Annotated in this window: 39 protein-coding genes and 1 pseudogene; 10 read left to right on the plus strand and 30 right to left on the minus strand. The window is 55.2% G+C overall.

The genetic code is table 11. The features are described 5' to 3' along the window. From ACFE7X_RS14320 to ACFE7X_RS14365, 10 genes and pseudogenes are all read right to left on the minus strand, one after another. On the minus strand, positions 1-1,514 hold a 1,514-nt coding region (locus ACFE7X_RS14320; protein WP_375436359.1), incomplete at its 3' end, for a glycoside hydrolase family 3 protein. Between the two features lie 96 nt (positions 1,515-1,610). Further along, positions 1,611-2,960, minus strand: a complete 1,350-nt coding sequence (locus tag ACFE7X_RS14325; protein WP_375436360.1) for a family 43 glycosylhydrolase — start codon at positions 2,958-2,960, stop codon at positions 1,611-1,613. Positions 2,961-3,018: 58 nt separating this feature from the next. After that, positions 3,019-4,566: pseudogene (locus ACFE7X_RS14330) on the minus strand (glycoside hydrolase 43 family protein). A 45-nt stretch (positions 4,567-4,611) separates the two neighbouring features. Beyond that, positions 4,612-5,919: a glycosyl hydrolase family 8 gene (locus ACFE7X_RS14335; protein WP_375436361.1), complete on the minus strand. Its 1,308-nt coding sequence runs from the start codon at positions 5,917-5,919 to the stop codon at positions 4,612-4,614. Positions 5,920-6,133: 214 nt separating this feature from the next. Beyond that, a complete protein-coding gene (locus ACFE7X_RS14340) occupies positions 6,134-7,099 on the minus strand; it encodes a glycoside hydrolase family 43 protein (protein ID WP_375436362.1) in 966 nt (321 codons plus the stop codon). 47 nt (positions 7,100-7,146) lie between these two features. Beyond that, positions 7,147-9,636, minus strand: a complete 2,490-nt coding sequence (locus tag ACFE7X_RS14345) for a glycoside hydrolase N-terminal domain-containing protein (RefSeq protein WP_375436363.1) — start codon at positions 9,634-9,636, stop codon at positions 7,147-7,149. A 48-nt stretch (positions 9,637-9,684) separates the two neighbouring features. After that, a complete protein-coding gene (locus ACFE7X_RS14350) occupies positions 9,685-11,613 on the minus strand; it encodes a glycoside hydrolase family 97 catalytic domain-containing protein (protein WP_375436364.1) in 1,929 nt (642 codons plus the stop codon). A gap of 160 nt (positions 11,614-11,773) precedes the next feature. Beyond that, positions 11,774-13,459, minus strand: a complete 1,686-nt coding sequence (locus ACFE7X_RS14355) for a glycoside hydrolase family 43 protein (protein ID WP_375436365.1) — start codon at positions 13,457-13,459, stop codon at positions 11,774-11,776. A 126-nt stretch (positions 13,460-13,585) separates the two neighbouring features. Then, positions 13,586-15,952, minus strand: a complete 2,367-nt coding sequence (locus ACFE7X_RS14360) for a beta-L-arabinofuranosidase domain-containing protein (protein ID WP_375436366.1) — start codon at positions 15,950-15,952, stop codon at positions 13,586-13,588. 108 nt (positions 15,953-16,060) lie between these two features. Continuing rightward, entirely contained in the window at positions 16,061-17,182 is a 1,122-nt protein-coding gene (locus ACFE7X_RS14365; RefSeq protein ID WP_375436367.1) for an endo-1,4-beta-xylanase, read from the minus strand. 1,375 nt (positions 17,183-18,557) lie between these two features. Here ACFE7X_RS14365 and ACFE7X_RS14370 point away from each other — a divergent pair. From ACFE7X_RS14370 to ACFE7X_RS14380, 3 genes are all read left to right on the plus strand, one after another. After that, positions 18,558-22,703, plus strand: a complete 4,146-nt coding sequence (locus ACFE7X_RS14370) for a two-component regulator propeller domain-containing protein (protein ID WP_375436368.1) — start codon at positions 18,558-18,560, stop codon at positions 22,701-22,703. Between the two features lie 1,232 nt (positions 22,704-23,935). Next, on the plus strand, positions 23,936-25,015 hold the full coding sequence (locus tag ACFE7X_RS14375) for a LacI family DNA-binding transcriptional regulator (RefSeq protein WP_375436369.1): 1,080 nt from the start codon (positions 23,936-23,938) through the stop codon (positions 25,013-25,015). A gap of 520 nt (positions 25,016-25,535) precedes the next feature. Continuing rightward, positions 25,536-25,706 carry a hypothetical protein gene (locus ACFE7X_RS14380; protein ID WP_375436370.1) on the plus strand — a complete coding sequence of 57 codons (171 nt, stop codon included), beginning with the start codon at positions 25,536-25,538 and terminating at the stop codon, positions 25,704-25,706. On the opposite strand, the gene ACFE7X_RS14385 is transcribed toward ACFE7X_RS14380, so the two are convergent. The 4 genes from ACFE7X_RS14385 to ACFE7X_RS14400 all read right to left on the minus strand — a co-directional run bounded on the left by ACFE7X_RS14385 (position 25,694) and on the right by ACFE7X_RS14400 (position 27,773). Beyond that, entirely contained in the window at positions 25,694-26,098 is a 405-nt protein-coding gene (locus ACFE7X_RS14385; RefSeq protein ID WP_375436371.1) for a transposase, read from the minus strand. The genes ACFE7X_RS14380 and ACFE7X_RS14385 overlap by 13 nt on opposite strands. After that, entirely contained in the window at positions 26,025-26,723 is a 699-nt protein-coding gene (locus ACFE7X_RS14390) for a nucleotidyl transferase AbiEii/AbiGii toxin family protein (protein ID WP_375436372.1), read from the minus strand. The genes ACFE7X_RS14385 and ACFE7X_RS14390 overlap by 74 nt, the downstream gene beginning before the upstream one ends. Next, positions 26,716-27,243, minus strand: coding sequence for a hypothetical protein (locus ACFE7X_RS14395; protein ID WP_375436373.1), 528 nt, complete (start codon positions 27,241-27,243; stop codon positions 26,716-26,718). The genes ACFE7X_RS14390 and ACFE7X_RS14395 overlap by 8 nt, the downstream gene beginning before the upstream one ends. A gap of 218 nt (positions 27,244-27,461) precedes the next feature. Further along, positions 27,462-27,773: a hypothetical protein gene (locus tag ACFE7X_RS14400; protein ID WP_375436374.1), complete on the minus strand. Its 312-nt coding sequence runs from the start codon at positions 27,771-27,773 to the stop codon at positions 27,462-27,464. A gap of 274 nt (positions 27,774-28,047) precedes the next feature. On the opposite strand from ACFE7X_RS14400, the gene ACFE7X_RS14405 reads away from it, so the two are divergent. Then, a complete protein-coding gene (locus ACFE7X_RS14405) occupies positions 28,048-28,263 on the plus strand; it encodes a hypothetical protein (protein ID WP_375436375.1) in 216 nt (71 codons plus the stop codon). Here ACFE7X_RS14405 and ACFE7X_RS14410 read toward each other — a convergent pair. Continuing rightward, positions 28,251-28,448 carry a hypothetical protein gene (locus ACFE7X_RS14410; RefSeq protein WP_375436376.1) on the minus strand — a complete coding sequence of 66 codons (198 nt, stop codon included), beginning with the start codon at positions 28,446-28,448 and terminating at the stop codon, positions 28,251-28,253. The two genes, ACFE7X_RS14405 and ACFE7X_RS14410, sit on opposite strands and share 13 nt — an antisense overlap. Positions 28,449-28,767: 319 nt before the next feature. Here ACFE7X_RS14410 and ACFE7X_RS14415 point away from each other — a divergent pair, with 319 nt between their 5' ends. Beyond that, a complete protein-coding gene (locus ACFE7X_RS14415) occupies positions 28,768-28,932 on the plus strand; it encodes a hypothetical protein (protein WP_375436377.1) in 165 nt (54 codons plus the stop codon). Between the two features lie 77 nt (positions 28,933-29,009). Here ACFE7X_RS14415 and ACFE7X_RS14420 read toward each other — a convergent pair whose 3' ends face one another. Continuing rightward, positions 29,010-29,483, minus strand: a complete 474-nt coding sequence (locus tag ACFE7X_RS14420) for a hypothetical protein (protein ID WP_375436378.1) — start codon at positions 29,481-29,483, stop codon at positions 29,010-29,012. Between the two features lie 908 nt (positions 29,484-30,391). Here ACFE7X_RS14420 and ACFE7X_RS14425 point away from each other — a divergent pair. After that, complete coding sequence (locus ACFE7X_RS14425; protein WP_375436379.1) at positions 30,392-30,874, plus strand: hypothetical protein; 483 nt, start codon at positions 30,392-30,394, stop codon at positions 30,872-30,874. Between the two features lie 510 nt (positions 30,875-31,384). On the opposite strand, the gene ACFE7X_RS14430 is transcribed toward ACFE7X_RS14425, so the two are convergent. The 11 genes from ACFE7X_RS14430 to ACFE7X_RS14480 form a co-directional block, all read right to left on the minus strand. Beyond that, positions 31,385-31,786 (minus strand): acyltransferase, encoded by a 402-nt coding sequence (locus ACFE7X_RS14430; protein ID WP_375436380.1) that lies wholly within the window; start codon positions 31,784-31,786, stop codon positions 31,385-31,387. 248 nt (positions 31,787-32,034) lie between these two features. Beyond that, on the minus strand, positions 32,035-33,180 hold the full coding sequence (locus ACFE7X_RS14435) for a hypothetical protein (protein WP_375436381.1): 1,146 nt from the start codon (positions 33,178-33,180) through the stop codon (positions 32,035-32,037). Positions 33,181-33,199: 19 nt separating this feature from the next. Beyond that, positions 33,200-33,844, minus strand: a complete 645-nt coding sequence (locus ACFE7X_RS14440) for an acetyltransferase (protein WP_375436382.1) — start codon at positions 33,842-33,844, stop codon at positions 33,200-33,202. Positions 33,845-33,954: 110 nt separating this feature from the next. Further along, a complete protein-coding gene (locus tag ACFE7X_RS14445) occupies positions 33,955-35,622 on the minus strand; it encodes a hypothetical protein (protein WP_375436383.1) in 1,668 nt (555 codons plus the stop codon). 127 nt (positions 35,623-35,749) lie between these two features. Beyond that, complete coding sequence (locus ACFE7X_RS14450) at positions 35,750-36,853, minus strand: DegT/DnrJ/EryC1/StrS family aminotransferase (RefSeq protein WP_375436384.1); 1,104 nt, start codon at positions 36,851-36,853, stop codon at positions 35,750-35,752. Positions 36,854-37,154: 301 nt separating this feature from the next. Continuing rightward, on the minus strand, positions 37,155-38,132 hold the full coding sequence (locus ACFE7X_RS14455; protein ID WP_375436385.1) for a glycosyltransferase family 2 protein: 978 nt from the start codon (positions 38,130-38,132) through the stop codon (positions 37,155-37,157). Positions 38,133-38,393: 261 nt separating this feature from the next. Continuing rightward, complete coding sequence (locus tag ACFE7X_RS14460; RefSeq protein WP_375436386.1) at positions 38,394-38,648, minus strand: integrase core domain-containing protein; 255 nt, start codon at positions 38,646-38,648, stop codon at positions 38,394-38,396. Between the two features lie 780 nt (positions 38,649-39,428). After that, a complete protein-coding gene (locus ACFE7X_RS14465) occupies positions 39,429-40,919 on the minus strand; it encodes a RagB/SusD family nutrient uptake outer membrane protein (protein WP_375436387.1) in 1,491 nt (496 codons plus the stop codon). A gap of 13 nt (positions 40,920-40,932) precedes the next feature. After that, complete coding sequence (locus ACFE7X_RS14470) at positions 40,933-44,076, minus strand: SusC/RagA family TonB-linked outer membrane protein (protein WP_375436388.1); 3,144 nt, start codon at positions 44,074-44,076, stop codon at positions 40,933-40,935. Positions 44,077-45,039: 963 nt separating this feature from the next. Continuing rightward, complete coding sequence (locus ACFE7X_RS14475) at positions 45,040-45,192, minus strand: LytTR family transcriptional regulator DNA-binding domain-containing protein (RefSeq protein ID WP_375436389.1); 153 nt, start codon at positions 45,190-45,192, stop codon at positions 45,040-45,042. 337 nt (positions 45,193-45,529) lie between these two features. Continuing rightward, positions 45,530-46,318, minus strand: a complete 789-nt coding sequence (locus tag ACFE7X_RS14480) for an MBL fold metallo-hydrolase (RefSeq protein ID WP_375436390.1) — start codon at positions 46,316-46,318, stop codon at positions 45,530-45,532. 1,055 nt (positions 46,319-47,373) lie between these two features. On the opposite strand from ACFE7X_RS14480, the gene ACFE7X_RS14485 reads away from it, so the two are divergent. Together ACFE7X_RS14485 and ACFE7X_RS14490 are read left to right on the plus strand one after the other, a co-directional pair. Continuing rightward, positions 47,374-48,348, plus strand: coding sequence for an NADP-dependent oxidoreductase (locus tag ACFE7X_RS14485; protein ID WP_375436391.1), 975 nt, complete (start codon positions 47,374-47,376; stop codon positions 48,346-48,348). Continuing rightward, complete coding sequence (locus ACFE7X_RS14490) at positions 48,345-49,253, plus strand: helix-turn-helix domain-containing protein (protein ID WP_375436392.1); 909 nt, start codon at positions 48,345-48,347, stop codon at positions 49,251-49,253. The genes ACFE7X_RS14485 and ACFE7X_RS14490 overlap by 4 nt, the downstream gene beginning before the upstream one ends. Here the strand turns inward: ACFE7X_RS14490 and ACFE7X_RS14495 are convergent. Beyond that, on the minus strand, positions 49,246-49,569 hold the full coding sequence (locus ACFE7X_RS14495; protein WP_375436393.1) for a hypothetical protein: 324 nt from the start codon (positions 49,567-49,569) through the stop codon (positions 49,246-49,248). The genes ACFE7X_RS14490 and ACFE7X_RS14495 overlap by 8 nt on opposite strands. Before the next feature lie 178 nt (positions 49,570-49,747). Here ACFE7X_RS14495 and ACFE7X_RS14500 point away from each other — a divergent pair, with 178 nt between their 5' ends. Beyond that, positions 49,748-50,182: a hypothetical protein gene (locus ACFE7X_RS14500; protein WP_375436394.1), complete on the plus strand. Its 435-nt coding sequence runs from the start codon at positions 49,748-49,750 to the stop codon at positions 50,180-50,182. A 520-nt stretch (positions 50,183-50,702) separates the two neighbouring features. Here the strand turns inward: ACFE7X_RS14500 and ACFE7X_RS14505 are convergent. Further along, positions 50,703-52,952 carry a T9SS type A sorting domain-containing protein gene (locus tag ACFE7X_RS14505; protein WP_375436395.1) on the minus strand — a complete coding sequence of 750 codons (2,250 nt, stop codon included), beginning with the start codon at positions 52,950-52,952 and terminating at the stop codon, positions 50,703-50,705. An 866-nt stretch (positions 52,953-53,818) separates the two neighbouring features. After that, a complete protein-coding gene (locus ACFE7X_RS14510) occupies positions 53,819-56,728 on the minus strand; it encodes an endo-1,4-beta-xylanase (RefSeq protein ID WP_375436396.1) in 2,910 nt (969 codons plus the stop codon). 575 nt (positions 56,729-57,303) lie between these two features. Here ACFE7X_RS14510 and ACFE7X_RS14515 point away from each other — a divergent pair. Beyond that, complete coding sequence (locus ACFE7X_RS14515) at positions 57,304-57,450, plus strand: hypothetical protein (protein ID WP_375436397.1); 147 nt, start codon at positions 57,304-57,306, stop codon at positions 57,448-57,450. The last annotated feature ends 221 nt before the right edge of the window (positions 57,451-57,671 follow it).

The raw sequence follows: 57,671 nt of genomic DNA on the forward strand, positions 1-57,671 counted from the left end.
ATTTTCACGTTGGCCAGGTAGCGGTCCAGCCCCACTTCCTGGCGGGTAACTACGGGCGTGCCCTCCAGGTTAGTGCCCTTGAAATACTGGGCCTGGAAGCCTGGCTTGCCATCGTACGCCAACTGTTTGTTGATATCGAGCGGCTCGTACACCACGTTGCTGGCGTAGTCCACTCCCTGGATATACACCACCTCCGTGCCTGAACCCACCTTGGCCCGGATGCCTTCGAGCGGCGTCACGATGTCGGTGGGGAAGCCGTTGTAGTTGCCGAGCTGCACGCTTTCGTTGTCGGCGTTGGGGCCGAGCACGGCGATTTTGCGCAGGTTTTTGCGCAGCGGCAGCGTGTTCTTCTCGTTCTTAAGCAGCACCACCGACTCGCGGGCCATCTTCAGGGCGTGGGCCTGGTGCGGCTTGCTTTCCACCACGCTCATCGGAATCTGGGCGTACTTGACGCGCTCCACCGGGTCGAACATGCCGAGTTGAAAGCGAATCTTGTAGAGCCGCTTCACCGATACGTCGAGCTGCTGCTCGGTAATCAGTTTTTTCTGCACCGATTCCAGCAGCGAGTTGTACGTGAAAAGCTTGCCGGTGGCGCACTCGATGTCGGTGCCGTGCAGCACGGCGTTGGCGGCGGCGGTAGCCGCATCGGGGTCGGTTTTGTGGTGCTGCCAGAAGTCGTTGATGCCGTCGCAGTCCGACGTGACGTAGCCTTTAAACTTCCACTTGTCGTAGAGAATCTCGTTCATCAGCTTGTCGCTGCCGCAGCAGGGCTGGCCGGCGTAGGCGTTGTAGGCGCACATCACCCCGGCCACCTTGGCATCTACAATCAGGTCGCGGAAGGCGGGCAAATACGTGTCCCAGAGGTCGTAGTCGCTGATTTGGGCGTTGAACTCGTGGCGCGACGACTCGGGGCCGCTGTGCACGGCGAAGTGCTTGGCGCAGGCCGTTATTTTCAAGTATTTCGGGTCGTCGCCCTGAAAGCCTTTCACCAGCGCGCTGCCGAGCTGCCCAGTCAGGTAGGGGTCTTCGCCGTAGGTTTCCTGGCCCCGGCCCCAGCGTGGGTCCCGAAAGATGTTGATGTTGGGCGTCCAGAACGTGAGGCCTTGGTAGATGCCCCGCTCACCGCGCCGCACGTACTCCTGGTGCACCGCCCGCGCCTCATCGGACGTGATGGTGGCCATTTGCAGCATGGCATCGGTATTGAAGGTGGCAGCCATGCCAATAGCCTGCGGGAAAACGGTGGTTTTCAAGCTGGTGCGCGCTACGCCGTGCAGGGCCTCGTTCCACCAGTTGTAGGCCGGAACACCCAGCCGGTCGATGGCCGGGGAAGCATTCAGCATCTGCGAAACCTTCTCGGGCAACGTCAGGCGCCCCACCAAATCGTTTACCCGCTGGTCGATGGGCAGGTCGGGATTCTGGAAAGGAAATTCGGCAACCGGGCCCGAAGTGGTGGCCGCCGGCTGGGTTCCACTGGTAAGCAGGAGCACACCGAGTAAAGCAGTAGCAAGCTTCATAGAAATGGGAATTGGAAAGATGGAGTCAGTCAGCTTCTTACACCAGTTGCTTCCTGAAGGAAGGAATTTTTTGCGGCTCAGGCCAAGCTGGCAAGCTTACTCGAAGCGCACCCAGTCCACTTCAACGGCCGCTGCCTTGGACTTCGGTGCCACATACAGCGCGTGCGTACCGGGCGTGAAGGCTGTGACCGGCGCTTTGATTTCCTGCCAAGCGCCGCCCTTCGGCACGGTTACTTCCGCAACAACCGGCCCGGCCGCATTATCCAGCCGGATTTGCAGGATAGCGCCAGCAGTGGATGCACCCCGGAGCGAAACGGTTTTCGGTTTTTGCTGCCCAAAAGCCACCCCGTTGTACTGCACCCAGCCGGAACCGCTGGCGAATACGGTCTTCCATCCCTGGAACGTATTGGCGGTGTCCAGGAAGGCAATGGTTGCGTCCTGCTCGCTCAGGCGGCTGTAGCGGTCCAGCTGAATTTTCTGCTTGGCACTGGTCAAGCCGACACCGCGCAGGGTGGGCTGCACTTTTCGAATGGAGCCATCGGCGGCGAAGGATAAGCTGTCGATTCTGATAGACCGGTTCTTGTCGAAGTTCGGCGACAAGTCATTGTGGTGGTAGAACAGATACCACTGGTTTTTGAATTGCAGAAACGAATGGTGATTAGTCCAGCACCCCGTCGGCGACTCGTCCATAATCACTCCCTTCACCGTAAATGGCCCCAGCGGACTCGTGCTGGTGGCGTATTCGAGTCGCTCGGTCTTGTTCTCGACGTGCGGATACGTTAGGTAATAAATTCCCTTACGCTCAAACACGTACGGGCCTTCCTTCAAGCCTTTGGTGGGCAGCTCGCCGAGGGTCTTGGGCTCGGCGGCCAGTTCCAGCATGTTATTCTTCAGCTTGGCCCCGTAGATGTTGCCCTGCGACCAATAGAGGTAGACTTGCCCGTCCTTATCGATGAACACGTTAGGGTCGATGCCGTGCACGCCGGCAATGGGCGCGACCTGCGGCACGAACGGGCCAGTGGGCTTATCGGCCACGGCCACCCCAATCCGGAAGCCCTTGCCCTGGGTGGTGTCGCGGGGCGTGGTGGGGAAGTAGAAGTAGTACTTGCCGTTGCGGAACACGCAGTCCGGCGCCCACATGCTGTAGCTATCAGGCTTCACCCACGGCACCTTGTTTTGGGTGACGATGACGCCGTGGTCAGTCCAGTCGGTGAGGTTGGCCGACGAGAAGACGTGGTAGTCTGCCATGACGAACCAGCCGGCCCGCCCGTGCCCTGGGGTGGCCCGAATGTCATGCGAAGGGTATACGTACACCCGGTCGCCAAATACGCGGGCCGTGGGGTCGGCAGTGAATTGATTGGTAATGAATGGGTTTTGAGAGTAGGCAGGCGAAAGACCAATGAGGGTCAGGGCTGCCAGCAGCGCGTAAAGTTTCAATGTGCGCATCGGGTTATGCGGTTAGTAAAGGGGGTACTCGTTCTAGTGAGGTGCCCCACCAAAGCGGCTATTTGGTCAGCTTATCGGTGATGCGGAAATAGTCGAAATCGGCGTACCCGCCCGTTGTTTGGGTGGCGTAGTTGAAGAGGCCAAACCGGTAACCCATGAAGTGCGGCAGCGTGTAGGCCATCTTGAGCGGTTTGCCTACGGGCTGCCAGGTTTTGTTATCGAGGCTGTAGAAGAAAGTGGCGACGTCCCGGCGGTCCTAGAAGTCACATTCGATTTTGAAGTACACCTTGTTTTGCGTCAGTGGCAGGCGCTGCAATTCCACCGGCTTTTCCGACTCGGCGCTGACCATCACAATGGCCTTCGCGCCCTGGCTAGCCTGCACGCCCACCAAACCGTAGCGCTTCTGCAACACCCCAAGACCAGCAAAGTCGCCATCCTTCAGGTGCGTGACGTCCAGGGCCGTGGTGCCGGCGCACGCCGGTCCGATGGTGCGTTGGGTTAGGGTGTTGCGCGTTAGCAAGAACGACGTATCGACTCGCCCGGTCTGGAGGCGCAGGTAGCCGGGGCGCTTGCTTACCGACCAGAGTTGGTTGTCGGGGTTGTGATTCCACTGCCACGCCAGGGGCAGAGCCGGCTCGCCCGCACGGCGCGTAAACTCGTCGGATGCAACCAGGCCTGGCAGTAGGCTTTTGTTGGCGGGCAGGGCAAGCATTTCGGGGACTTTGCCCACCAGAGTGCCCAGCACTGGCCAGCCACTCTCCCACTGCACCGGCACCAGATACGGAATGCGGCCCACGGCACCAAAATCACGAAATAAGTAGGCATACCACTTGCCTTCAGGCGTGTCGATGAGGCCGCCTTGGGCCACGCCCAAGTCTTGCAGGGCCACCCGGCCCTCGTAGGGGCCCGTTATTTTATCGGCCCGGTGCACAACAACCGTCCGCATACCGTTGCGCGGCCAGGTGATGTTGAACAAGTAGTACTTGCCGTTGACCTTGAACAGCTGTGAGCCTTCGGCCGGCAGGTTGATGTTGGAGCCAGCAGGGGCGCTGGCATTCTCGATGATAGTTTGCGGCGTGGTGCCCGGCTTCAGGCCCGACACGTCGGCCGTGAGTTCGGTCAGTTGCAGCTTACCCGCGCCGTACACCATGTACACACGGCCATCGTCGTCGAAAAATAGCGAATGGTCGTGCAAACTCGGTTGGAACGATACCGCTTTCCAGGGGCCAGTTTCCAGGTTTTTGGTGGAATACACGTGGGTTCTGCCCGTGGTTTGGGCAAACGTACTGACGTAGTAAGTACCCTGGTGATAGCGCAAACTGCTGGCCCACGAGCCGCGCCCGTAAGTGCTCTGGCCCTTGGCCAGCGTCATGGCATCCACGCTGGCCAGGGTGTCGTAGGCGTAGCTCACTAGCTTCCAGTTCACCAGGTCCGTAGATTTCATGATGGGCACGCCGGGACTCATGTGCATGGTGGTACTGCTCATGTAGTAGGTTTTTCCCACCCGAATCATGGACAGGTCCGGCACATCGGCATACACCACGGGGTTGTAGGCCGACGTGCCTTGGGCCCAGGCGGCCGGTCGCAGTCCAAGACCACCCAGCATGGCTAGCAGCAGTAACACGTAGTTCTTCATAATTGAGCTTCGTAGTTAGTGCGTGGCGGGCTTTATTGCCTGGTACTTGCCGCTCAGGTGCATCAAACTGAACAGGTACAATAGGCCGTCGTAGTAAGGGTCGAAATAGCCGTCTTCGTAGGGCGTCAGCTTGGCATTCCAGAGAGCGTGCACGAAATCCAGCTTGGGCGGGGCCGGGCGCATGAGCGAGGCCGAAGCCGACGTAGCCACTAAACCTAACGAGTGCCGCAGCTTCTTCACCTTGCCGGCCGGCAGAATGAAGTCCGGCCGCGAGCCGTCCACGTTGAATTGGTCTTCGAAGGTGTTGAGGCCTTTCGTGCGCAGAAAACCTTGAAAGCGCTGCGCGTACTGCTGCTGCCACGCTCGGTCCTTACCAAACCACACGTAGTCCATGGCAATGTTCATGGGCACGCGCCAGGAGTCGTAGCGAAACGCGGCCGGCGCCCACCGGGTCGAGTGGGGCTTACCGCTAAACTCGGTGTAGTCATAGTTGAGGCCGGTGGGCGCGGCGCAGGCGCGGTGCAGAAATACGCGCGACGTATCGGCGCAGTCCCGGTAAAACTGCTCGTGCCCGTCCTTGGCGTATTCGGCCCACACTTCCAGAAAAGCCGGCACATGGTACGAGGGGTCGGTCCAGTTGTACATGTCCCCGACCGGCACGAAGCTTATCTGCTTGTACTTGGTATTGAAGAGGTTGTACACGTCGCCGGCGCCATCCTTTTTCCAGGAGGCATCCAGAATGCGGCGGGCTTCTCGGTAATAATTGATGCCGGTACTGTTGCCCCAGCGGTTTGACGCAAACAAGAGGCTGGTCACGAAGTACAGCTCGCCGTCCGAGGCTGGCCCTTCGGAGTTACGCTTCATTGTGGTCGTATTGATGCTCCAGGCAAAATAGCCTTCCATGGGGCCGCTTTGGTGCTGGAGGTATTTCTTGGACCAGCGCCAGAGGCGGTCAAACACCTCCTTTTTGTTGAGTTGCACCGCCACCATCATGCCGTAGGAAAGCCCTTCGGTGCGAGCATCCTCGTTCTTCACATCCGACACGTAAGCCATGGAGTCGCCCACCTCGAAGTACACCTTATTGGGGCCTTCGAACACGTCGTGGTATGCCTGAGTCACCTTCCGGTCGATGTCGGTCTGCCTATAGCCCGCCTCCCGAAACAGGTTGGGGTACGTGTTGGTGTAAAAAGCCGCCTTACCCGCTAATTTCTTTGGCGGAGTAGGTCGCTGGCTGAAGCAGGAACCAGCACCCACAGAAAGCAGGCAGACGATGGCCAGGATACCGCGTTTGCTGCTCCGCACGTAGGCAAGATAATTATTCATAAAGCGGGTTTTCAATGAGTAGCAGGGACTCTTGGAAAGCTGAAAGTGCCGTGTGGGGTCCCTTTAGGTACAGCAATCTGTCGTAATAAAATCGAAAGTCAATTCGCCAAGGCAACGCTGTTCACGGCCAGGGCAAAGTCGTAGCCGTGCTTGTCGTTCAGGAGTGAGGCCTGCCGGTTTTAGTAGGCGAAGTCGGCGCTTGGCTTGGTTGGGCTTACTTCACCGGGGCCACGCCTTTGGTGGTTTGCACTATGGGCTTGATGGTGCCGTCGGGGTTGTAGTACATGTCGTCCACGCAAATGGAGCGCCGGTAGCTGCCGCCGGTGGGCAACGAGCCGTTGTGGTAGAAGAAATAGCTCTTGCCCTTGTAGTCGATGATGCCGGGGTGGGTGGTGAAGCTGTTGGGCACGTTTTCTTGAATAATGCCGCGATAGGTCCACGGCCCGGCGGCGCTGGGGGCGATGCAGTATTCTATCATTTCGGGCTTGGTGCCGGCGCTGGCGTACACGAGGTAGTAGAGCTTTTTGCGCTTGTACAGCCAGGGGCCTTCGATGTAGTTTTTGGGCGTGAACGTATTGATGGGGCCGGCCAGCTCCGTCATGTTGTCCTTGAGCTTCACCCACTTGCAGCTCCCGTTGCCCCAATACATATACACTTGCTTGTCGTCGTCCACAATGACCGTAGGGTCAATGTCGTCCCAGGCGTGCGGCTTGTCCTTGGTCATTTCGTTGACAATGAGCGCCTTGCCAATGGCATCCTTGAACGGGCCGGTGGGCCGGTCCGACACGGCCACGCCGATGGCTGAACCACCTTGGCTGTTGTCGTCTTTCTTGTGGAAGGTGGACACAAACCAGTAGAACTTGCCCTTGTGCTCGACGCACTGCGCCGCGTAGGCGTCACCGGTAGCCCAGGCAAAGGTCCGGGGCGAAAGGCGCACCCCGTAGTCTTTCCAGTGCACCATGTCGGTGGTGGAGTAGATGCGCCAGTCCGGCATTTTATAGTTGGTTTCCTGCACCGAAGCCGTGTCATGACCGGTGTACAGAAACAGCGTGTCGCGGTATACCAGCGGCGCTGGGTCAGCCGTGAATACGTCTTTGATAATGGGGTTTTGCGCCCGCAGGTCGGTGCCAGTTCCCCAAGCGGCTAGGGCTACGAGCAGGGCGAAAAAGCTGTTTTTCATATAATTGATCTTGGGAGATAAAGAAGCAAGCGGGGTAAACGCAGAAATCACTGCGCCTTTAATTCATAGGTAATACCGGCTGTAGCTGGGAAATCATACACCACCGATGGGGCCAGCGTGGGCTGCCGAGCCGCCGTTTTAGCGGATACCAGCGGAGGCTTTACCACCGGAGTTTGGTAGAATGGATTACCATTGTCGCCCTGCGCCGGCCGCAGTTTGAAGCGGCCGGTGGCGGCCACTACGGGGCTGTGTACCCGCACCCGGCAGTTGCCCCCGAGCCGCGAGGTGATGCGCACGCGCGTGATTTTGCCTTGCTTCCAAGCAAGGTCTACCACGTAGCCGCCGCGGGCAACTAGGCCAGTTACTTCGCCCGTCGGCCACGCGTCGGGCAGGGCCGGCAGCAGGTCGATGGCCCCGTCGTAGCTCTGCATGAGCAGTTCGGCCAGGCCCGCCGTACACCCAAAGTTGCCGTCAATCTGAAACGGGGGGTGCGCATCCAGCAGGTTTGGATACGTGCCACCGCCTTCGCCCGAGTTGCCGCCCGCGCCGGAGCGCAGGTGCAACTGCTCGGTAAGCAGCTGGTAGGCGTGGTTGCCGTCCTGCATGCGGGCCCAGAAGTTCACTTTCCAGCCCATCGACCAACCCGTGGACACGTCACCGCGCTGCGTGAGGGTGGTGCGGGCGGCCTCAAACAAGGCGGGCGTACGGTAGGGCGAAATTTGCCCGCTCGGGTACAGCCCATATAGGTGCGAAATGTGGCGGTGCTGGTCTTTGGGGTCGTCTACATCCTGCAGCCACTCCTGCACCTGCCCGTACTGCCCGATTTGCATCGGGGCTAGCCGCTCGCGCAGGGTGCGCAGGGTATCGGCGAAGGGCTTGTCCTGGTTCAGCAGCTCGGCGGCCCGGATGGTTTTTGAGAATAGGTCGAACACCAGCTGATTATCTATCGTGGTGCCCGCCACAATGGCAATGCGCTTGCTGTTGAGCGCATAGGTGTTTTCGGGTGACACCGACGGGGCTACTACCAGCCACTGGTGGGTGGGCTCGGGCTGCAAGGCATCCACCAAATAGGTGGCGGCGCCCTTGAGCACGGGGTAATACTCGCGCAAAAAGTGCTCGTCGCCGGTGAACAGGTAATGGTCCCACAGGTGCTGCGATAACCAGGCTCCGCCCATGGGCCAGAGGCCGTACTGCGGCGGGTCTACCTGCCCGGTGATGCGCCAGATATCGGTGTTGTGGTGCAGCATCCAGCCCCGGGCGCCGTACATCTGGCGGGCGCTCTGTTGGCCGGTTACACTCAAGTCTTTGAGCATGCTGAATAGGGGCTCGTGCAGTTCCGTGAGGTTGGTCACTTCGGCCGGCCAGTAGTTCATCTCGGTGTTGATGTTCACCGTGTACTTACTGTCCCAAGGGCCCTTGAGCTGGTCGTTCCAGATGCCTTGCAGGTTGGCCGGCTGCCCGCCCGGCTGCGAACTGGAAATCAGCAGGTAGCGGCCGTACTGAAAGTACAGGGCTGCTAAGGCCGGGTCTTGGCCCTGCGCAAAATTTGCGAGGCGCTGGTTGGTGGGCAGCTGCGCGGCGGGCGTCACGCCCAGGTTCAGGGTCACGCGCTTAAAGTAGCGCTGGTAGGCTGCCGTGTGCGCGGCGCGGGCCGCTTCGTACTTCTTGCCTATAGCTTGGGTTAAGTACGCTGTGGCCCGCGCCGCAGCGTTGCCGCTCACATCGTGGTAGTTGATGAAATTGGTGCCAATCGAGAAGTAGAGCGTGGCGCTGTTGGCGTTTTCGATGCGGATGCCAGCGTCGGTGGTTTGCACGGTGCCGCCGTCGGCCACGGCTTGCCCCCGCAGCTGAAAGCGAATCTGACCGGCCTGCCCTTCGTGCTCACTGCCGCGACCGTCGAGCACCAACTGGTTGTTTTCCGTGCGCAGGGTGTGCTGCATCAGGCTTTCCGCTCCTAACTGGCAGCTAATCTTGCCGGGCTGGCTGGCCGTGAGGCGCACGATAATCACTTGATCGGGCAGGGAGCTAAACACCTCGCGCCGGTAGCGCACGCCCCCAAGCTGGTAGCTGACGGAGGCCACGGCGCGGCTGATGTCCAGGTCGCGCTGGTAGTTGGTGGCCTGCTCATGGCCTGGGAAACTCAGGTACACGTTAGCAGCCATTTGGTAGGGCATGCCGCTGTTACTGACGGGCTGCATTTGGGTTTGCGCCAGAGCCTGCGCTTCCACCAGCTGCCCGGCTAGCAACTGCGTCCGTAGCTGTTGAACCACTGGCAGGGCGTCGGGCTTCACGTTATTATTGGGTCCGCCCGCCCAAATGGTTTCCTCGTTCAGCTGGAGCCGCTCGCGTTCCGGTGCCCCGAACACCATGGCCCCCAAGCGGCCGTTGCCGAGGGGCAGGGCCTCGTTCCAGTTGGCAGCGGGCCGGTCGTACCACAGCCGCAGAGGCGTCGGTGTGGGCTTGTTTGCGCCATGGGTCGCCCCAGTGCTCGTCCAGTAAACCAGTAGTAAGAAAGCTTTGGCCAGACAGTGACGCATGCGGGAAGTGGGCGAGTGAAGGATTGTTTGGTTATGAGAGCGACAACCTTAGGGCTGCACGACGAAGCCGCCGCGGGCCGGCAACGTCACGCTCAGGGTAGCGCCGCTCACCGCGCGGGTGCTGAAGCTGCGGTTGGTATCACCGTCGGTAATTAGGGTGCTCTGTTTCAATCCTAGTTTTTCTAAGTCGAGCTGAATGGTTTTGGGCGCATCAGTGGCGTTGATGCCGGCCACGTACCACTTGCCGTCGGGCGCTTGGCGGGCCAGTACTGCGTACTCGCCGGGAAAGCCATCGAGTAGCTTCACGTCAGCCCAGCGTGGTGGCAGCTTCTTCACGAAGTCCTGCACGTAGGTGGGTTGCGCGGCCATGCCCTCGGGCACCTCGGCGTAATGCTGAATGCCCGACTGAAATAACACCGACAAGGCCAGCTCAAAGGCATTGCTGGTGCGGCGCTGCTTGCCGTTGATTTCTGAAAACGCCATGGGCGTGAAGTCCATCGGCCCCACGGCGTTGCGGGTGAAGGGCAGCATGGCGCAGTGGGTGGCCTCCTGGTCGGTGTTCCTTTGGTCGAACGTCAGGAACTCGAAGCCCTTCACGGCTTCCATAGTCATCAAATTGGGATAGGTGCGGTTCCAGCCGCGCGGGATGGTGGCGCCGTGGAAGTTGACGAGCAGGCCGGCCTCAGCGGCATCGGTCAGTAAGTCCAGGTAGTAGTTCATAAACGACTGCCCGTCGCCGCCGAAAAAGTCGATTTTCACGCCCGCCACGCCCATTTGCTTGATGCGAGCAAACTCTTTGCGCCGGCTTTCGGCGTCAAACAGCACCTTGGTCGGCGTTTGGGGCGCCTCGTTCCAGCTGCCGTTGGAGTTGTACCACACCAGCAAGCCCACGTTTTTCGAGCGGGCATACTGCGCCAGCTCGGTTGTTTTGTCGTAGCCGATTTGCTTGTCCCACAGCGCATCCACCAAACAGTAGCGCCAGCCCATGGCGGCCGAGTAGTCGATAAAGCGGCGCTGCACGTCGTAGGTGGTGTTTTTGTCACCCATCAACACCCACGACCACGACGATTTGCCGGGCGCTTCGGGTAGCACGGGTGTTTTAGCGGGCGCGCTCAAGTCAGTCGTCAGCGTCGACTCCACGATGGGCGCCAGCGAATTGCCGACCACGATAACGCGCCAGGGGGAGCGCCAGGGCAGGCGGCTTTCGGGCAGCAGTGCCGCGTCGGGGGTGGTTTTTTCCGGGGCTTGTGGAAAGGCTACGCTGTAGTCGGCATCGGACGAGGTGTGGGCCAGATGCGTGCCGCAGTAGGTGCGGTCCATGCCCGCTTCGGTGAGCAGTACCCAACGTCCGCCCGTCTCAAACAGCGCCGGAAACGACCAGCCCTGCCCGAGCGTGGACGGCGTGCCGGCCACAATGCCGCGCTGATAATTTTCCTCGTAAGAAGGCTGCGTATTGGCAAAGCCGGTTTGGGCTTTGGCGTGCGGGTGCAGCCAGCCTTTGGTGCCCACTGGCAAATGGAAGCTGGTTTTTTCGGTCGTGATACGTTGCACGTCGGCGCTTTTGCCTTCGATGAGGTACTGAAACGCCACTCCATCGTTCGACACCTGAAACACCACGCTCAGCGTAGGCTCCCCGGCCCGGCCCGCGAAGTGCACGACCCGGCGGTTGGCCCGATAACGGCAATTAGCGCGCTTGTCTGTGGCCAACTGGTAGTCGTCGGCCACGGCTTCTACCTTATCGGCTTTGGTTAGCTTCAAGCCTTGCGTAAGGTCGGCGCTGGCTAGTTGCAGGCCTAAGCGTGAGGGGCGCAGCAGTTCGGCGGCGCGGTAGCGCACGGCATAGGTAGGCTGACCTTGGGCAGTAACGTCTACGCTCACCTGCACCATCCCATCAGGGCTGCTGACGAAAACGGGACCAGCAGCCTGAGCAGTGATGGCAGCAAGCATAAACGCACCAAAAAAGAAAAACAGTTGCATAACAAGTAGTAAGTGAGAAGACGTGGTCGAAATGACGGCGCTACCGCGCTACCGCCTCGCCCGCACTCGGAGCAAAGTCAGGTATTAGGGCTCGGTTAGGCAAACACAAGAGTGGGAAAAGCCCGTTTAGACCAGCGCCTTGCCGCCCGCACCTCGCGCCTTATTTCTTGTATATGGGGTCATTGCCCTCGTATTTCAGCCACTTGAAAGAGGCCGTGTTGGTGGTGGGCTGGCCCGAGGACGTGGCGTGCATCCCGAACAAGCAGCCGATGAAGCCGCCGGCCACCTGCGTACTCAGGAACTTACCGTCCACTTTGTCTTTGAGGGCTGTCCACGTCTTGCCATTATCCGAGAAACTAAAGTTGTATGTGTCGCCGAGGGCCTGGATGCGCAGCTGCACGCTGGCCGTAGCCGACTTGAGCGGCGCTTGCGCTAGCAACTCCGGTTTCTTCGCGTCGTCGGGGTTGCTTTTGAACAGTTGCAGCAGCGGCTTGCCCTGGTCCACCGATTTGCAGAGATAATAGAAGTGCTTCTCGTCCTGAAATATCACCAAACCTGCCTTTTCGTTGGCCGTTTTCGGCGCGAACGTCAGCTCGGTTTCGGTGGTACAGTACAGGTGCTGCTGACGTTTGCCAATGAATGCCGGGTTGCCGGTTTCGGCGCACGTTTCGGGCTTCAGCTTCAGGGTCAGCCCTTTGACTTTGCTTAAGGAGAAGTTGGTGCTATCGATTGTGCGCAGAAATAGCAGTGCCGGGTCGAGTTGCTTCTCGAAGGTGAGGGTGTAGGCGAAGTTGCCGCTTTGGGGCCGGGCGCTGGGCTGCTTCACTTCGGGGAAGTTGGCTTTGTAGCTGTATTGTACACCATTGGGGCCAGGGTCCATGACGGGCCACTCGTCTTTCCACACTACGGGCACGATGAATGTTTCGCGGCCGGTGTTGTAAAAGTTGCCCTCGTAAGGCCGTACGGCCAAGAAAATGGCGTAGGTCTTGCCATCCGGCCCTTCCACAAACTGCGCGTGCCCCGCCGACGTAATAGGGTCTTTGCGGTCTTTCGGCAACTCGCGCTGCGAAAGGATGGGGTTTTTCTCGTAGGGCACGAACGGTCCCAGGGGCGCCTTGCTGCGGAATACCACTTCGGTGTGGTTCACCGACGTGCCGCCTTCGGCCGCGTACAGGTAGTACCAGTCGCCCCGCTTCATCAGGTGCGGCCCCTCAATCCAGACCGGCTTTTTGCTAATGTCCACGCCTCCGTTCACCACGATTTTGGCTTCGCCCACGGTTTGCAGCGTTTGCGGGTTCAGCTCGATGATTTTGATGGATCGGTGGCCGTCGTAGAGCGGGGTGCCGGGCGGGTCGCTGTTGTAGATGACATAGGCTTTGTCGCCCTCGAAATACAGCGAGGGGTCGATGCCCTTTACTTGGGGCAGGAACGTGGGGTCGCTCCAGGGGCCGGCGGGGTTTTTGGCCGTCACCACAAAGTTGCCCTTGTGGTCGATAAGTGTGCACGTGACGTAGTACGTACCGTTGTGATACTCGATGGCCGGCGCAAACAAACCCCGCGTCATCCGGTCGCCCATAAAGGTCATTTGTGAGGGGCGGCTGATGACGTTGCCTACCTGCTTCCAGTTTTTCAGGTCCTTGCTGTGCATCACTGGGATGCCAGGAAAGTAAGAAAACGTGGAGTTTACCAGATAATAATCCGGTCCTACCTTCACAATGCTCGGGTCGGGATAAAAGCCCGTCATGATGGGGTTGACCAACTCAATTGATTGTGCAAACAGCCCGACATTTTGCAGCAACAAAGCAGCTGTAGCAGCTACAAACACTCTAAACCTCTTAATTTTCATACCGCTAAACGAGTGGGCTTTTTAATGGGTGTAGTAGATTGTTTTAGGCTTGAAAGCACTAGAAGAGTCGCCGCAAACTCAACCGAGCATAGGTATAGGGCGACTTAGCGCCCGATGACCGGCAGCTTACTGTAGTAGGCGCACATCGTACACGCTTCCCGCCGTAGACGCTGCTTCCGCGAGGAATTTCACGGTTAGCTCCGTAGGGGCATTCGGTTTGCGAAAAGCTTCCGGCAACGCATATTCCACGTCGTAGAAGTCGCCTTGCGGGTTGCCTTCCAAGCGCACTTTCGCCAACGGCAGTCCATTCACTTGAATGCTGAACTGCCGGTTCTTGTCGGCGCCCGCGTACGTTACCCGCAACGTGCGGGCAACCCGTTTCGGGTTGCGCAAATTGTAGCTGAACCAGCCGGTGGCCTTCCGCCAGTGCCGATTGCGGAAAGTGCCCGTTTCGGTTTGCTCGCCCTGAAAGCCGTGGTCGGACTCGGGCTGCTGTTCGCCGGGCGTAACCTGGTCCACAGTTCGGGCTTCAAGGGCCCGTTTTTCCTCGTCTTTGCGCCGCAGTTCTTCCTTGCGCGCCACTAAGCCCGCGGGCGTGGTCACAGGCCAGTATACCATGTAGCGTGCGTCGTGAATTTGGTAGAACGGCACTAGCTGCACGTTGCGGTACTTGTCGGAATCAATGAGGCCTGCGGCCGTGAACGTGAGCGGCTGGCCTACTACGGGCTTGATGCCCTCGGCCACGTTCGGGCCGGTGGAAACGAGCACTGGGGCTTCCTCCACTGGGTAGAGCCGGCCGCTGGCCACGTGGGCCATGCGGGCTCCGTTGGCCCGCAGGCCAGTCAACTCGGTGGTATCCGTCACGGCGGCCAGCACCACTGGGCCGTGCACAAACGACACCCAGGAGGACCGGTCCGGCAGGTATTCGGCCGTAGTGGTCATGGGCAGCGCCACGGTTACCACGTCGCCCGAGCGCCACTTGCGCGTCAGCGTAACGTAGCCCGGCGAGGCCGCGCTGGTAGTTACCGGTTGGCCGTTGACTTGCACCAGCAGCTGGCCCGTGGGCGCCCAGCGCGGTTGACGGATACTGAGCGCAAACGTGCGGGACTTTTTCAGGCTCAATTTCAGCTGTGTTCGTTCCTCGCTAGGGAAGGTGGTCTTCTGAGTCAAGGTCAACCCCTGCTCAACCCAGGTGAGGGTGGAGGGGATAAATAGATTCACCAGTAGTTCGTGCTGCCCGCGGTGCGCGTACACCAGCTCGCCGTACTTGCCGTGGTTTTCCAAGCCGGAGCCCACGCAGCACCAGAAGCCTTCTTGGGGCTGCGAATACACGCGGTAGTGCCGGGGGCGCATGGGGGTGAAGTACACAAAGCCCCCCTTCCCCGGGTGCTGCGACGAGAGAATGTGGTTGTACGTTGCCCGCTCGTAGTAATCCAGGTACTTGGTCGAGCCGCTGGCCAGGTACAAGTCCTTGCTGAGCTTGAGCATATTGTAGGTGTTGCACGTTTCGGGCCCTTCCGTGCTTTCCAGCATGGAGGCAAAGCTAGTAGCCGGGTTGAAGTGCTCACTCACGCTATTGCCACCGATGGAAACCGTCCGGTTTTCGACCACGGTTTTCCAGAAAAAAGTTGCGGCCCCGGCCCAAGCTGGGTCGCCGCCGGCTTCCGCTACCCGCTCAAACCCAATGACCTTGGGAATCTGGGTGTTGGCGTGCATGCCGTTGAGCACATCCTGACCGGCCAAGAGGGGTTCCAGCACCGCCCGGTGCGAAAAGCGCTGGGCCAGCGTCAGGTATTTCCGCTCGCCGGTGAGGTTGGCCACGTCGGCAAATATCTCGTTTAGGCCGCCGTGCTCACTGCGCATCATGTCTTGGAGCTGCGCATCGGAGAGGTTGACCGTCAGGTCTAAAAACCAGTCCGTCAGCTTGATGAGCATGCCGCGGGCTTTTTCATTGCCGGCCACTACGTAGGCGTCGCGCAGACCGGCGTATGTTTTGTGCAGATTATAGAGGGGCACCCACTTTTGGTTTAGCCCGAAGCTGTTGGCCTTGATGTTGCCAGCTTTCACTTCCTGCCACATAGCAGGGCCGCCCGGCACGCCACCTAAGTACCCGTTGCCGCTTTTCTGCTGGCAGATTTCCAGCTGATTGATAAAGTACGTGAGCCGCTGTTGTACTTGTTCGTTGCCGGTCGCGGCGTACATGTACGCTAAGGCCGAGAGGTAGTGCCCGCCCATGTGGCCATCCAGACCCGTGTTTTCCCAGTTGCCGTAGTTCTCGGCCTTGGGCGGCAAGCCAGCGGAGGCTAAGTAGGGCGCCAGCAGGCGGTCGGGGTTGAGGGCCAGCATATAGGCTAGGTCCGTTTGCTGGGCCTCTTGAAAAGGACTATCCAACAGGCGCACCGCCGACACAGGGAAGCTTTGCAGTTTCACGGCCTGCCCTAAACTCAGAGCGGGTGCCAGCCAAATAGTTAAAAGCAGGAATTTTCCTTTCATCAACAACTTCTAAATGTGTACTATCTGCTTGTAAGGCTGCAAACTCATGGAGCGATAGTTGTTTGCTTTTCCGTGGCGAGTTAAATGCCTCTTGTGCTAAGCTATCCTTTACTTGGCAGTTTGCACTACCGCCTGCAAAGCGGGTTTGGGCAGGTAGTCGCGGCCGAAAAGCAACGGGTAGCTGGTGCGGCCCTTTATGGGCCAGTCGTTGAGCCAGGAATCCGCGTCCGTTACGCCCCAAAGGGTGATGCGGTCGATGACGTCGCGGTGCTTGTGAAACAGGGCAAACAAGTCGGCGTAGCGCTTGGCTAGCTTTTGCTGCACCGAATCAGGCAAACTACTAGGATAGATGTTGTATTTAGCATCGGCACTGAAGGTTTCGGCAATGTCGGCGCCTTGGCGGCGGCTGGGGTTGGGCAGCACGTCGATGTCGAGTTCCGTGAAATTTACATGCACACCTAGTTTCGAGAAAGCCACGATGCTGGCTTCCACTTGCTCGATGCTCGGCCGCGTTAGGCCGTAGTGGCCCTGCATGCCGATGGCCGTTACTTTGATGCCTTTGGCTTGCAAGCCTTTCACGAGCTTAATCACGCCTTCGCGCTTCTCGGGGCGGTAGAGGCTGTAGTCGTTGTAGTAGAGTTCGGCTTTGGGGTCGGCTTGATGCGCGTACTCGAAGGCTTTGGCCGCGAAGTCTTCCCCAAGAATTTCCAGCCACTTGGTTTTGCGCAGCTCGCCCTGCTGGTCGTCGATGGCTTCGTTGACCACATCCCACCCGCCAATCTTGCCTTTGTAGCGGCCCACGACCGTGTTGATGTGGTCTTGCAGGCGCTTGAGCAGCACTTCCCGGCTGGCCGGCTGGCCGTTTTCGTCTTCGAACACCCACTTGGGGGTTTGCTGGTGCCAGAGCAGCGTATGCCCGACGATAAACATCTTGTGCTGCTGCCCGAAGGCCACGTAGTCGTCGGCGGGCTTGAAGTTGTAGGTGTCTGGGCGCGGGTGCACTGGTCCCCACTTCAGCAGGTTCTCGGGGCTAATGGTGTTGAATTGTTGCGTGATTAGGGCAGTGGACTTAGGGTCTTGCCCGCTGCTTTGCTTGTAATTAAGGGCCGCCCCAACGTAAAAATCACGTTTGAACGCTTCTTTCAACGTAGGTTCTGGCTTCTGCACGAAGCTCATTGCCATTCCGCCCAAGGCGAGGGCGAGCACCGCGTATGTAAGTTGCTTTTTCAAGGTCGAATGGAATAGTCTCATCCTGGTGGTTGTCGTTGGGCCGTCGGTAAACTTTCAGCGGGCTACTGTTTCCCTAGCTTGGCTGTAAAGAAGCAGCAGTTCCGTCTCTTAAGTATTTGCTACGTACTTTTAAGAGCCTAGGGGAATGTGCCTATATCTCACACACGATAGGCAGTTTGTGAGGGGGCGGAACTGCCTATCACAATCGATTGTGCAGCCACTGTAGAGAGGAAAGATTCAAGTGATTAAAATCTTAAGAAAGCAGAATGAGCACAGGGCCACGGATGAAGAACAGCACCCCTGAATCGAATTGTGGAGTGATTGTCTAATTAGGACTCCATTGCTACAGTTGGTTGACCGCCAGCCTGCGCCGGAAACGTATGGCTAGGCAAGCAAGGACTTAAGATGCCGCGCCAGGTGATGATTGGCTTCTGATTGGCATCGGCTGTTGCAGAAGCTAATCTCAGGCTTGGAGCGACAGAATTGCTTGGCCTAAGAGTGGTAGAGTGAAACCAAAAAAGCTTCAACGCTAACCTCGAAGTTAGGTGGGCTCAAAGATATTCCTGGGCCAAGCGCAAGCATGCATATATTCTTACAACAGATGTCGAACTATTTCCCAGCTCTGCAATTGCTAGAACCGGCTCTACTGACCCTGAATAGGCCTCTTGGTGAACCTGCGTTGTAACTTGCTGCACATTTGTTGGCTGCACAACTAAGCACGTATTAGCTTGAAATTATCTAGTTTAAAGTAGCTATTGTACACCATATTGTTGCAAAGGGCAGTACTTATTTGTTGTATCGGCTCTCCTGTGCTCACTTAAGTTACTTAGGTCATTTGCTAGCCAATTCCAACGTATTAGCTGCAGCTGTACAATGGCTTGAAAGTTTGGGAAATCGACAGGAGTATCTCGAACATCGAAAAGCTAAACTGCTTTCATCCTTGAGGGGCACATATCTGCTATCAATAAGCAACCAGTTAAACTTAGCAGTTTTCGCTTGATCAGCATTTATGCTTATGGCTATCAAGGTTCTCCGGTTTAGAGTAAGCCTGCGCAGCCTCAACTCCGGTGCTGCTAATCAATCCGGGGTGCTAGCTCCTCAGCTCGCTGTTACGAGTACTAAAGGGCGGTTCCAGCATTCTACCAGCGTGTCGCTTCTGAACCAGCTTTACTGGCAAGTAAAATTTATCTTTGTTTATCCCTGGTAGTAATCTGACTGGTTTCAATCATTTCCAGTTGCTACGCGCATCGAGTACTTCATTGTCCCTAAGGTCGCTTGCCACACAGGTAAGGACCTTGCGCTAACCTTTCAAAGGCGAGCTTAGGGCCATAAGCGCCAGTAAGGCGAAAAGCGGTGCAATAATCTTACCCTTAACATGAGAAGGAAACTCCATTACCTCTGCTACGCATTCACTTTCAGGACCTTCTTGATTCTGTTGGTCTGGGTGCTGCTGGGAGAGTCCGCTTCCGCTCAGTCGCGGGATATCAAGTTTACGGCGTTGACGTCGAAGGATGATTTAGCTTCCAATACAATCAATGCCATCCTTAAAGATCGGTACGGCTTGCTCTGGCTTGCCACCGACGGAGGCCTCAAAAAATACGACGGCCAAGGCTTTAAAACCTATCAGTTGAAGGCTCCCAAAACGGCTGACTTTCAGGTGAACGAGATTTCTGCTCTGCACGAAGATCAAGCGGGCCGATTATGGGTCGGTACTATGGGGGGGGCACTGTTCACTTATAACCGCCTCCAGGATGCTTTCATTCCTTATGTGGTAAGTAGCACAACTAGCTCAGACGATGATAAATACATCAAATCCGTGTGCAGCGATACATTCGGTAATATCTGGGTAGCAACCTTTACTGGGGTGCAACTCTTAAAGCCGCAAACAGCTAAAACCACCCGAATTTCCCTTGTTCCCTCCAACCAATCGAGGACGTTGAATCCTATCTGCATCTACGCGGACCGTAAAAACAGAATCTGGATAGGAACCGAAGACGGTTTGTTTTGCTATAACCCAACTTCGAATGCAGTACAATCTTTTAAACGTGACCCCACCAGCGCGCGCAGTTTGGTTGGCGACACCGTCAACACCATTGCGGAAGATCAGTACGGCCAACTCTGGATCGGCACGAGCAATGGCTTAAGCCAGCTAACCGCCGATGAGGCGAGTTTCAACAACTTTAAATTCAACTACACCAACCAGCACACGATTGGCAGCAATCACATCTACACCATTGCGGCCGACCGGGACGGCACCATTTGGCTGGGAACTGAGGGAGGCCTCGATATTATGGATGTGAAGTCGGGGATGGTTTCGCGCCACGTTCACAACAGCCGGGACCCCTACAGCTTGAACAGTAAATCCGTGCGCAGCGTGTTTATCGATCAAGGGGGTATTCATTGGGTCGGAACGTACCAGGGAGGAATCAGCAAATACGACCAGAATCTTACCTTATTCAACGTCGAACGCAGCAGCGAACTTGATCCGTTCGGCCTCAATGCTCCTTCCGTGACGGCCTTTGCCGAAAACCGCAACGGCGACATTTTTGTGGGCACCGATGGGGGCGGATTGAACGTGTACAACTTGAAAACCCGATTATTCCGCCACGTTGAAATTAAAAGCCGCGAGCGAATTAATCTGGCCGGGCTACCTATTCAGAGTATGCTGCTGGATCGGCGCGACCAGCTCTGGATAGCCACGTTCGGACACGGCTTGTTCATTTATAATACCCGAACGGGCAGCTACGAGCAGCTGCTTGCCAAACAGGGCTCTTTGCAGCTAAACAGCAATTATATTTTTTGCCTCAAAGAAGACCATAACGGCACGATATGGATCGGCACCAACGGGGGCGGAGTAAGCGTGTATGATCCTAATACGAAGAGGATCACCAGATTCACCGACACCCCCAAAAATGCCGAGGATAAACTTTTGCCCGTCAACAACTATATCCGAGCTATCGAGGAAGACTCGAACGGCGACATCTGGATTGGCACGGCAGGTGGCGGCATTGCGGTATATCACCCTGTTGACGAGCAATTCACGATTTACAACGCGGCCCAGACGGGTCTGGGTCTGGACCGAATAAATACGTTTGGGCGCGACCACCACGGCATTATGTGGATTGGAACCGCTGACAATGGGTTGTATCAGTTTGATACTCATTCCAGTAAGCTAACTGCGTTTCCCAAGCAAAAGGGGGGGCCGGATGGGTTTATCCATAAAATTTTAGAGGATAAAGCGGGCAACATCTGGATCAGCACCAACCAAGGCATCAGCCGACTTGATACCAAACGAAACAAATTCACCCATTACTCCCCGGACAATGGGTTGCAAGGCAAAGCCTTTATAAACAACTCCGGAATCAGGTCGGCGAGCGGCTTACTTTTCTTTGGCGGCATTGAAGGGTTCAATTATTTCAATCCTGCTCACATAAAGGTTAACCGCAACGTTCCCCGGGTACTACTGACCGACTTGAAAGTTGACAATAAATCCGTTGTTGCTGGCACCCAGTCTCCGCTTCGGCAATCGATTGCCGTTGCCAAGGAAATCGAATTAGATTACAAGCAGAACTTTTCTATCAACTATGCGGCCCTGGATTACACGTTGCCCCAGCAAAACCAGTACGCCTACAAGCTGAAAGGCTTCGATCAGGCATGGAATTACGTGGGCCCTACCACCACGGCTTACTACACCAACCTAGATCCGGGGGAATACGAGTTTCAAGTGAAAGCCAGCAACAACGATGGCATTTGGAACCAGACCGGCGTTTCAATTAAGATTACAATCCGTCCCCCCTTCTGGAAAACCTTCTACGCTTACGGGCTGTACGTGGCCCTGATGGGCTGCACTCTGTTCTACATTCGTTATCGGGGCATCAAGCAGTTGAGAAAGGAATTCGAGCAGCAGCAAGAACGCAAGCAAGCCGAGCGGGCGCGGGCGCTGGATTTGTTGAAAATCAAGTTTCTAACCAATCTAAGCCACGAGTTTCGCACGCCTATTTCGCTGATTTTGGCGCCGACCAACAAGTTGCTTGCCCAGCAGAAAGACCCACAAAGTGCCGGGCAATTGCAGGTGATCCAGCGCAACGCCCAAAGGCTTTTGCACTTAGTAAATCAGTTGCTGGATTTTCGTAAGATGGAAGAACACGAGCTCCAACTGAATTTGTCTCAGGGAGAAATTTCGTCTTTTGTCCGAGAAGTAACCAACTCGTTCCAAGATCTGGCCGAAATCAAGAAAATCAAGTTGTCGCTGCGCCTCCCTGCTGAACAACTGTTTGTATTATTCGATTACGACAAGGTGGAGCGGATTCTGGTTAATCTGCTGTCCAATGCGTTCAAGTTCACGCCCGAGGGCGGCCACGTCAGCGTGGAGCTTTCGACCCTGCCGGCGGCTATGGCCGCGCCGCAAAAAACGGTTTGTATTCAAGTGGCCGACACTGGTATCGGGATTTCGCCTGACGAACAGACTCTTATCTTTGAGCGCTTCTTCCAGGGGCACGAACTCGGTTCGGTCTTAAACCAAAGCAGCGGCATCGGCCTCTCCATCACCAAAGAGTTTGCCGAGCTGCACGGCGGCACGATTGCCGTGGCAAGCGAGATAAGCCAGGGGACGACGTTTATCGTTGAGTTGCCGCTCGCAACTTTCACTCCGGCGGTTGCGGGGGAAAGCGAACTGTCGGTTGAGGTGGCCGAGGTAGTTGAAAAAAGTAAAAAGCCTAGCAGGCCGGTGAAAAAGCACAAGGGCGAGGAACTGCCCCATCTGCTACTGGTAGAGGATGACGATGATTTCCGGTACTACCTGAAAGACAATCTAAAAGACAACTACAAAATCACGGATGTATTGAACGGCAAAGACGGCTGGTACAAAGCCCTGTCCTGCCATCCGGACCTAATCGTTAGTGATATCACCATGCCCTACATGGATGGCGTAGCTTTGAGCCGTAAGCTGAAGTCGGATAAGCGAACCAGCCATATTCCTATTATCCTACTAACGGGCTTAACGCAGGAGGACGAGCAGCTGCGCGGGCTCGAATCCGGGGCCAATGATTACTTAACCAAGCCCTTCAACTTCGAGATTCTGCACGTTAGAATCAAGAATTTGCTGGAGCTGAACCGGGCGCTGAAAACAACCTACACCAGGCAACTTCAAGTCGTCCCGAGCCCGGTGGAAATAGAGTCGAGCAGCGAGAAGTTTCTTAACAATGTAGTTCTCTATATCGAGAAGAACCTTAAGAACACCAACTTCTCAGTGGAAGACCTGAGTGACCATTTCGGCATGAGCAGGGGCTCACTCTACAATAAAATCTTGGAGTTGACGGGCATGCCGCCCGTCGAATTTATTCGGTCCTTTAAGCTGGACCGGGCCGCAGTACTGTTGCAGGAAAGTGACCTTACCATCTCGGAGGTTGCGTACCGGGCTGGGTTTGCGACCCCCCATTATTTCACGAAGTCATTTAAAGCCAAGTTCAGCATCCTGCCCTCCGACTATAGGAAAAGCAAGAAGCAAGGGTTAACTGGCTAATTCCGTCGCCTACGCGTGGAATTAGCGCAGCAAGCTGGGCGGCAGACCATGTGGGGTTTTGCTTCACAAATTGCCCTAACTAACTTATAAAGCAGGCTTTTATGGCTTGGGTTAGGCTTGCGCTTCTGAACGCATGTTGTAAACATTTGTGAAAATCTGCGTTAGTCCATCCGTAGTTTTAAGCCTGATGCAAGGGCGGGTGTTTCAGCTTATGCTTGCCGAACAATACTGCCTACTACACAGCGCCAACTGCTTGCCTATCAGCTAACTCCAAGCTCATGGGTCGCAGCTGCGCACAGTTCTGATTTCAAGAGCATCTTCTTGCTGTTCTGTTCATGGCCGTGCGCTTAGGAGGCGCTGTAAACGCGAAATGTAAGTGGTCGGTAAGCGCCGTTGCGCCGCTTACCGACCACTCTTTTTAGATAAGCAGCTTGATACATAGTAGGCTTACCTAGCTAAAAACCTTGTTGGCTACCGCCTTAGCCGTTAGGTTACGTGCTGCCCGTTCCAGTTCAATTTCCCCTCTTTCTATCCCACCCCCTGCCTATGAAGACTCATAAACTTACACGTTTAAGCGTGGCGCCCTAGCTGTGTAGCTTATAGCTGCAAGCGGAATCCGGCGTTGCTGGCCCTGAATGGAACTTGCTGGAAGAGTCCGACGTGCGCTCCCCTTCCAGCAAGCCAACCAGCACTATCAATCCGCGGAATCCGGGTGCCAAGGCCCGAGTACTGCCAACGGCTTCGGCGTTAAATCCGCAACCAATGACGCTGGCAGAATAGCCGTTAATAGCCTCCGTACCGCCAGCTTTACGGCGGCCAAGCCCATAACCTACGCCTCACCTTGACTAAGTGGGTCTCCACCACGCCGGCAGTATTCAATCACAGAAGCGGCGGCCTAAATCGCTCTTGTGCAAGTGCTAGAGTTAGTTTAAAGCAATCCTCAGCTTGGCGCGCACTGTGCAAAAGCTTGATTCGATGCTACTACTCTTTGCAACTGATACCTCGCCTGTGGAACGAATACAAAGGACCAGGTTAGGCAACTATAATAATCTGACTGTCAGCATATAGAAGTACACGCTCTGAAAGAAGCTCGTCTGAATCGCAAATTCCCTCATATGATTAAATGCACGAAATGTCTTTCGGCTGATAGCGTTATGCGGGCTGGCTTTGTCCGTGGGCAACAACGCTATAGTTGCACAGCATGCAACTACCACTTCACCACCAAAAATCCCATGTCGGTTCCCAAGCGCAAGCGTCCCCAAGCGACTATTAGTGACGTAGCTAGAGCACTAGGACTAGCAGCTTCCACCGTCTCGCGGGCACTTAACGGCCACCATGATATCAGTGCCAGCACCCGCCAATCCATTTTGGAGGTAGCCCGCCAACTCGATTACCGTCCCAACCTACTGGCGCAAAGCCTTAAAAGCCGCGAGACCAACACGGTTGGCATAGTTATCCCCGACATTGAGAGGCCCTTTTTTGCTTCTGCTGTTAGCGGCATTCAACAAGTAGTAAGCGAAGCTGGCTACCGGGTGATGATATGCCAGTCCAAAGAATCCTATGAATTGGAAGTAAGCAACGTGCAGGCATTAATTGCCAGTCGGGTTGATGGGTTACTCATTTGCTTTTCGCGCGAAACTGAAAACTTCGATCATGTAAAGCCGCAAGCTTGTCGAGGCATTCCGCTCGTGCAATTTGACCGTGTGTGCAATGAGGTGGAAAGCGCCAAAGTGATTCTCGATGATTGGAACGGGGCCTTCAATCTTACCGAGCACCTAATCGCGCAGGGAGCCCGGCGCATCGCTATTCTGGCGGGGCCCGAATCATTGCTTATTAGTCGCAATCGGGTGGCAGGGTACATCAGTGCCTTGCAAAAACATAACCTGCCGATTTGCGACGAACTGCGGGCCCACATCAATTTCCAGTCCGAGTCAGCTGTTGCAACCCTCGATGCTTGGCTAGCGTTGCCTGCTCCACCCGATGCCATTTTTGCCGTCAACTATGTCAATGCCTTTGACCTTTTGGTTGCTTTGAAGGGGCGGCGGCGGGTCCCCCAGGATGTAGCAGTAGTAGGGTTTGGCGACGAGTTTATGGCATCCATGATTGAGCCTAGCTTGACTACAGTCAACCTTCATCCTCACCGTATTGGTCAGCAGGCAGCTCAGCTTTTTTTGCAGCAGATGCGCCAAAAAGAAGAATTTAGGCCCAGCACTATTGTTGTTTCCGGCGATTTAATTGTTCGACAATCCTCCTTGAAAAAGAAGGACTCTAGTCTAAGTAGGTTAAACGAAATGATAGACGTCGAAATCTGAAGTGGAATTTTATAGGTCGGACCTATATACTTCTACCCCCGTCACAATATCAAAAAGCCTAAGCGCAGCAGGAGGCGCAGTAGTTAGGCATTCGCTGTTATGAGCGAATGCAAGGCTGTCCGTGGGAAGTAGCCAAGGCAGCAGAACCGGAAAAGTATTTCCAGCTCCCCGCGCACGACCGACTCTACCCATGGCTACGCCCCGAGCCGTTTGCTCGACCAAGCCCTACTTCCTCACGCGAATCAGGTCTGGATCAGCGATACCTAGGTTTACCTGTGTGCCTTCCAAGACTAAGCGAGCAAGTAGGTGCTGGGCTGGCAAGTGCTGGGCATCATATGCCGAAGAGCTGGTAACTAGGGCCTTGCAGCGCGCATTTTTAACCTAACTGCCCACCCCGGGCCTGGTAGTCCACTCTGACCGCGGCGGGCAGTACATGGCAATGCTCATCGTGCCTTGCTCTGCGAGTGCTACGACAACGCCCAAGCGGAAAGCCTACGGTTGCGCTTGAAAACGGAAGTGCTTGAACTGCGCGTGGCTCGTTTTTGCCGATTTCTTGGACGCTCAGGCCAGCATCGTCGGCTATTTCAACTACTATAATCACGAGCTTCTGCATTCCAGCATTAATTACCAGGCTCCATATCTCGCTCACCGACAGCTTCTTCAACTTAACCTCCTAAACTATCCAACGTAATTAAACCACCTCAAATAGCGCGCTCCATTGCTACGCGCTTGAGCTCGGCACGCAGGCGCTGGAGCAAGTCGTCCCGATCCGCGCTGCTGGGCACGACTTGCTCTAGCGGCCTGGCGTTGCCAGCGGTCCAATAGGGCCGGCGACAGACTCTGAGCGCGGGCCACATCCGTTTGCCGGGCTCCAGCCACTACTTGCCGGACGCACTCGGCTTTGAAAGTGGGCGTATATTTCTTGCGGGTGGTGGGCAAACCACCAGAATTCAGTTTTCCAGCCATGGGCAACGGAAGTAAAGACTTCGCGCTGTCCGTTTCAGCTAGATCACCCCAAACGCAGATCTGCAATAAGACGTAATCGTTTCTCGAGCGTATCCACGCGGCCAGCCCCAGAGCCATACGGTAGCGCGCAATCCAACGCTTCACGTAACTCTGGGTGCCGGAGTAAGGCGGCTACTTCCGCTTGGAGATACGCTTTTACGGCGGATGTACTGGTTTCGACCTCTCGGGCTAGGCCGGGTCGATTATCAAGCACGTAGACAATATCTTCCCAATCTTGACTCAGCCGTAGGTCCTCCATGCCCCGGTTCTTCAAGGCCGCAAGCTTAGTTGCGAGAAAGTAGATGGCCGTAAGAATGCGGATACCAGTGCCATCGGGTAACGTGAACGACATGGCATGCTCGAACCCCTCACGATACCATAGATTCGAGAAGCCGAGAATGCTTTCCTCGATTGGCATGATGTCAACGATAAGTTCGCCATAGCGCCATCGGCAGATTACGGCAGACTCCTGATCGTTGCGAAACTGAAGTTCTCGGAGCTCTTGCTCGATTTCATAGTAGGCGCTGAGCGGAGCGACTTCGATAATGCAATCTACATCCTCGGTGGGCCGTGACTCCGGCGCACCAGGCACCGTGTTGTATAAGCCAGCGGTTGTGCCACCTACGAACACAACCCGTTCTCGCAACGGCCCCAGTGCCCGCGCCACCGCCTGTAGGGCCGCTAGGTTGTTCTGGTTAGGCATAGGAGGACGGTAAGAGGCGTTGGGCAAGCAGTTCGCCGGCTAGCTTTTTTTCACGGGGGCGTCCCACCCGCAGCGAATCAGTTAAGGCAAGCAGTTCATACAAGGACTCATCCTGCCGCGCGGCCTGCGGCAACTTGGGGTAGAGTGGTTCAATGGCGCTGCCCCAATAGTCGCTTTCCGCATCCGGCCACACATACAATTGGTCTGTGGACAGGTGCTGCTGGAGCGGCGGCGCACTGTGCCCCGTTGGCATGCCCCGTACTTGGGCGCCGGGCTGGGTGGGATACACGACTGGCAGCCCATAGATTAGAAAGTCGAGCAACGTTCGGCGGGCGACGCGACGACGCGTGCCATCCAGCAAACGAGCGTATTCACACCGCTTGAGGACAAACGATATTTCGGTGGCACTGAGCTGCAACGCCTCGGCGACGGCCTTGCTTTGCCAAGGCCGGTCTTCCCACAAAACGAGCTTTAAAAGCACCACTACATCCTGGGGACGCATGCCATGATGGTCTCTCATAGATAAATAAATGCGAGGGTTTCAATTTGCAAATTGCAAATTGAAACCCTCGCATCCAAACGAAAGCTTGTAGCTAGAGAGCATTGAGAGTAATAGGTAATGAGTAGGCATCTTATTACTGTCCGGAAAGTCCGCCGCAGGTGATTACTATTACAGACAACTTCGCGCCTATTCTTATCCAACTGTAGGAGTAGTGTGCCCCTGCCAGTATAACCGCGTTACCGCTTCTTGCAAGCCAGGAGGCTCAGACCACGTCCAAGTTGGGAAGCAGGGTCAAGCAACGCCCGCTCTTTGGTTATCAACTCGGCAAACGGCCCGGCAATCCGCTGGCTACTCATACTGGTCACTGCCAGGCTGTCGAAAAAGTTGTGGCCGGCAATGGAGAGTATCATGACATCAAAGCAGAAGCCGTACGCATCAGCTTGGGTCAGCAGGGGAATAACTTTGGAAACCGCACAAACGAGTCGGGTCAGCAGTAACGGTAAGCGGTAAGCACTCTGTTCTTGGTGACGAATAAAATTCAGCCTCACCCGTCAATGGTGGTTGTGGAGTGGTGAGCGGAATTGAGATACTGCACCTGCTTTTTCCAGTCAAACTCGGTTCCCGAGTACGCGCACAGTTCCTAATCGGTGCCCTGTTTCCACTCGGCTTACAGGCAAAAAAGTGAGAGGAGAACAGGTAAGTTACAAGCAAGAAGAAACGCTATGGGTTCGATTCTTTAGCAGACATAAAAAAAAGCCCTAACCTTTTAAGGTAAGAGCTCTTTCATGTTTAGTGATGCTTTGGCACCTACTTGATCAATCTATGCCTATTGTCCGCTTCCGGTTCTCGTGGGCGGATCTTGCTACTACTGATCCGCGCCACTACCTACTGGACCGTCGCGTCATAGTCCGCCTGATTTTGAAAGATGTCGGCCGCAAACAAGCCCGGAACCAGACCTACTGCGGGCACAGCGGCTATAGTATCCTCTGCGGCCAACTGTACGAGCCATATGCATCTTACCTTTCCTACTCTATGTAGCGGTCTTGCTGCGGGGCCTGCGTCTGCGCGGGCGTGGTGGCTAGTGGCAACGGAGAGGAAGGCTTCTTCAAATCAATAATTCCAGCTAGTTGCAGGACGAAGACGAGGAGTAGCATAATCGTCATGAGCCAGAAGTGGTTGTCCATTTCTTTAGCTGATGAAGCAGCAGTGTACGAGTTGTTCATAATCAAAGGAGCAAAAGGTGTGGGTCGGACAAACTTTAAACGTTGCTAATTATAAATAATATAATACAATATTCAAATAAACTACAGAAATTTCACTACGGGAGTAAGCAAGAAAAATGCCTCGCTTCTCAACAAGCTTTAGAGAAGACCACCGAAGGCGGGTATGCACTCAGCGGCTACTCCAAACCCGACAGCAGCAGGGATAGAACACAGCCCATGATAGGCAAAAGTGCTATGCGGCTTGTCGAGTTAGGAACACCCCACTGGCCAACGGCGTCCGCTGACTGCTTATCTTAACTCGGTTAATTCTGAGTTTATCTTGCGCGGCCCTACCGGCACTTCGTACCAGTTGCTCAACCAACTCAGCCAGCTCTTGCTAGTGGGCACGTCGCAACTCAGCCGCAATGCACAGCCGCTGCCGGCGGGCCTTTACCTGCTGCGCGACGAAACCGCTGGTCGCACGAGCAAATTCGTCAAAGAATGACGTATCGTAGGGAGCCTCCTTGCCGTGGCTTTGTCGCAGAAACAAGCGGCCTTTCTGAGCGGCACAGCTCGCTAACCTTACGGCAGCAAGAGCCAACTGAAGCTGATGCCTCGAGACTCGTCGGTCACCAGATCGAACTGCCCCGCTTTAGCTAGCTTAGGTCTGGGATAGGGCCACCGCGAGCCGTCGGCCGAGACAATGGTTAGGTTTTGATATGGAATAAAGACCTGAATCCGGTCCCCGGGCTTGCACAGGCTTGCCAGGGGGCGTAGATCCACCCGCGGCTCGCGCGCCACGAGGGCAGCTAACAAAGGCCTCCGGTTGCGCACCAAGGTCAGCTCAGCGCTGCTCACCCGGTAGCGTACCGGCTCCGAACACGCAGGGTCGGGCGTCACTTCCAGCGTTACGCTGGAAGCAAAGGCGCTGCCGGTGAGGGGAACTGGCTTGCCCTCTCGCAGCACCCTGAGTTGAGGCTTTGGGCACTCACTCTGAGCGGTGACCTCCCCCGTCAGGGTCAGCAAAGCCAGCGCTAGAATTGTTTGTTTGCGCATGACGATAAACTTGAGGGAGTAAGGTACACCAGAAAGAAAAAACCGGCCTACTCGAAGCCTTAGCTGAGCTAGGTAATTCAGCAGGGAAGTTGTCAAGCTTATCTGAACCGGGGCCGGCGACTGCCTCAACCTAAGGCTTGCCCTAGTCAATGGCTTACCGGCGAGCGAAGAAGTGATGCCCCAACCGTAATTACCTCTTTCTTTTAGAAGCTTAGATGAGTGGGCGCGAACAAAGCACAAGTTTGGTATCGGTTACGAAGTGGTCTAGGACCAACGGCCAGAAGAAGGAGGCTGATTCTTCTGTTCGGGCACCAAGCCTACCCGATTTGGCCTAGTACCTTCGCGCTGTGGTAGAACAATAGGGAGGAGCTAAGCTAGGCGTGCTGTTGCCACCGCGACGTGGTGTACTCGGTGTCTGGGTCGCCCCTACTGCCGCCCATAATAGCAGCTTCCCAGACCACTGCCAGAAGTCGACCAGGTTTTATTCCTTAGGTAATGAGCAGCGACAGGATAATTTTGGAATGCAACGGCAAATTTCATCATGATGCTGACCTAGAACCTTTTTCAGACAGCGACAAGCAATTCTTCTCTGGCGAGGGGATGGAATAGTAATGGATATAAGCAATCCAGCTGGACGGCTGATGGTCTGCACGATGCTTGGTTAGATACGTTTTTTCAGGATTTAGCTGCCTTTCTCCCGTATCAGGGACTTGATCAGGTAGCCGACACCTGGGGTTGCCTGACGACTAAACAACCTATTCCGGGCACTCCCCGAAAGTGCTCTTGTCAGGCAACTTCTTCTTAGTCTAGTCGTTAACACCCACGTTAACAATCCAGTACAGCAGGAATAAGTGGACGGCAACGAGTGTTGGCGCGAATTCACCTCCTGCTTCCTCTTTTCCATTCCTTTGGTGACACCACCGGGTACGAGTGAGCAACTGCGGGCCTTGCCTGACCTTACGGCCTTTACGCAGATACTGCGCGAGCAGGGCGTGCATGCGGCCTTGGGTCACTTGAATAGCCGCACGCCTCACCGCTACACGGGCGTGTTCCGCTTTGACGGGCAACATTCGCGCAACCTCGTGCTCTTTGACCGCTACGACGCGCACGTGCAACAAGGCCAGGACGTGCCACTGGCCGAGGCGTTCTGCTCGTTGGTGGGACGGCAGGAAGAGCCACTGCAGATCCTTGATGCCACTCTAGATCCGCGGGCGCAGCAGGTAAATACGTTGGTGGTTTCTTACTGCGGGGTGCTAGTACGTGACCGGCAGGGCGGTGTCTACGGCACCCTCTGTCACTACGACCTAGAACTGTGCCAGGCGCTGGCCATGAACCTACCCCTGCTCGAAGCGGCCGCGGCCCAGCTCTACGAGTACTTGCACCCGGCCTAACCACCGGAACTAGCCTTAGGCCAGCTTAGCAGTAGTCTATCTCAACCCGTATACATAACCTAAACTACTCCCTGCTACAGAGCCAGCTAGCGTTCAACCAAGCCGCGGACACAATGGGAAAAAGATGACCTTACGGCGCCTCAGTGCTTGCCCCTACTTGACCCCATGCTTCTCTAGCATAACTCGGTGATGCCGCACGGCTGGGGAGTGTCTTGTAAATCGCCCCCTATTGCTGGCTGCAACATCACTTAGTTGCTGCCCACGGCTGGGATAGAGCGCAACGTGGATACATATCTATTGGCAAACAGCAGCAGTTCCTGGCTACCTCCCCTGAATCCTGCTGCCCATACAGCGTCAGAAAATATTAGCTGGTGCATAGGTTTCAGAAACAGTGATGGTGAGGACTCCCGGCCGGATTGGTCTTTCAGAAACTTATTGCTCCCCACCTCGGCTTAATTAGTGGCTCGAACAGGTTGTATGAGCCACTAACTCCGTTTAGCATTCGCTAGGCTAGCTATTAAATTGGCGGTGATTTTGGTATACCGCTGGCAGGCCCCCATAAATCCCGAAAGCTTCAGTTGATTTAGTTAGCAGCGAGTTGGCGCCCAACACCGATCCTCTTCTCAGCTGCGCGCCTCCTAACACCATAGCATCAGGGCCAACCAAAACAAAGTCTTCGATTACAATACCTCGCTCCCGGCCTTTACACTGCGGGTGATTCATGTCGTGATCGGCCGTCAACAGCTTTACTTCCGCTGAAATAGTAACGTTGCTGCCAATCATGATGCTGGCGCGGTTGTCAAGGCGGCAGCACTCGTTGACGATGGTATTTTCTCCAATGCTTAACAAGCCCGAGCCGTTGAATTTACACCCCATGCTAATGCGGCTTCCTTTCCCTATCGTATAACTCATTACGAACCGGTAATAGAACAGTCGTATACAGTGGATGGGGACGTAAGAAATAATAAAGTTGCACACATAAATCTTGCATTCGCTGTAAATCCATCTGGGTTTCATGCTGGCTCTGGCAGGTAGTAAATCTCTTAGTCTGGCAACAAAACCCTTTCCTCAAGAGCAGTAAGATCATCCGCGAGAAAGCGCGCACCAGGCCTTGCAAAGTTCTGCGCTTGCCTGACCGTACGTTCAGCCACACGCTTGGCTTAAGGCAGCGTGTACTCTTGGCGATAAAAAGCCTCGACCCGCTGCAAGTACTTCTCGTAGCTATGATCCGGCCGGCAGAGGGCCGCTACTTCACTGTTGTACGCTTCGTAAGCCGGGGCCTGATCGAGCCACTGCATGTCCGCCACTATGTTTTCGTACAAGGCCTCGTAGGAGGCATAGAACGTGGGAACGGCTTGGTACTTGGGCAGAAAGAAGTCCTCGTTGTAGACCGTGAACGAGACGCCGCCTTTGAGCACGGGAAAAATGGTGTAGCCGTCAAATCCTTCGCCAAAGGAAATCGACCATTTGGCTTTGGCTTCCAGCACCTTGAAGTCATCATACTTCATGTTTTGGATGACGATCAGCTGGAGCGCGGGAAATGCTTGGCGAATTCGGGCCAGGATTTTCACTTTGTCTGGATGTGCGTCCGGGGATACCATCATAATATTTTCCTTGCCGCGGTAAGGTACTGTTTCGATTTCCTGCTGCTCGAACCAGGCGCTGAGCAAGTGCGTGGGAGCATCGTAGAGTTGCCGCAAGGCCGGCGTCGTGTAGCTGCTGTGAGCCGTCGTAATGGTCAGGTGGGGCGTTAGCTGCCGCAACTGCCCGATTACTTCCGGTGCCGGCATCAGTTGGATGTTTTGGTTCATCACGTTGATGTGCAAGTCTTTTAGCGCTTGCAACTTCCTGACTTGCTCGGCCGTTAATTCCCGCAGAAAATACGGCACGTAATATTCGAGCAGGTGCAAACACACCGATTGCTGCGGCCGGAAGGTATCCAGAATAAGATTGAATTGAATCAACTGGCCGTCGTTGTGGAACCAGCGGTAGCGCAGGGATGTCAGTTTATTAGGGTACGTACCTAGCAGCACGTTCGCTCCAGTGCCCAACAAGGCGCGAGTCGCGCAGTAAAAAGCGTAAATAGATAAGATTCCCCCACTGATTGAATCCGTGCCGGGCACGAGCATAACCACCACTTGCGGGGCGTCGTTGGGCACGGCGTGTAATCGCCGGCGCTGAATCAATTGAAAATAGGGCTGAAGCGCCACAATAGCGGCTGTGCGCAGAGGCTGCCGCAGGAACTTAGCGGCCCGCTGCTTTACCCGTACCGCGAAACTTGACTCCGGTTGCTGGGTGTTCTGCATCTGCTGGCTACAATTACGGCTAGGAAACGCTTTCCAGGCGCTTGATTACTTTGGCTGGGGTACCTACCGCTACCACGTTGGCCTCTACGTCTTTCGTGACCACACTGCCGGCACCAATGACGGTGTTGGTGCCAATTTTCACGCCGGGTAAGAGAATGGCGTTGGTACCGATGGCGCAGTTCTCACCGATTTCCACGTGTCCCGAAATCCGGGTGCCCGGCATTAGTTCGCAGTAGTCACCAATCACACTGTCGTGGCCGATGGTGCAGCACACGTTCATCAGCACGCCCTCCCCCACCCGGATGTCGGTGGTTAGAATACAGCCTTCCATAATCGTGCACCCGTCCCCAATTTCGATTCCGAATGCACCAATAGAAGTTTTGGGGGAGATGATGGACGTTAACACGCCGCCGTAACTGCGCAATTTGGCGGCCAGCAGCCGCCGCACTTTCGGGTTGCCCACCCCGAGCACAAACCGCTTATCGGGTTGGCTTAGCCACTGCCGGGCTTCTTCCTCGGTCTGTAGCACCGCGTGCCGCTCGTAGAGCTGCGGCGGCAAATCGGTCGATACGTTGTCGAAGAAGGCCAAGCGGGCCTGCTGATCGGTGGAGTAGATCAGCTCGAACACTTCTTTCGCAAACCCTTTAGCGCCGACGATTAGCATACAATCTTTTTTAGTTTTAGCTCTTGAATCTTAGTGCAAAATCACTGCCTCAGCTACTACATAGGAGCGGTGCTCTTTGCCCCCAACTACCGTTGGCAAGCTCATACGAATTACAAAGCTGGTATATCAGTGAGCTGAGCGGTGAACTGCTGATTTTCCCACGTGACCACGCCCGCTTCAATCCACGGGGCGGCTCGTTGCTCTTCCAAAAAGTTGGGCTGCCACTCCGTAGCTTCTCTGATCTTCTTGACTTTCACCTTGAACTGGCAATGGTTTAAATCCACATGGTTTTTGGTGGCCCAGAAAGCCGTGAAGTTGCGAATGCCTTTTTCCAGGCGGGGTTGGTCGATTTTCTTTGTTACGATGTCATAGGTCCATTTCAACCACAACACGCCGTAGAGGTAAGCCCCAGGCTGCCCGTCGGCCCGAATAATAGGCAGAAACTGCTCGACGCCGTCGGGCCCCACGTAGGTAACGGCCACGATGCGCGTGTAGCCCGCAAAATGCTCGTCGAGCGCAATGGGATGATTGGTGATGCCCAAAAACTTGCGCGAAGGCACAGTGGAGGCCAGGGTGAGACGCGCCAGCCCCTGGCCGACCAGCGTATTGTCTAAGCCAGATTTTTCGCGCAGCAACTGAACGAGAGTGGAATTGTACGACACAGCGCCCTGTAGCAGCGTCAGCGTCGCCAGACCTGCCGTGATACCAGCCAGCTTCCATTCACGCAGGGAATGACTCAGTTTGGCATGTTCTTGGTCGGTCGCGGCCTGGTTGGTATCTACCCTGTACGTGTCAGCGGACTCAGTGCCGGCTGGGGCAGGTCGGCGGGAAATAGCTTCGATCAAACGGCGCAGCCAGGGGCGGCGTAGTAGCCAGGCCGCCAGGCCCCGGTCTGGCCGCGCCTTAAACCAGCGGCGCCAGTACGAAACCGGCACCATGAGCAGGTAGATGGAGCCGAACCCGAGGGCAAAGAAGGGCAGGTTGAAAAACAGCAACACCCCCACGTGCAGCCCCACGCCAATGACCATCAGCCCCGCCCGAAACTTGCGGAAGGGAAACAGAAACAGGAAAAAGAACTCGAACACCAAGGTCAGGTAGCCCAGAAACTTAACCAGTACCTCCTGATTTAAAATAAACGTGCCATTGGACCCCATTTCAAATGGGGAGGACATCGGTTTCCACATCCCGAGCCCCTTCAGCCATAAGGGTGCTGTAAGCTTGTAGAGGGTAGAATCGAAGTAAACGAAGGCAATACCCACGATAACGGGCACGTAGTAAGCGAGTTGGCTGACAGTGCAGGGCGGCGGGGAGAAACTGCCTGTGCTCGAAGCGCGCACCGTTCGCCAAACCCGATCCAACGACAGGCACTGCCCAATGGGTAGGAACAGGAACAGGAAACTGATGCTCACGTAGACCGGTGTCATCATGTAGACGTAGGTGCGCACCGACGAGAAGAAGAGCAGGATGAACACGTAGTTGGCAATGGCGGCGGCGCGGGTAAACAAGCCCAATATCAGCAGCACCACTGCAACCATCCACAAGACTAGGGGCCCTGCAAAGCTCATCTCCGAGGGCTCGATAAACGGCACGGCATCGAAAATCAGCTCCTTGAAATAGAACAGATTCACGACTTCGGCCAGCAGCACGGTGCTGAACACAATGCGGAACAAGGCTAAGCCGGTGCCGTCAATTTGTTTGGCGTAGGCTTTCCGGATTTTGCGGTACCCATTGGATAGTACCCCTTCCGAAACCGGGTGCTGGAGTTGATCGGTGAGCATTGCCTAAACAGAGGATACTGGGTGATTAAAGATAAAGTTGGCTGCCTGCCCCCAAAGAGGCTCTTCCCGAGTCGGAAACTGCAAGGGGGAAAGCCGCACTACTGCCATCCTTTAAGTCGGTAATGGGCTAGGCCGTACAGGGAGCAACCGGCTGTTTTCTGGTCATTCCAGCCCGGACCAAGCCTGCTATGCGGCGGACTTGCACCGGCGGCAATTGCGGGTAGAAGGGCAGGCAAAGCACGCGAACGGCAATATCCTCCGATATCGGGCAACTTTCGCCCGGCGCGTACGGCAGTTGGTTGAGGGAAGGGAAAAAATAGCGGCGGGCATCAATCTCATTTTCCGCCAGCAATTGCTTGATGTCAAGAAGCTGCGCCTCGCTCTCGAATACAACGGGAAAATAGGCGTAGTTGTACTCTATCCCGGCGGGCATAACGGGATAGCGCAGCGCTAAGCCGGCGAGTTCGTGGTGGTAGAGCTGATAGAGTTGGGCGCGGGTAGCAATGAGTTCAGCGACCCGCGGTAACATACATAGGCCAAGCGCGGCATGAAACTCCGAGTTTTTGCCGTTGATGCCGAGTAGCATGTGGTTGTCGCCAAAGTGGCCGAACGATTTAAGCAACCCGATTTTCTTGGACATCTCAACGGTGTGCGCAATCAGGGCCCCACCCTCGCCGGTATGAAACAGCTTGGTGGCGTGAAAGCTGCACGCTGTCAGGTCACCGTAGTTGAGTAGTGAGCGGCCTGCCACTTTGGTACCAAAGGCGTGCGCACCATCGTAGATAACCTTCAATTGATGGCGTTGGGCAATTTCTTCGATCTTAACGACGTCACAGGGGTAGCCATAGACGTGGGTGGCGAGAATGGCACAAGTGCGCGGCGTGATGGCGGCCTCAATTTTATTGGCATCCAAGCAAAACGTATTCTCCTCGATATCAACAAAGACGGGCTTACAATTTTCCCAGAGGATAACCGAGGTGGTGGCTACGTACGAAAAAGGGGTGGTGACAATCTCCCCGGTTAAGTTTAACGCTTGGATAGCTAGTTGCAGCGCGATAGTGCCATTGGAAGTGAACTGCACATAAGAACCATCTAGATAAGCGCTTAGCTGGTCTTCCAATTCAAGCAGCAACGGGCCGTTGTTCGTGAGCCGGTTCCGTTCCCAGATGCCAGTTAGATAGGAAACGTATTCCTCAAGCGGCGGCAGATACGAATGGGTAACATAGATCAAAGCAGTAGAAAACAGTTAGCGAGTAGCTAAAGTACCAATCAATATTGGAAAATGATAAAAACACCTGCCCATCATCCAAATGGACCTCAATAAGATTCAATATTGTACCCTCTCTTAATAGTTAAGTTTTATCTTGTTTATATGCTGTAACTCACTAATAACAACGAACACACTATTTAGATTAACGTATGAGTATTGCTAAGCTCGTCAGTGAATATTGATAAGAAATTAATTATGTTACTTTTCAGCTTGACTATCCAAAAATCAGGAAAGTCTGTTAAGCAGGTTAGCTCAATTACACTCAAATTGTTTTAGGATCTCTAAATAATAGCATACTAATATATAGAAGGGATGTTTGACCTAATGTCTGCTTGCGAACACCGCTCCTCGCGTTTCGATAGAATAACAGCAGACTTTTATTTTTAGATAACTTAATAAAGTTATCAATTAGTAATTTTTGTTGATCATCTAACCGGTCAGCGTAAGTATAGCTAAACTCTTTCGCCATGGAAATTTTCCGAGTTAGGTCCTGGAGCATTTTCCTTTCGATAACTATTCTTTTAAAACGATTCATAAACGTGCTGTCTTTGAAACTACCCGAAATATTATTTCCGTGCTGGCGGTACAAAACAGTTTTCTCGTTTAAGTAGCTAATTTCCCCGAAGGCACTGGCAACCAGGGCAATCCAGTAGTCATGGCTCTCGGCAACGGCGGGCACAGCATCCACGATTTCAGATAAGGCTCTGTTTATCATGGCTGTACAACCATACACGGGGTTTTGGGCTAGTAAATGGGATAACTTAAGATTCGTCAGTTTTAAGGCGTTAAAGTTATTTTTCGAATAAATAATGCGCAAGCCAGCGTCCACGTAACGAAAGCCGGTGTGCACTAGTAGCGGGTACGATTCTCCGTGCTTTTTTTCTAGGGCAAGCATTTGCCGTAAGGTAAATTCTATTTTATCGGAAATCCAAAAATCATCTTGGTCACAAAACATGAGATATCTTTCCTTCTTTGCGTGCTGTAATAAGCAGTTGAAATTAAGAGCGCTACCCAATCTGCGCCCATAATTATCAACCACTACAACGCAATCAGGAAACAGCGCCTGATACTTAGCTAGTATTAGGGCGGTCTCATCAGAAGAGCTATCATCCCGGATCAGCAGTTGCCAATTGGTATAGGTTTGCCTAAGGATGCTTTCAATTTGCTCACCGACAAATTCTGCTCCGTTATAAGTCGCTAATAAAACGGTAACCTTAGGCATGTGCTTTTCCTTTGCCACATCAATAGCACTAGTGAGTTGAACCCATTACGCATGCTACAAAATACAGGATGTTTAATCTCCTTTAAAAAATTAAATTATATATAAATTTATGAATAAAGTTGGCATTAAATGTTCGTGAATCTCCCCATGTAGTAACCGGATTTTGTCTTGTTCGAAAAGCTCACCGATGGGTTTAGGTCAGTAGCTACAGGTAGGTGCCAAAGAGTTAGGGCACTAGTCTGCTCAAGAAAGTCCTTATAGCCAGCAGTGGGGGTCTAGTCACACTGGACAGTTTAGGACACTAAGTTGAAGAAACTGTTGATGAGCAAGATATGACATCCAGTAGTCAATACTGGAGTGCAGCCGCTCGTGATTGTAGTACTCAAAATACTCGGCGACGCTGGCCTGGACGTCGGCCAGGTCGGCAAAAACGGCTCGCTCGCGGACTTCGAGCACCTCTGTTTTGAGACGGAACCACAAGCTTTCGGCCTGGGCGTTATCGTAGCATTCGCCGCGGCAGCTCTGTGAGCGCACCGCCTGGTAGTCGTGGATAGGCCTGCGCCAGCCAGCTGGGCCCAAAAAGCGCGCTGCAACGCGGTGGTAATCAGTTTCTCGGGCACTGTAGCCAGTACGTGTCAGTCCCGCACGCGCTGGCTGGCCCTATTCTAATACGCGCACAGCGCAGCCCATGCGTCGAGTCCGTCGTGCGCGGGGTGAAGGCCTTGGGTTGCAGCGCGTACTAGCTCCGGCGACGCATGGCCATGCGTAGGCGTTGTCGACCCACGCGGTACCCCTTGCCGCGCAAGGCGACTTGTAGCCGACGGGTGCCGTAGCGTCGTTTGTGTTGGCCAAAGACCCTCACCAACGCCGTTTCCCAGGCCGGCTCCCCCGGTGCTACTGCTTGCTTTTGCGCTTGTTGCCAAGCATAGTAGCCGCTAGCTGGCACACGTACTCCCTGACAGAGCAGGCGTACTGGGTACTGTCCGCGGTGCGCTTCAATAAGCTAGGCGCAAGGCTTCAGTGCGGAAGGTGGCATCGTAGCGCCGACGCTTGGTGGGTTGAGGGCTGTCTTTCATGACAAAGGAAAGAGTAGACCCTATTCTGGCCTGATTTACCCGACCACCTCACAGCCGCCGTTGGTGAACTCCGGGACATTCCGACAACGGATGCTTGGAAGCAAAACAGAGAAAGGCAACGCCCTTCTCTGTTTTGCTTTATCCTACTGCCTTGATCTGGTCAGGTACTCAACCAATCAGGGTATCAAACCCCTGGCTAGGATCCGCTGGGTAGCTGGCAATACAAAATATCTAGTTTCTATAACGGGTTCTGAATAATGGCTTTGTTGACATTGAGTTCGGCCTGTGGGAAGAGGAATTGCCACTCCTTAACCCCGGCCTCCACCCGGAAGTTGCCCCCGGTGAGAACCCAGGCCCACTGCGTGATATGGTTCTTGCCCGTTCTGTCCAACGGGCTGTTGGTGCGCTTCAAGTCCAGGAACCGGAACCCTTCGCCCCACAGTTCTATCCGGCGCTGGAACAGAATCTCGTCGAGCAGGCGCTGTCCCGTGCTAGTGGACCGTACGTACTGCGGGTCCCGCGCACTCACCAGCGTGAACAACGTGCCGGCGGCGGCGGCTAGCCCTTGCCGGGCTTCGGCTTCGGCTACAATCAAATACAGCTCGGCTAAGCGCATGTGCGGCACGTCCCCGATGCTCAGGTTCGGGTCGGCCACCAGAAACTTCTTCTGCCCGTACGGCGCTTTCACACCCGTGGGAGGGGCCGGAATACTGGCGCCGGTCGGGTCCCAGAGCGCCTTGCGAATATCGGTGGCCGGGATTTGGTTGTAGAGCACCGAGTTGATCTTCTTCGGGTTTTGCCGGATAACGGTCGAGCTGTAGTTGGCCGACATGTAAGCAAAAAAGGAATAGAAAAAGTTGGTCTGATCAGCCTGCACTTTGCTGCCCCACAGCCACTCCGGGTTTTCTAGGCTATTGAACCCACTCGTGTACTGCGCCCGGCTCATGAGGGTAGCGCCGCTCTGCTGAATGGCTTCCTGCGCCAACCGCGCGGCCACGGGCCAGTTTTGCATGGTCAGGGCCACTCTCGCCTTAATGCCTTTGGCCACCGCCGCATTGAAGTGCGATTTCGCCGGGCGGTTGGCAGCGCCCGTCAGCATGCCAATGGCCGTATCCAAATCCGTGTTGATCTGGGCATACACTTCTTCCACGGTAGCGCGCGGCTGGCCTTCCGTGGTACTAGTAGTCATTAGGGGCACCCCGAGCTGGCTGTTGGTTGTACCGGCTACGTACCGCTCCCCGAATACTTGTACCAACTGAAAATGAGCCCAGGCCCGGTACACCAAAGCCTCGCCGATCACCATCTGCTTTTCAGCTTCCGGGCCGGTGGCGTTGCCTAGACCATTAATGAGAATATTGGCGTTGGCGATGATGCGGTAGTAGAAATAGTACCAGGCGTGGTTGTACGTGGTTGTCGAGGCCGCATTCCGGTGGGCAATCCAGTTGTGCTCCCCGGCCCACCAGCTGGTTCCTATGGTCTGCACCCAATCCTCTCCCAAGGCATCCATCATGATCTTCATCGAGCCTTCCCCGCCCTGGTTCTGGCTCCCGTTGTGCTGTAAGTACAAGATCCGGTGGATCCCGTTCAAAGCCGCCATGGCGTTCTTGGTAGTAGAAAGAACATCCCCCTCCGTGACGGCATTGGTGGGCGTCGTGTCCAGATAGTCCTTCTCACAGGAGGAAAGTAGCAAAGCGCTGGCTAGCAAAGCGCTGTATATCGTCTTTTTCATTGCAAATCGGTTACTACAAAGAAAGATTCACTCCTAGCGAAAGCACCCGGGAGGGCACGTACACCGCCGACGTGGTGCCGGAAAAGGTTTGCGCCACGTTCATGCCTTTGCGTTTGGAAATCAGCGCCAGGTTCTCCCCGGTAGCGAAGAAGTTCACGTTGCGCAGCTTGAGCTTGGTGCTTAGGCTAGCCGGGATGTTGTAGCCCAAGCTCACCGACCGGAAGTTCAGATAGGAAGCATCCACTAACCAGCGGTCGGAAGCCGCGGCCAGGTTGGCCGTGTTGCCCACTTGCAGGCGAGGGACATTGGTGATATCGCCGGGGTTCTGCCACCGATTCAGCATGTCCTCGTGCATGGCGCCGCCGTAGGTGCCGTGGTTCATCAGCGTGGCGTACTGGCCGTCGTAGAACTTGCCCCCCACCGAGTAGGTAACCAGAGCCGACAACGTGAAGTCCTTGTAAGTGAAGGTATTGGTGAAGCCGCCGGAGAACTTGGGAATTGCCGAACCGGCGTAGTGGTACCGCGCGTTGTTGGCATTCCACGTTAGGGTGTCGGAGCCAACGATCTTACTGTTGGCCTCGTTGTACGTGATGGCGCGGTAGAGGGCATTGCCGTTTTCCGGATCAACCCCGTTGTACTCCCGGAGCCAGAAAGCCTGCAGATCCTCCCCGACTTTCAGCTTCTTGGTGTCGGACACCAGCTCGGCGTACGGCAGCCGGGTTATCTCGTTTTTGAAGGTGGTCCAGTTTACATCCAAGTTCCAGGTGAACGCACTGGTTTTGATAACGTCCCCGGCCAGTCTAAGCTCGATGCCCTGGTTGTACATCGCCCCGATATTCTCTATCCGGTTAGCCACCCCACTGGAGAGCGGCAACTGAACTTCGAACAACAGGTCCTCGGATGTCCGCTTGAAATACTCAGCCGAGCCGATCAGTCGGTTGTCAAACAGCGCGAATTCGATTCCCGCATCAAAGCTGTTGTTCTTCTCCCAAATCAGCCCTCTGTTTCCCAAGGTTGCTTGCGAGAAGCCCGGCTCGGCGGCGTTGTTCTGGCCCAGGGTGTATAATGCCTGCCAGGCGTAATAATTATTGCCATCCAAATTCTCGAGATTCTCATTCCCCACTTGCCCATAAGACGAGCGAAGCTTGACCATGTCAACCCAGGTGGGTTTGGTGAAAAAGGTTTCCTTGTCTAGGCGCCAGGAGGCCCCCACCGACCAGAAGCTACCCCAGCGCACGTCCTCGTAAAACCGAGAGGAACCGTCCCGCCGGTACGACCCGGTAAGGGTGTATTTGTCGTTGAACGTATAGTTCGCCCGGCCAAAATAGGACTCGATCTTATGCTCTTGCAGGTACGTGTTGAAACTATTGGTGGTGCCAAAGTTCTGTAGCTCGGTGTTGTCGGCGACCACCTCCCCGGACTTGGAACCACTCAGGTAGTCACGGTTGCGGCTGTAGTTCTCGTGACCCAGCAAAAAATCCACCGTGTGCACCTCGGCTAGCGTCTTGCTGTAGTTAAGCAGTTGGTTGGCCGTGATGCTCGTTAGGTTATAGAGCACCCGGCCGGCTCTACCCGCCGGGGCGCCGTCGCCCACCAGGGTATTTTCGTAGGTCTGTTCTTCGTAGTTGGTGATATCCGCGGCAAAGTTGGCCGTCAACTTGAAGTCCTTCAAGAAAGTGATTTCCCCGTAAGCTCTGCCCCCTAGCACATTGCGCCGGAAGAGAAAGTCATTGAATTCGGTTTCAGCCACGATGTGCCGGCCCGGGTACACCGGGCGAGTCATGGTCGGCGAAGAGCCCCCCAAATCGTATACTTTCTGCCCATTCGCGTCCAGCACATATTCCCCCGTGGTCGGGTCATGCTGGTAGATGGGATAGATCGGCCCGACGCCGCGGCTAAAGAAAAAAGGATTCACAAAGCCCGTGGAACTGCCCGTGCTCGCCTGATTGGAGTTGGACAGGGTGTAGTTCATGTTCACCCCGGCCTTAAACCACTTGGTTAGGTTGGTGTTGACGTTCATCCGGCCCGAGAAACGCTCGAAGTCCGATCTGGTCAAGTACCCTTTCTCGTTCAGGTAGCCCAACGAGACGTAGTAGTCGCTTTTCTCGGACCCGCCATTGAAGCTCACAGTGTAATCGGAGCGGGAGCCGTCCCTGGTCAATGCCTTCTCCCAATCTAGGTCATCGCCCCACAGCAGCTGCGCTTCGGGATTGAGCGTCCCATCCGGCGAAACAATCTGGTTGTTGGGCACATTGAACGGGTTGTAGCCCAGCAAGCCCTTGATATCGGCGGTTGCCCGTTGGCTGGCCTGCGCGTTGGTAACGGTGTTGCTAACCAAGCTATTCCGGTAGGCTTCCCACATCAGCGGGTAGTACTCGTAGGCGTTTACGCGCTCATACTCGGGAACGGCTCGTGAGGAAACGCCCTGCAACGCCCTTAAATTAACTTGCACCCGGTCTTTCTTGCCTTTCTTGGTAGTGATCATCACCACCCCGTTGGTGGCCCGGGAACCGTACAGGGCCGTAGAGGCGGCATCTTTCAGAATCGAGATGCTCGCTATGTCTTCCGTGTTCAGGTTCGACAAACCGGCCGTATAGGGTACCCCGTCCACTACGTACAGGGGGTCGTTGGCGTAGTTCACCGAGCTGAACCCCCGGATGCGGATATCCGGGCCGGAGCCCGGCTGCCCGGAGCCCCCCGAAACCTGCACCCCGGGGGCTTGGCCGGCAATGGCGCTGGTAATGGTGGTTACGGGCCGTTGCGATAGTTTCTCGGCCCCAATCTGCGCCACGGAACCGGTGAACGTCGCCGGGTCTGCCGTCCCGTAGGCAACCACCACTACTTCGCTCAGGCTCTTGGCGTCGCTAGCCAAGCTCACATTGAGCGTGGATTGGCTGCCGATGACCACTTCCTTGTTGGTGTAGCCGATAAAGGTGAACACCAGCGTCCCCCCGCTGGCCGGCACGGTTATGCTGTAATTGCCCTTCTCATCGGTTGGCGCCGCCGTGGACGTCTCTTTAAGATGGACGGTCACGCCCGGCATACCCTCGCCGGTGAGGGCATCCGTCACGCGTCCGGTTATAGCCTTGCTTTGTGCCCATGCCTGCGTTGAAAAGGCCGACATCAAAACAAAGCTGGAAAGTAAAGCTTGCTTCATATGGATTGTGAGTTGGTGAGTGAACGAGGTTTTGTTTACGCTACCGTTTTTGGGGACCTCTCCTACTTGCTGCTTTTACTGCTGTTTCCAAGCACCAAAGGTCCTTTTCGAGCAGTTGGAGCATCATGCGCTAGCTACCCCAAGAGTGCTTCGGAAAGGCTGCAAGCACTCCCAAAAGCAAAGAGGTAGAGTAAGGCAGGAACTACAGCACTAACTGATTGCTCTCCAACAGCCGTTTTCCATCTATCGGGACCGACGATAGGTTAACGTATTCACATTAGCGGGAACAGAAAGAGAACAACTGCCTTCTGCATTGGCAGAAGCTCCTTAAATACCGCCTTCGACAATGACTGCTACTCTTGGTAGCACTAAACCCTCTAAGCCTATTACTTTACCAGTAATAGTCTGCACTGATGCCTATAAATCGTGTTTCGCCGGTGTGGGCATTCTGAGTGGAAATAAAGGTGGTGTTCTCCCATGCATGTTTAGATGAATGATTAACATTTTTTCAATGAATACAGCTAATAAAGAGTATAATCACAGTAAGGCAATAACTAAGCTGATATTTTTTCTATAAAACACATTAATTATTACAAACATGTCAATCGATTGCATTCATAAATTACCCTGTAGGGGCTATAAAAAACCTCTTTCGCCGTATTGAATAAAACTTTTAAAGTAGACACAACCAGAGTATACCTCTCGCTTAAATGAGTTAGTTAACCTTAGAGAAAAGTGTGTTTTTGCTGCCATCACAACCAAGGAAAAGATGATTTAGCAAGACCCAATTGTGTCCATCAGCAACAGCAAGCCAGCAGCTAGACCGTAGCCGGGTTGCAGAGGGAACTAATGCCCTTTTCTGTCGCACTTTATTAGACCCTCTGACGGTACCTTTTATCATCAACAGGTCGCTTTTAACAATCTCGCCCTATTGAAATCCCTTCAGCATCCTATAAAAAGCCTCTATGTAGGTGTCACTGATGGGTATGAGTTGGTCTGCAACCTAAATCCTGTTTTTCTCGATGTGGTCACTCTGTCAAGAGTGACCAGAAAGGATCGGTGCACGCAGACAAAATCCTGGGCGGGCAGCAGCTCTTCTAGTTCGGCAAAGCTCAACGCTAAGTTGCTCAGGTACTGCCGAGCTAATACTGGGTTTTCGCGACAGGCCCATGTACGGACGCAGCGCGCTTCATAAAGGCGACCTTCAAGCAGCCGCAGCGGTGCCGGCTTGGGCCAGTGGCAAGCTCCCTGTCGAGAGAATTCCTCGTTTCCAGCAAGCAGGGTGAGCGTGCGCTCGGCCTACTGCGGCCATTGAGTCCAGCAATTGCTCTAGCTCCCAACTAATTGCTTTAAACTTGGCTTCGATAAACAACTTCATCAGCTAAGCTTTGGAAAACCAGAACGTGCTGCTACGCTAGATACTCAGCAGCACGTTCTCGGTTATTGAGTTAACTTACTTGGGCGCCGCATACCAGTTGCGTAGCCGAACGTCAATTTTCTTATTGGCTGTGTTCACGGTTTTCTTGAAGCTGTCCACGTCGCTGAGGCCGTTTTGGCCCCGGTAGTGGTAGGGGTACACAATGCCCGGCTTGAAAGCCAACACTGCCTGCGCGGCTTGGTTCACGTCCATGGTGTAGGGCAGGTTCATGCACACGAAAGCCACATCGATGCCTTTGAGGGCGCGCATTTCGGCAATGTCTTCGGTATCACCGGACAGGTACACATTTTTGCCACCTAAGCCCAGCACGTAGCCGTTGCCCCGGCCTTTGGTATGAGGTGCGTCGGCCGCTTCGGGTAGGTTGTACATCGGAATGGCTGAAACCGTCATGCCTAGTGTGTCGAGTTGCTGCCCGTTGTTCAGGATTCGTACTTGGGTTTTGTAGGCTGCCGGCAGCTTCTCCGCCACCGCTTTGGGCACCACCACCAGGGCCTTGTCCACAGAGAGGCCGGCCAGCGTTTTGAGGTCCATATGGTCGCCGTGAATGTCGGTGATAAGGATTACGTCGGGTGCGGCCAGCCCGGCATAGGACTCGGCGCCGCCGTAGGGGTCCACATAAATAGTCTTCCCGTTCCACGTTAACACCACGCTACCGTGCGTGATGGGCTGCACCGTGAGCGAGCCTTTTTTGGTTGCTATCTGGTCGGCGGCCACGCGCGGCGCGGCACCAGGAGTAGCGGTTTGGGCCTGCGCCAGTACCGCAAAAGACGCCAGCGCGGTCGTGAAAATAAGGGTAGACTTCATCCGTTTTTGTACCTGTGAGTTAAGAGTTAATGTTTGACTTTTCGAGGAGCAGCCCCTAAAACCGTGACCATAACCTAGTCGTCCGCCACAAGTTTGTGCCAGACGCCAGCCAAGCCAGTAGTGGGGCGGAAGGCTACAAGTCGACAATGCTTTCTGCTTATCGCTCGGGGCCTTCCACTGCCCAACTAGCTGTTTCGGTGGATGGCCCCTACTGCGCGGTGCTTCCTGCAAGCTGCGTCCGATACTTCGCAAGCTGGCCGCACCCCCGCGGGTTATGGCTTCAGCTACTGATTGGAGGTTGACGCCGCCTAGATAAGCAAATTTCTCCACGGCCTTAGCTGCCCGTAACAAGGAATCGGTGGCCCCTGGGTAGCCTTCTGCTCCTCCTAGTCCTCTGCCCGCAGTGCTGCTCTTCCACCCGGCCCCCGAAAAGTACATGACAGGAGCCTGCGTCAAGGTTGGCTTTTTTGCCACCAACTAGCTAGTTGCTGGCACGCGCAAGGCATACGAACGGACCTGACTCCCAGGCTGCTCTACACGGGGCAACACGGCACTGTCACCACCTCGCTCATGCAGCAGCTAGGCGTCAGTAAACCAACGGCACCCACTACTTGGGCGAATTGGAAAAGGAGGCTACTTGCTGAAGACCGGTAAAATGGGAGCGGACGCGGTACACGCCAAAGGGCTCAGCATAAGGGCGCCCCGTGTTGCAAAATTGTATATGGAAGGCTAGAAGCCCGTTTTTAGCGAGGAAGCTTGCTCTACTAAAGGACTCAGAAACGAGGAACACAGAGGTGTCCACGGAGACGTTATCCTACTTGTTGCGGTGTTATTAAACAGATAGGGCAAATCCTCCAACTTGGCGCTGGCCCATCAGTTGGCTATCAACGAAGTCGAGACGCACCGGGCGCAAGAGAAACTAATCCTCTACCCGTACAGGGTGCTAGCAATTCGTGCGCGGCGTCATTTCGACTAATACAAAGGGCGTTTTGGTTAAACCGGCAGCTCAGCCAGCGGCGACCTTTGTCTCGTTAATCAACCGAAAACAATTTCTTATGAAAGCGGTAAGAATTCATGCCTTTGGCGGACCCGAGGTTCTGCAACTAGAAGAGGTAGCGCGGCCGGTGCCGGCGGCCGACGAAATCCTTATTCAGGTGTATGCCAGCGGCGTAAACCCGGTCGATTGGGTCGTGCGGGAAGGCGGCAACGACGCGTTACGGGCGTATCTGACCTTGCCCATGATCCTGGGCTGGGATGCGGCCGGCGTGGTGACAGAGGTGGGCAGCGCAGTAACCGGATTTCAGATAGGCGATGCCGTGTACGGCGAACCCAACTTCCCCGGCGATGGTAGCTACGCCGAGTACTGCGCGGCCAAAGCCAGCCAGTTTGCTCACAAGCCCCAAAGCCTCGGCTTTACCGAGGCGGCCGGCGTGCCGTTGGCTGGCCTTACGGCCTGGACGGCCCTCTTCGAGCACGGCCATTTGCAGCCCGGCCAACGCATCCTGATTCAGGGCGCTTCGGGAGGGGTGGGTAGCCTCGCCGTGCAGTTTGCCAAAGCCAAGGGGGCGTACGTCATCGGTACCGCGTCGGCTGACAACCTGGATTACCTCAAGCAGCTGGGCGCAGACGAGGTGCTGGACTACCGGAGCCAGCCGTGGGAGGAGTTGGTGCGCGACGTGGATGTGGTGCTGGAAGCCTCGCCCGTGCGCGATAATGTGGCGCGGGTGAAAGCCGTGACTGTGTTGAAGCAAGGCGGCATCTTCGTCAGCGTCAACACCGATTTTCCCTTCGACGAGGCGGTGCACGCGGCCCTGGCCCGGCAGCAGGCGACGGGCGTTCTGTCGGCCAATCAGCCCCGGCAGGAGTGGTTACAGGAAATTGCCCAGCTAATTGACGCAGGCCAGGTAAAGGTTTTCGTTAGTAAAGTCTACCCCCTGGAACAGGTGGCCAACGCCCACCGCGAAAGCCAGACCTGGCACGTGCGGGGAAAACTGGTATTGGCCATTCGCCAAAACGACGAGCCGGCATGAGGCGCTTCACCACGATCAGCGAGTTTCACGCGTTTGTGCAGCTCCCCAAGCCTCAGCATCCGCTATTTAGCGTGGTGGACGTGAGCACCGTGCCGCACCGGTATGGGGAGGAGCCGACGAGTATGGTCTTTGATTTTTATTCTATCTCCGTCAAGCGCATGCGCAATGTGAACGTGCAATACGGGCAGCATTCATTTGACTTCAACGAAGGCATTATGTCCTTCATGGCCCCTAAGCAAGTGTTTAGCATGGCGGTGGCCGACCCGGCCGAGGAAGTGGAGAAATCAGGGTGGGTGGTGTACTTTCACCCTGATTTTCTGTGGAATACGCCGCTGGCCAAAACCATCCAGCACTACGATTTCTGGGATTACGCGCTCAAGGAGGCCCTGTTTCTTTCTGCTCGGGAGGAAGCGACTATTCTGAACCTGATTCTCGCCATCGAGCAGGAGTATACTTCCGCTATCGACCGGTTCAGCAAGCCCATTATCGTTTCGCATGTGGAAAGTCTACTGCACCACGCCGACCGGTTTTATCACCGCCAGTTCCTCACCCGCGAAAAGGCCAACCATGAAGTGCTCGAACGAGTGGAAACTCTCCTGCAAGACTATTTCAATAACGACAATTTACAGGAAAGAGGCTTGCCCACCGTGCACTACGTGGCCGATTGCCTACAGCTGTCGCCCAAGTATTTAAGTAATCTGTTGCGCGTCGTAACCGGGCAAAGCACTCAGCAGCACATTCACGCCTGGCTGATTGCCAAAGCCAAGGAAAAACTATCGACCACCACCCAGACCGTCAGCGAAATTGCCTACGAGCTGGGCTTCGAGCATGTGCCCTCGTTCAGCAAGCTGTTCAAGGCCAAAACGAACTTGTCGCCTTTGGCGTTTAGGACCTCTTTTAATTGAAAAAAGACGAACCACACCGGCTGTAAGGGGTTTTGTTGCTGCGCAGGCGCGCTTTCGGGTGCTTTGCGCCCGGGACGCCCTCCTGGGTGGCGCACTTGGCCTGCCGCGTCGCTAAGTTGGGCAATTGGGTCACCGGGGCACTCACGACCAATGTCGGAGGCGGAGCCTGGCGGCTGTCGGGCACTGTGTCGGCTACGTAGGGCATGGAAGTGCTGGCCATTTGCTTGGGCTGTATCCTTTCCAGCGAGGCGCTGGCCGTGAGAGCCGAGTGCTTGCGTATCACCCGCGACGAGGCCTTGGTGCACGCACTAAGCAAACATGTGGTCGAATAAGCGCTACGAAACCGGTCGTCGGGTAGAACTGCCGGGTGTGACTGCTCGTGGAGTGCCAGGGCAGTTATTCAGCCACTTCCTAGCCGAGGAAGTAGAGCAGGCGCATGCAACCTTTCCGTCACGTTGAGGCTCTTCCCTCTGAACCCGCAACTTCTGCTTGTGATGAAAAATGCACGCCTACTTTTCCTATTCTTGGCCCCACTGGTCTCGTGCCAAAAAGAAGACCTAGTAGAGGCACCGGCCACCCCTTACCCTCAAGCGTGGCAGCTGGTCAAACTGACGGGGCAAATTCCGAATTATATTAAAACGGGTGCGGACCTGCCGTGGCAAGAAACCTATGTCTTCCAGGCCGATAGCACCTTCACGAAAACGCGCCAGCAAGGCCAGCAAATCGCCGAGGCCCGCGGCACGTTTTCCGTGCGAAACTTCTCGGATGGCCAATATACCATCCTCACCTATGCCGCCGCCAACAGCCTGATCGGCTCTTGCACGACGCAAGCGTTACAGGAAACCCTAGTTTTCCGAGCGAACGATACCCTCGTGAGTACGTGGCAAGCCTGTGATGGCCCGGGACTCGAGTATAAAAAAGTGAAATAAGATTCCGCTGCTAAGCAAGGCAGCCTGTGTCAAGAACGCCTGTGTTACCCTGTTCCAGTAAACAGATTAGTTACCTAGCGGACCACTTCACCTAAGCACGTCACTTCTGTTTCGTCCTTTTGGTAGGTAATCGTGTTCGTGGTAGGCAAGTAAGCGTTGCCTGTATCCACTACACGGCTTGCTGCTTAAGAAAGGGCAACCAGAACGATCTGCACGCGGGCAGAAACGAAATACTTATCGGTCTGGTGTAGTAACACCGAGAGGGGCTAGCGAAGTGAAACGCGTTATCTTCCTTTGCTGCTTTAACCAAGCGCCACAGCGCCACTATGCCATACACCGCCTCTGCTAAGCGCTGGGCGTAGGATGAGCAGTCCTCATTTATACTGGTATCTCGAATTGTCTTTACCACCCTGTTGGTGAGCGTCCGCTCGCTGAGACGGGCCTAGTTGCGGATAAATAAGAAAGGCAGCCTGCAGGCTGCCTTTCTTATTTCAAGCGTCAAAACTGCTAACCAGTCAACTTACTGTTTCACCACCTGAATGGCTTTGGAAGTGCTTTCCGTAGTGATTCGTACCACATAATGACCCACTGGCAACGCCTCTCCAAAGACCACTTCATCTTTGGCTGCTCCTTCTGCTAGTTGCTTGCCATACTGATCGACAATTACGTAGTGAAAGTCGCCGGATACTTGGAGGCGGAAGCTGCTGTTGGAAGGGTTGGGATACACCGAGGCTTCTTTCAGCTTTTGGCCGTTGGCGTCGCCGTGTTTGGGTGTGGCCAGGGTCATACCGTCGCCCAGGTAGAAACCGGTGTGGGGCGGCTGGTTGTAGCCGTTGTTTTGCCAGGCAATGCTGAGCCGATACTGCGGATCGTGCATGAGCGTGGGCAGGCGGTACGCAGTGGGGATGGTGGTCGTGAAAATTAGCAACTCCTCGTTGTTGGTGTTACGCCAAATCACTTCTTCGCGCCAGTCGCCAAACAGGTCAGCGCTTAGGTTGGGAGTAGCCTTCGTGCCATTGTTGGAGCCGCCGCCTAGCGCGGCCGCATTCAGAATAGTATTGGTGCGGTTGCTGGTCCAGTCCCACTTGCTGATGGTTGTGCCATCGAGTGGTTCGCGTAGCAAGTCTCCGTCCCACCACACGGCGAAGTTGATCGGGCTAGGCTTGGCCGTTGAAATCTGCACGCCTTTGGCTGAGTATAAGCCGCCGCGGGTGCTCCACGATTCAGAACCGAGCGTGCGCGGATCTACATCCATACTGACACCGCGGCCCACGTCGCCTTGGTTGGCACCGGGGCTGCCCCAAATCAGCGTGCCCGTGCGCGCGTCGCGGAAGTCGTTGGGAGCGGTGCCGTACTGCGAGGGCGTTTCGTGAACCGAGAATATTTCTAGGCCCGGCCGGTCAGGATCGAGGTCGGATACGTGCATTGCGTCGCCGTGGCCGCGGCCAGTGGCGTACAAGCCCTTGCCGTTGTCGTCGATGGCGCACGAGCCGTACACGATTTCATCTTTGCCGTCGCCGTCCACGTCAGCCACGCTCAGGTTGTGGTTGCCCTGGCCGCGGTAGGCACTGTTGCCGGGCGTGTTGTCGTCGCTGTCGAAGATCCAGCGCTGGGTGAGCTGTCCGTCCTTGAAATCCCAGGCCACCAGCACCGTGCGGGTGTAGTAGCCGCGGCACATCACCAGGCTGGGGTGTACGCCGTCGAGGTAGGCCACGGCGGCCAGAAACCGGTCGATACGGTTGCCGTAATCGTCGCCCCAAATGGTTCTAATCTCCGCCGGAGTTGGGTTGTCGCCTTTAACCGGGTGGCGTTGGGGTAGGTAGGTTACACTCGGATACGCCGCGCCCGTGAGGCCGTTAAAGACGGTCAGCTTCTCGGAGCCGCGCAGCACGTAGCCAGAAGCGTTGCGGTGGTCGATGGTGGGGTCGCCTAGCACTTGGCCGGTGCCGTCGACGGTGCCGTCCGACGTTTTGCAGGCCACTTCCGCTTTGCCATCGGAATCCAAGTCGAACACCATAAACTGCGTGTAGTGCGCGCCGGCTCGGATGTTCTTGCCCAAATCAATGCGCCATAGCCGCGTGCCGTCGAGCTGATACGCATCGAGCAGCACGTTGCCGGTGTAGCCACCGTTCGAGTTGTCCTTCTGATTGGATGGGTCCCATTTCACCACGATTTCGTACTGACCGTCGCCGTTCAGGTCGCCCACCGAGCAGTCGCCGGGGCTGTACGTGTAGTTTTCGCCAGTCGGAGTGATGCCGCTAGCCGGACGTTGCAGCGGCAGGCGTAGGAATTGCTGGGCCCACACCGGCGCTGCTTCGGGGTTGGCTGATGCGTCGCCCTGATCAGGGCCGCCGTTGCGCACGCTGCGCACGAAGTAGGTGGCACCCGGCGTGTTATCGGGCGTCTCGTCCACCCAGTTGGTGCTGGAGGTGATGGGTTGGGTATTGAGTTTGGTAACACCCCCATCAACTGATCGGCGGAACAGGTTGAAGCCAACTTCCGGATTGTCGGTGGCCAGCAAGCGCCAACTGACGAACACGTGGCCGTTGCCCTGGTCAACCGCCACCAAGCCACGGCCCAACGTTTCGAGTTGGCGCACCGACGGCGTGGTGGAGTTGTGAGGCGAGTTGCCTTGTCCGAAGGTGTTTCCCGAAACAAGCAGGGTGGCGGCAAGCAGCCCGTACGAAGCTAATTTGGTTGCTTCTGGGGCAAATCGGCGGCGTGGCTGGACCTTGCGGCTCAACGCCGGCAGGAGAAAAGTTTTTTTCATACGTGGTGGGGTTAGTGGACGCCTATGAAGGCACGGGGTACTCAGAAGTGGGAAGAAAAACAGTGTTTTTACTCGGCCCAAACTACTTTTCCTCCTTGGCCGCACTCTCCTGTAGACTACTGCTTATTATATATACTGAATATTTTATGAATAATTCAAGACTGCCGGCTTCTCCCCTTTCAATCAATAGAATATGCGCAGGAAAGTGGTTTTTACGAGTTAGATTCAGCTCTCAAATCACTTTTGTGGTGCCTAATGACTGCTAGAGCCGCGGGATTGGGCTTAGTAGCATGAACATAATTATATACGCCTTGGTAGATAGCTATTTTGGGGCGTGTAGATAGTAGTCCTGTTCCTGCTCGCTCAGGTGCTTCCCCGATCATATGAGGCGGTCTGCCTACGCCACGCAGAGTTGGGACGTGGTTTCAAGTTGCGTTCCGAAGTAATCAGGGGCGAGATAGCCAGCGTTGTAAGAGGCCACATGATAACCGATTTTCAGCCGGATTTCACTCAAACTGCGGGAACTGCTACCGTTCAGTAACTCGACTTTGAGGACGCCAAAACGACTGATTGTGAGCGTTATCGTAGTCGTTGCTCCGGCAGCTCCTGTTTTGCCTAACCTCGTAGCGGACCGGCAAAACCTCAGGTGGTCTAGCTAGGTTGTGTAGAATTGGGATATAGAGTAAAGGTGAAATTCTTCCGGCTTGGCTAGCCAGAGCATTTCACTCTTTAGTTTGTGTTCATCTTCTACACGAAGAGCCTACCGTTATCGGACTCAACAATTTTGATGGGCAGGACACAAAATGAAAAGGGTGACCGTAAACAGCCACCCTTTCTAATAAACCACTTGTGTTGTGTTGAGCTTGTTACTTTACTACGACTAAACGCTTTGTTTCCATCTTGCCGTTGGTAAGCAAGCGGCAGCTGTACATACCAGCCTCCAGCGAAAGGCCTTCTAGCGTCATCTCGTAGTCTTTTCCCGCTTCCGCGACTTGGTTGAACAGGGTAGCTACCAACTGCCCGAACTGATCGTAGACTTGCAACTGCGCATTCACGGTTTGTGGTGAGCGGAAGTGCACTACAGCACGCTCAGAGAAAGGATTAGGATACGCTTCAAATACTCCTTTAACCTGCTCATTAGCCGAAACAGAACTGCCAGGGCGCGCTACCGCAACGGCTGGCGTGCAGGAGCCCAAAACAGTATTTCCTTGCGGACCAGCTAGCAGCGAGGCCACCGCATTTTCAGAAACACAAACTACTTGGCCGTTACGGCACAGCAGAACCTTATTCGCATTATTGTTATTACTGCAACGTACATCGATGACCGTCAGCGTTACCTGCGCTGTAGCAACGCACCCAAATTCGTTGGTCGCCGTCACGGTGTAGATGTACTTGTCAGCAACTGGAGGCGCTGTGAATACGGGGGTGGCGGAAGTAACATCACTTAAACCGGCTGGCCCGTCCCAGCGGTAGCTTACGCCGCCAGTGGCCGTGAGAGTCACGCTCTGCGGGCCGTAGCCCACGTATAGGTTGGTGGCTACGCCGCCCGTATACACATTATTGGAAGGCGTAACCGAAATGGTAGGTACCGGCAGTGGATTCACGGTGACCACCGCAGTACCCGAGAATTCCGTCCCGGTACAAGCGGCATCCGCCACGCCAGTAAGTGAGTAGCTTGTTGTGCTGCTAAGGGTCACTGAAAACGTGTAAGGCGAAGCCGCGATATTGTTCACCGTTACCGGCGACGTGCCGTCGGTATACGTCAACGACCAAGGACCCGTGCCCGTTAGCGCCACCCGCAACGTAGTGCTGCTGCCTTCGCAGACGGCCGCAGTTCCGCTTAGCGTAGCAGTTGGCAGCGCCTTCAGGGTCAGATTAACGCTGTTCGCGTTGCCCAGTACCGTGGGGGTGCTGCTCACCACGCGGATGCGGTAGAACGTGCCGGTTGGCGTTGCAGTCGGGATAGTAGCAGCAATTGTATAGCTACCAGCCGCCGACGCCGTCGTCGAGCCAACGCTAGTGAAAGTGGCAAAGCTGCCATCGGGGCCCGAGAGTTGCGCCGTAAAGGTCTTGTCAGCCGAGACCGGGCCGGCAACCGTAAACGGCACGCTTAGGCGGCTGCCTACGCAGTAAGTTGAGGCCGACAAAGCAGTGGCGGTGGTAATGGTGGATAGCTCCGTCTGCTTAACATACTCCCGCAACCACTTCAGGGCTGCGCGCTCGGCGCCGTTTTCGTAGGCCAGATAGGCGCCTTGCGCCGTCCGCCAATGACCGGGCCGGTAACCCCACAGCGTGATGCCTTTCACCGCGGGGTGCTCCCAGAACAGTGGGAAAACGCGCTGGTATTCGGCTAGCTGCACCTCGTCCTGGAGGCCGTCAATGTCCAACTCCGTGATGTAGAGCGGCAGGCCCGACGTAGCCAGCAAGTCCAGATTGCTCGTTAGCGTGGCCGAAGCAGTCGGCCGGGTTGAAAAGGCATGTCCCTGAATGCCAATTACGTCGATCAGGTTTTGCTGCTTGAGCAGATTAATGATACCCAAGTACCGCTGCGTGTTGGCAGGTACATTTTCAACGCTATAATCATTGAGCATCAGCTTGGTGTTCGGGAAGTACTCGCGCGCTAGCTTAAAGGAGTTGATCACCCAATCCCAGCCGCTGGCACCGTTGCCCCCCAACGCCTCGATGTAATTGCCGCTACCCTGGTCATTGGGACCTGTCTTGCGAGGTGGGTCGTTGGTGGGCTCGTTCACTACTTCCAGGAACGCAATGTCGGGGTAGCGCTGGGCTACAGCAGCATACCACTGCTTGATTTCAACCAGTTGCTCTTCCTTGGACAGGTTTTCCATCCAGGTTGGCTGCTGGTTGCCCCAGACGAGCACGTGCATGCGGAACGGGATGTTTTGACTTTTCGCCAGATTATACGCCGCATCCAAGCCGGTCCAGTTCATCACGTTCCGGGTGCCTTCCACGCTGCCCCATTTGCCATCGTTCTCCGACACCACTTGGTTCCAGTACTTGTCGAAGTTAACGCCTTGCGCGTTGCTGTAGGCACCGCCCAGGAACTTAGGTTTGCCGGTAGCAATGGGTGGCCCCTGCGGCGCGAACGGCGGGGGTGGTGGCGTGGTAGAACCTTGTATGCCGGTATCTAAGTTGCCCACGGTGAAGAATACGCCCTGCGCGCCAAAAACAAACTTATCGATGTCCAGACCGTTTTCCCGGCTGCCGATTTCAAACGTTTGCGTCAGGCTGCCCGCAGGTACCGTGAACGAGGTGCCGTTAAAAGCTGACATTCTCACCCATTTCCAAACGCCGTTGGTTGCAGCAGTACCGGCGGCGGCCACAACATCCGAAACAGTGGTATACCCGCCGCCCGCTAGGCCGTTTATGTTTATCCAGCGGCTGGTTTCAAAAGCCGATCTGGCACCAAATGAGTTAGGAACGTAATAACTGTCATCGTCGAAGCCGGTCGGTCCGGCTATTCGCACCCTAGCGTACAAATCATACACCCCAGCGCCAGGAAACGTAACTGTGTACGTAAGCACTCTGTTATCCGCGTTTGGGCTTTGGGTTACGCCATTTATGGTAACAAAATTTCCTACTACCCGAACAAAGCCAGTACCGGCTTCATTGTTGAACGTAATGGCTGCGGGTGTAGTAACAGCATCTCGCAGCGCACCGGCTTCGGCTTGTACTGTAACCGGGGCATTCTGACCGTGAAGTGTCAGGTTGAAGAGCAACGGCGCTACAAGGGAAAGTAAGCGTCTAAATTCAATCATGTACTAGTGTTTAAAGAGTGGTGGGAATTAGGCAGTATCAGTTAAAGTCAATTTCAACTGTTATATATCTAAATCTATAGCATTCTACACGGACCACCATCACTTAGTGCCACTAGCCTAGCAGATAAGGTATGCAAGCGTTTGTGGTAGGATTTTGCAAACGGTTGTGATAGATGAACACCAGAAAAGCACAAAATTATGTACTTAGCTTAAAATGTTCCAAAGTGTTGAATCCTCATAGTTAATGGCAACATATAGATAGTTATATTTAATGGACAATGGTATCTTGTTATAATTACGTTAGTGCATGCTCCTAAACTTGTTTTAGCTAGCTGAAAGGAAAAGTAATTAGGAGGATAAAGTAACTACCGGACGCAGCCATCCAACGTGTTTTCTAATTGCGAATGCGTTCGAGCAGGCCTTTAGCGCGAGTGCAGTAGGCCGTCGAGCAGTACCCCGACAGCGAAACTTTTAGCGAGAAGTGCTTAGCCGCGAAGTAGAGACAACCCGGACCCGACTGCACCGCAAACTCAGGGCCCTGCTCAACCAAGTTCATCGCCCCCCAGCCGCCTAGTGTGCTTGCAACGCGCCTGCAAGCTGCTGGGCTGGCCCGCACCGTCGCGACGGTGGCGGAAGTGGGCTACAGCGGTCCTACCACTTTCTCGCGCCATTTTGGCTATGTGCCCACTCCCTTAAACAAACAAGCCAACACGCTCCTGTGAAGTAGTTTAAACGAAGCAGACGGAAATAGGACGTATAGTTTCAAGCCACCTCAGTGCATTGCCCGTCTCCTTATCTAGAATGGCTGTTGCAGAACCCGCCTCTTTAGAAAGCTGTCGCGTAGAACGGAGGATGCAAGACGAGAAGAACTTCACCGATCAAAAGGTCACGCGCTTTCGGTTCTCCCAGCGCGTACCTTCCGCACAATTTCTACCGCCGACTA

This window comes from uncultured Hymenobacter sp., from assembly GCF_964242765.1.
In the GTDB taxonomy this organism is placed as follows: Bacteria; Bacteroidota; Bacteroidia; order Cytophagales; family Hymenobacteraceae; genus Hymenobacter.

Coding starts and splice junctions, on each gene's coding strand:
- ACFE7X_RS14385 (WP_375436371.1), bottom strand. CDS start 26,098: ATGGCTCTGGGGCTGGCCGCGTGGATACGCTCGAGAAACGATTACGTC.
- ACFE7X_RS14345 (WP_375436363.1), bottom strand. CDS start 9,636: ATGCGTCACTGTCTGGCCAAAGCTTTCTTACTACTGGTTTACTGGACG.
- ACFE7X_RS14355 (WP_375436365.1), bottom strand. CDS start 13,459: ATGAAAATTAAGAGGTTTAGAGTGTTTGTAGCTGCTACAGCTGCTTTG.
- ACFE7X_RS14395 (WP_375436373.1), bottom strand. CDS start 27,243: ATGAGAGACCATCATGGCATGCGTCCCCAGGATGTAGTGGTGCTTTTA.
- ACFE7X_RS14505 (WP_375436395.1), bottom strand. CDS start 52,952: ATGAAAAAAACTTTTCTCCTGCCGGCGTTGAGCCGCAAGGTCCAGCCA.
- ACFE7X_RS14500 (WP_375436394.1), top strand. CDS start 49,748: ATGAAAAATGCACGCCTACTTTTCCTATTCTTGGCCCCACTGGTCTCG.
- ACFE7X_RS14430 (WP_375436380.1), bottom strand. CDS start 31,786: ATGAGTTATACGATAGGGAAAGGAAGCCGCATTAGCATGGGGTGTAAA.
- ACFE7X_RS14370 (WP_375436368.1), top strand. CDS start 18,558: ATGAGAAGGAAACTCCATTACCTCTGCTACGCATTCACTTTCAGGACC.
- ACFE7X_RS14440 (WP_375436382.1), bottom strand. CDS start 33,844: ATGCTAATCGTCGGCGCTAAAGGGTTTGCGAAAGAAGTGTTCGAGCTG.
- ACFE7X_RS14470 (WP_375436388.1), bottom strand. CDS start 44,076: ATGAAGCAAGCTTTACTTTCCAGCTTTGTTTTGATGTCGGCCTTTTCA.
- ACFE7X_RS14325 (WP_375436360.1), bottom strand. CDS start 2,960: ATGCGCACATTGAAACTTTACGCGCTGCTGGCAGCCCTGACCCTCATT.
- ACFE7X_RS14510 (WP_375436396.1), bottom strand. CDS start 56,728: ATGATTGAATTTAGACGCTTACTTTCCCTTGTAGCGCCGTTGCTCTTC.
- ACFE7X_RS14375 (WP_375436369.1), top strand. CDS start 23,936: ATGTCGGTTCCCAAGCGCAAGCGTCCCCAAGCGACTATTAGTGACGTA.
- ACFE7X_RS14405 (WP_375436375.1), top strand. CDS start 28,048: ATGCCTATTGTCCGCTTCCGGTTCTCGTGGGCGGATCTTGCTACTACT.
- ACFE7X_RS14335 (WP_375436361.1), bottom strand. CDS start 5,919: ATGAATAATTATCTTGCCTACGTGCGGAGCAGCAAACGCGGTATCCTG.
- ACFE7X_RS14490 (WP_375436392.1), top strand. CDS start 48,345: ATGAGGCGCTTCACCACGATCAGCGAGTTTCACGCGTTTGTGCAGCTC.
- ACFE7X_RS14360 (WP_375436366.1), bottom strand. CDS start 15,952: ATGAAAGGAAAATTCCTGCTTTTAACTATTTGGCTGGCACCCGCTCTG.
- ACFE7X_RS14420 (WP_375436378.1), bottom strand. CDS start 29,483: ATGCGCAAACAAACAATTCTAGCGCTGGCTTTGCTGACCCTGACGGGG.
- ACFE7X_RS14445 (WP_375436383.1), bottom strand. CDS start 35,622: ATGCTCACCGATCAACTCCAGCACCCGGTTTCGGAAGGGGTACTATCC.
- ACFE7X_RS14410 (WP_375436376.1), bottom strand. CDS start 28,448: ATGAACAACTCGTACACTGCTGCTTCATCAGCTAAAGAAATGGACAAC.
- ACFE7X_RS14480 (WP_375436390.1), bottom strand. CDS start 46,318: ATGAAGTCTACCCTTATTTTCACGACCGCGCTGGCGTCTTTTGCGGTA.
- ACFE7X_RS14435 (WP_375436381.1), bottom strand. CDS start 33,180: ATGCAGAACACCCAGCAACCGGAGTCAAGTTTCGCGGTACGGGTAAAG.
- ACFE7X_RS14390 (WP_375436372.1), bottom strand. CDS start 26,723: ATGCCTAACCAGAACAACCTAGCGGCCCTACAGGCGGTGGCGCGGGCA.
- ACFE7X_RS14485 (WP_375436391.1), top strand. CDS start 47,374: ATGAAAGCGGTAAGAATTCATGCCTTTGGCGGACCCGAGGTTCTGCAA.
- ACFE7X_RS14340 (WP_375436362.1), bottom strand. CDS start 7,099: ATGAAAAACAGCTTTTTCGCCCTGCTCGTAGCCCTAGCCGCTTGGGGA.
- ACFE7X_RS14350 (WP_375436364.1), bottom strand. CDS start 11,613: ATGCAACTGTTTTTCTTTTTTGGTGCGTTTATGCTTGCTGCCATCACT.
- ACFE7X_RS14465 (WP_375436387.1), bottom strand. CDS start 40,919: ATGAAAAAGACGATATACAGCGCTTTGCTAGCCAGCGCTTTGCTACTT.